The sequence below is a fragment of the Sedimentitalea arenosa genome (assembly GCF_016428585.1).
GTDB lineage: Bacteria > Pseudomonadota > Alphaproteobacteria > Rhodobacterales > Rhodobacteraceae > Sedimentitalea > Sedimentitalea arenosa.
The window spans coordinates 278,691-336,030 of record NZ_JAELVR010000003.1 but is presented as its reverse complement, the minus strand read 5'-3'; the positions used below and the strand labels follow the sequence as shown (position 1 = coordinate 336,030).

Here is a 57,340-nt window from a genome sequence, read left to right as displayed (position 1 = left end):
GGCGCATTCGGCCTCGGCCTCCTCGAAATGGCGCAGCAGCACGGCAGTGTCAGCGACGTCGAAATTCCAGCGTGCGTATTCCTCTTCGGTCTGCTTGAACACGTCGCCATAGGTCAGCGGGATCGGTGCGTCGGGGTCGTTGAACGGCATGTCCATCACATGCTCCACACCCAGCACATACATGGCCAGCCGTTCCAGCCCATAGGTCAGTTCGCCGGAGACCGGGTTGCAGTCATGCCCGCCGACCTGCTGGAAATAGGTGAATTGGCTGACTTCCATGCCGTCGCACCAGACTTCCCAGCCGAGCCCCCAGGCCCCCAGTGTCGGGCTTTCCCAGTCGTCTTCGACAAAACGGATGTCGTGCAGTTCCATGTCGATGCCGATGGCTTGCAGGGAGCCAAGATAAAGGTCCTGCAGGTCGGGTGGGCTGGGTTTGATCAGCACCTGGAACTGGTAGTAATGCTGCAACCGGTTCGGATTCTCGCCATAGCGCCCGTCGGTGGGGCGGCGACTGGGCTGAACGTAGGCGGCGGCCCAAGGCGTGCTGCCAAGACTGCGCAGGGTGGTTGCCGGGTGAAACGTGCCGGCGCCGACCTCCATGTCATAGGGTTGCAGAATGGCGCAGCCCTTGGCGGCCCAATAGGTCTGCAAGCGCAGGATGATCTCCTGGAAGGACCGGGGCGGTTGGGACAGGTCGATCATGCGGCGGCTCCTGCTGCGGATTCGTGGGCGGACGGTGATCCTCATCGCCCGGAAAGGTCATGCGAGTGCGGCCTTTACCTATGCCTGTGGCCTGACGGGGTCAACGGCGCAAACAACGCTGTGAGGCACCGCGAAAAGGCTTGGCCTCGGTCCTGCTTTACTGTTTACCTGCGGCGAATATTTGGCAGGCAGGACAAGGATTTCATGATCAGACGGCTGTTGGTTGCATTGGTTCTGGTGGTTTTCGCGGGCGGCGCACCGCTGGGCGCGCAAAGCGCGGATCCGGAGGTGGTCTGGGTGCAGATCGAAGCACATCCGGACCTGGCCACCGCGCGGCAGAGAGCCGAGGTGTTCAACGCCCGGCTCGCGGATGTCAACGGCTTCTCGCTGGGAGGGTCTTGGTATGGCATCCTGCTGGGCCCTTACCTGCGCGAGGATGCCGAGAGAGTGCTACGCTCCTACCGCGCCGACCGACTGATCCCACGAGATTCCTTCATTGCCTATTCCCGAAACCTCGGGGCGCAATTCTGGCCCGAGGGCGCGAACCTGCTGAACCGAGGCGCGATCTTGGCGCCACCGGTCGAACCTGACAGTGCCGGAAGCCCGACGCAGCCCCTCGTGGCGGCAGACGAAACACCGGCCGAGGCGCGTCGTGGCGAGCGACTGCTGACGGCAGAGGAACGGCGTGAATTGCAGGTCGCGCTGCGCGCCGCCGGCTTCTACAACGCCGCGATCGACGGAGCCTTCGGGGCTGGCACGCGGCGGTCGATGGCGGATTGGCAGCTGAACAACGGGTTCGAGCCGACGGGCGTTCTGACCACGGCGCAGCGCGCAATGTTGATGGAGCAATACAACGCGCCCCTGATCAGCGTGGGAATGCGCCGGGTGCGCGACGGCGAGGCCGGTATCGCCGTGGACATGCCGACGGACGCGGTCGCCTTCAGCCGGTATGAGCCGCCCTTCGCCCATTACGACGCAAGCGGCGATGAGCTTGCCGCGCGCGTACTGCTGATCAGCCAACCGGGCACGCGGACAACGCTGGCTGGGCTATACGATATCATGCAGACGCTCGAGATCGTGCCCCTGGACGGGCCGCGCGAGCTGTCGGGCGACGGTTTCGTGATCGAGGGGCGCGGCAAGGGCATCGTTTCGCACACCGAAGCGCGGCTGGAGAACGGCGAGATCAAGGGGTTCACTCTGATCTGGCCGATCGGTGACGAAGCACGCCGGGCGCGCGTCCTCGATGCGATGCAGGCCAGTTTCGAACGGCTTGACGGGGTGCTTGACCCGGCGACCGGAGAAGGTGCGCAGGCCGTCGATCTGGTGGCCGGGCTGGCCGTGCGCCAGCCGCGCCTGTCCCGCTCTGGCTTTTACATCGATGCTGGTGGTACGGTGGCCACGACCGCCGACGCGGTGCAAAATTGCACACGGATCACGCTGGGCGAGGACACCCGTACCGAAGTGCTGGCCCGGGATGCCGACCTGGGCGTTGCACTGCTGCGCCCGCAGGAGCGTCTGGCCCCAATGTCAGTGGCACGCCTGCGTCCCGCCAAGGGGCGTCTGCAATCGAACGTGGCTGTGTCCGGGTACAGCTATGCCGGCCTGCTGGGCGGTCCGACGCTGACCTTCGGCACGGTGGCCGACGTCAAGGGCCTCGCGGGCGAGCCCGACCTGACCCGGCTGGCGTTGAACGCGCTGCCCGGAGATGCCGGAGGTCCTGTTCTGGATGCGGGCGGCGGCGTTCTGGGCATGTTGCTGCCGATGGACGACGCCGATCGAAAGCTGCCCGAGGATGTCAGCCTGATCGCCGACGCCGAGGCGATCCGCGCTCTGCTGCAACAAGCCGGGATCAACGTCGAGGCCGTGGACGACTCCGCGCCCTTGACGCCCAACGCGATGACCCGGCTGGCAAGCGGTATGACCGTTCTGGTCAATTGTTGGGACTGAATAGCCAAACGAAAAAGGCCGCGACCGGGTGCGGTCGCGGCCTGTTCACGCGCTGACCCCGGCTACCGCGCGGGCCAGATCGTTTCCCAATCCTCGGCCATGTCCACGATCAGCCAACCGCGCTCGGGGCCTTCGTCGAGCCCCCGCACCAACTTGCCCACGGAACTGTCGCGGTCATAGGCGAATTCGCGTTCGCCATCGGTGTGGTGCACGATCAGGCCGAAACGCGGCCCTTCGCCCGCCGTGGCCCATTCCAACATCTCGAAATCACCGTCCGAGTTTCCGCCCACGAAGATCGGCCGCTTGCCAATCTTGTTGTCGATGCCCACGGGCTTGCCCGCCTTGTCGTCGATAAAGGCGATCTGCGGTTCCTTGAGGACCGTCGGCACACCATCGACCAGTTGATAGCTGGTCTTGCTCGCGCTGCCGATCACCTGCTGGGGCGGTATGTTGTAGGCTTCCTCGGCGAAGGCGCGGATGAAATGCACGCCGCCGCCCGAAACGATATAGGTCGCGAACTCCTCGTCGCGCAGGTAGCCCAGCAGCTCAAGCATCGGCTGGTAGATCATCGCATCATAAGCCATGCCGGTTTGCGGATGGGTCGCGCGATCCAACCAGTCGCGCACATCCGTGATGAAATCATCGACCGAGATGCCGGAATGCGACACGGTTATGACCTCGAGCAATCCCTTCTCCCCGCCCGCCATGACACCGGCGAGGTCACCCTTTGCCGCGGCTTTCAGCGGATCACTGGTCAGGATCGACGGGTCGGCTTCGGACAGCCGCGCGATGCGGTCCATCGCGTAGTAGATCTGGAAGTAAGCCGGTTGTTCGGCCCAGAGCGTGCCATCATTGTCAAACACCGCGATCCGGTCCGCCGGGGTAACATAGCTATCGCTGTCGGGATCAGTGACCGACGACACGAACTCGGTGATCCGGGTCTTGGCGTCGGTATCCGTCCACGATGGCAAGGGATCGGCCAAGGCGGTGGAGGCGACAAGCGCGGCCACCATGCCGAGTACCGGACCGAGAGGCGTTGATCGCATGGGGGATATCCTTTTCCTGACAGAGGGAGCTTGAAGGGAGGATGAGCCCACCGCCCACATTGTCAAGAGCAGGACACGCTCCCTTACCCAAGCAGGCCGGGCGTCACATGGATCAACGTCGGGCCGTCCGCCTCGAGGGCGTCCTTGACGGCCTGATGCATTTCGTCAAGCGAGCCAGGCGCGGCGGAGCGTGCACCGAAGGCTTCGGCCAGTTTGCAGAAATCCGGGTTCTTCGCGATCACCGCGTTGGGCGCGATCTGGGCACCTGTCATCGAGTCCTCGATCTCCTTGAGCTTGCCGTTGTCCCACAGGATGATCGGCAACGGCAGGCCAAGCTCCACCGCCACGCCCAGCTCGGCCATTGTATAGTGAAAGCCATAGTCGCCGATGATGACGATGGTCGGCAGCCCGGGTCGCCCGACCGCACCGCCGATGCCCGCCGGCAGCGCATAGCCCAGCGTGCCGAAACCATAGGGGTGATGCCAGTGGCCCGGGCGGTGCATCTCCCAGACTTCCTTTGCGACATAGGCGAATTGGGTCATGTCGGAGTAGATCATCGTTTCGGCCGGCAGGCAGTCGCGCAGGGCCTTGCAGACAGGAACGATACCCGGCCGCTCGGCATCGGTTTCCGCATGCCAGACCGCGCGGGTCTCGGCCACTTCGGATTCGGTCCAATCGGTGTTGGGGGTCATGTCTTCGGTCGCGAGCAGCAGTGCATCGGCCACGTCGCGCGCATCGGCCAGGATCTTGATCTCGGCGCGTTGATCGTCGGCCAGCACGGTCGGGTCGATATCGACCCGAACCATCGTGGACTGGTGGCCCAGATGCGTGCGCCAAAGGTCGACTTCGGCTAGTTCGGTGCCGATCGCCACGACAAGGTCGGCGCGTGCAATCACCTCCGCGCTGCCAGGCCGCGCGAGCGTCGAGCCGAAATCCAGCGGATAGCCCGCGCCCACTGTGCCACGCCCGGCATAGGTCTGGAAACAAGCGGCACCGGTGCGCGCCATGATCTGGCGCCAATAGGCGCCCGAGGCCCCGCCCCCCAGGATGAACAATGGACGACGCGCCAAGGGCAGCAGCGACAGGATCGGCGCGATCTCGGTCGCCGTCGCCTTGGTGCGCAGAGCGGGCATGTTCGGGGCCGGTGCCGGGTCAGCCTCGGCCTGCAATAGCGCGATCGGCACCTGAATGTGCTTGGAGCGGGGACGGCGGCTATCGAATTCCTCGAATGCGCGCTCGACCAGCGCAAAGGCGGCCTTGGCGCTTTCCGCCGTGGCGGACCAGTCGCAGACAGTGGCGGCCGCGATTTCCTGGTCGTTCATCTGATGCAACTGGCCCTTGCGCGCCGCAGCTTCATCAAGACACGAGGACAGAACGAGCAACGGTACGGAATCGGAATAGGCTTGCCCCATCGGGGTCATGATGTTGCAGACGCCCGGACCGGTGATGACATAGGCGACGCCGGGTTTGCCGGTCGCGCGCGCATAGCCGTCGGCCATGAAGCCCGCCCCCTGTTCGTGGCGCGCGAGGACATGGGTGATCCCAGCCTCCTCGATCCCACGGTACATTTCCTGATTGTGCACACCGGGGATACCGAAGATCACGTCGACCCCGCGATCTTTGAGCATGTGCGAGATTTGGGCTCCGAGCGGTCGTTTCATCAGGCTCTCCAGAATTGGACGGTGAGTATGGCATAGACGGCGAGCAGTTCGAGCCGTCCGATCAGCATGGCGATGGTCAGCATCCACTTGGCCGCATCGTTCAGCCCGCCGAAATTGCCCGACGGACCGATCTGATCGCCGAGGCCCGGGCCGATATTGGCGAGGGCCGCCGCAGCGCCCGAAATCGACGTGGTGAAGTCGAGCCCGGTCAAAGCCAGCCCCCAGCTGACGATGCCCAGCGTAACGACGAAGAAGACGAAGAAGGACATGACGGAGCTTAGCACGTCGTCATCCACCCGCCGCCCGCCATAGCGCGGCAGGAAGACGCCGTGCGGGCTGCGGATGCGCTGCAATTGCACCCGGATCGAGGCGAAAAGAAGCTGGTAACGGAAAATCTTGACCGAACAGGCGGTCGAACCCGCGCAGCCGCCGATCAGGCCGATGAAGAAGAACAGCGTGATCAGCAGCGGACCCCACTGCATGTAGTCGACGCTGGCATAGCCGGTGCCGCTGATGATCGACGTGATGTTGAACAGCGCCTCGCGCAGCGATTGCTCCCAGTGATGCGGAAAGATGCGTTGCAGTTCGACCCACATGAACAGCACGAGGACCCCAATCGTGGCGAGAAAGCCCCGGATCTGCGGATCGGTGAACAGCGAGTTGGTGTTGCCGTTCAGTAGCTGGACATATCGCACGAAGGGGAGTGCCGCGAGGATCATGAACACCGAGGCGACATATTCCAGCGGCCCCTGGAAGGTGCCGAAGGACGCGTCGTAGTTCGAGAACCCTCCGGTCGAGATCGTGGTAAGCGCGTGCACCAGCGCATCGAAGAATCCCATGCCCAACACGAGGTAGGAGAGGATGCAGAGCAGCGTCAGCCCGACGTAGATCACCGAGATGCGGCTAGCGATCTCGGTCGCGCGAGGCAGGATCTTTCCCATGGTTTCGAAAGCTTCGCTGCGAAAGATCTGCATCCCCCCGACCCGAAGCTCGGGCAGGAACACCATCGCCACGACGATGATGCCGATACCGCCCAGCCATTGCAGGATGCCGCGCCAGAGCAGGATACCCTGCGGCAGGCTGTCGAGCCCCGAAATCACCGTCGATCCTGTGGTGGTGAGCCCGGACATCGCCTCGAAGAAGGCATCGGTGAAGGTGAGGTTCGTCGCGCCCAGCATCAGGGGCAGCGCGCCGAAGAGAGGCAGTGCGACCCACACACCGGTGGTCAGCAGAAAGGTTTGCTGGATCGACAACCCCTCCTTGACGCCGTTGGAGCAGCTGAGCGCGATCGCGCCGCCGGTCAACATGGTGACGACGCCACTCTCGAAGAAGACGGTCCAATGCCCACCGCCCTCGATCAGGTCGGCGACCATCGGCAACACCATCGTGAGGCCCAGAATGGCCACCAGAAGGCCGATCACATATCCGACGGGACGCAGGTCAAACATGAGGCGCAGCGTTGGCGTGCGGCGTCTGTGCTGTCAAGCATCGCCCGCGTCATCTGGCGTGGGCACACCAAAGAGGTCAGCGAAGACAAGCGCCGGAATATCTGCTCTTTCAAGACCCAGACCGGAAAGCTCGACATCACTGAGCGCTTCCAGTGCCGCAACGTCATGCAGCCGGTCCCGGCCGATCATCCCGGCGTTGAACCCCTGCCCGCACGACGCAAGATACCAGTCGAGCCGGGCCCGCCAGCCTGGCGACAGTGCCGTGATGTGAATCTGGTCGTTTGGCATGGGAAACCTCGAGTCATGTTCTCCGGTTTCCTCCCTCGGGCAGTTCGGCCGTTTGGTGGACGTGTCACACGCGGCCTTGGCAGGGCGCACCCCGGCAGGGATGCGCCCAATCTTGTGGTCGGCTATCAGTCGGCCTTGGCCGGTTTCTCGTCGCCGTCCTTGGCGCTTTCCGACACGCCCGCAGGCATCGCGGGTGGAACAGACGGTTCGCGACGCGCCTTTTTGGTGGCGGAGGCCGTGTCGATCTTGGCCTGCGCAACTTCGGGCGCGGCAGTGGCGGCCTGATCAACCGGTGTTGCGGTCACTTCGGACGCCCTTGTTTCGAGCGGCTTGGCGACAGCGTCGGGCGCTTTGCTCTCAACCGGCGTTGCGACGGCGTCGGATGCCTTCGTCTCGACCGATTTCGCGACGGCCTCGGGTGCCTTGGTCTCGACCGGCTTTCCGACAACGTCGGTTTTTACGGGAGCCTCGGTTTCGACTTTCACCGTCGTCGAAGGCGCGGTCTTGGCCGTCGCTTTCGAAGTGGTCTTGGTTGCACCCTTGGCAGCCGGTTTTGGCGCGGCCTTGGTCTTGGGCGTTGCAGCCGCCTTCGCCGAAGGCCTGGTTGCCGCTTTGGTGGCCGGCTTCGGTGCAGATTTCGTCGCAGTTTTCGCAGCCGGCTTCGGTGCAGCCTTGGTCGCCGCTTTCGACGCGGCCTTTTCGGCCGGAGCGGCCTTGGCAGCGGGTTTGCGTGCGGTCTTGGCAGCCGGTTTCGGAGCGGCTTTCGCAGTCGGCTTCGGTTCAGCTGTCTCAGCCGGCGCCGCCTTGGAAGCGGGCTTCGCAGCCACCTTGGGCGCGCAGGGCATCTTGGCGCGAGCCACGATCGCCCGCATCGGCGCGTAAGGCAGTTCGATGGCGGTCTGCGCGACCATTTCCATGATCCGCATATTCGTTGTCAGCGCACGGCCGGCCGCGCGCATGTAGGCCGCATGGAGCTCCAACGGGTTGAGCAAGGGGGTCATTCGATGTCTCTCTTTCAGATTCAGTCTGTTTCGGGTCGGGGTTGGCCGAAGTACCGCGGTCCGTGGCCAGCAAGCCGGCTCCGGTTGGAACTGGCCTTTTCCGAGATCGGGGCGAGTATCGCCTGCATGACGCGGTCCGGGCCTCGCCCGGACAAAGCCGTCAGGGTTCCCGACACCATCGATTCGGTGAAGGCGGGCAGTTTTTCCTCGACCATCGCGGATTTCTCGCTGTCGGGCACATGCCAGACGCCCGTCAGCCCCATGAGGCGCATCGCCACGACGAACTGTGCATCAGTGGCCAGTTGAGCCAAGGACATCCAAGCCTTGACCATGTCGCTGGCGCGGTCGATGGTCTCGTGCATCACGTTCTCCGGCGGGGTGTCGCGCCGGGTTATCCGCGCCGTCACATCCCCACCATGCGCGCAGTGTAGCGCAATCGGAGAGCGGGCGCAGCACAAATTGCTGCGATGCGGCATTTCTGCCGCAAATACAGGCTAACCTCGTGGACCGTCTGAAAAATGTGTCGGCAAGGTTCAGCCTGCGTGCACCAGAGTCGAGAACAGTTTCGGGTCATAGCTCTGGGCAGCGAAGGTTTCGCCCTCCACGAGGATGCTCACAGCGTCGTGGCTGTGCAGGCTTTCCTGGTGGCTCGCGACGACGCGGAAGTCGCCAATCCGGTGATCCGCCAAAAGCTGTTCGCAGAACAACCGCGCCGCATCCTCGACGAAGATCGGGTTGGCGGCGTTGAGTTCGGCAAAGGCTTGCTCGTCCTCGCGCTTGACCATGACCTGCGTTTCGGTCGGCACCGCACGACGGCAAGCCTCGATCAGGTCTTCGAACCACAGGCATTGGGCGTCACTGTCCAGTTCGACAGAAATCCGCGCCACGGAGCGCTGCGAGTGCGGCGTCGCCAGTTGTCCGCGCGTCGCGCGGGCGTGCTCGGACAGTTCCAGAGAGCAGGGGCAGGTCGAAGAATAGACGTAGTCCAGATGCATGATCTTCTGGCGCACACCATCGGTTTCGACCAGTTCCAGCGCGATGTCGTAATACTGATAGCCCGACAAGCCCGAGCGCAGACTGTCCACGCGCATCGGGAAGGAGAACCGCATCTGGATACGGGCATCAAAGCTTTCCAGGTCGCTCTTGTAGTCGTCCAGAGCAGATTCCATCACCTCGAAGCTGAAGGTGCGATCGGCATGGCGGTAGAAGCTGCGCATGATGCGCGACATGTTGATGCCTTTCTTGTCCGCTTCGAGGCTGACCGTGCCCGTGACGGAGGTTTCCAGCGTCAGGTCGCCATTGTCGCGGGTATGGAAACGGATCGGCAGGCGAAAGTTCGAGATCCCAACATGCTGGATCTGTTGGCGCGCGCCACGGATCAGGCTGGATGGCCCGTTCTGCAGGTCGGGAAGGCTCGCCTTGTAGCTGTCGGAGACTTCGAAGGACTCGGGATAGCTGCGCGACAGGGTCGGATAATCGATCGTCTTTTCCGGCAGCAAGCGCGCGATCGACGGATCGAGCGCCAGAATCTCGGCCTCGCTCGCCCCACGCGCCCAGATGCGCAGCGTGTCGAGCGCAGCCTCGGCCTCGGATCGGTCCGGTGACTGGTTCAGGTCCGGAGTATGGATGTTCATGGCGCGCTCCCGTGCTTTCGGCGTGGCGGTTCCGAACCTTACTTAACGCTTCGGCAACCGCATTTCCACTTGTCTGCATTGATACGCTGCAGACAGGGCCGTGGATCAATCAAGACCACGACGCGCTTGTCCTGATCTGCGGCACCATGACGACGCGCGCCTCAGGGCGTCCCAGAGCCTGCGGCATCAAGCGCGCGCGAAACATCCGCGAGCAGATCTTCGGTAGCCTCGATGCCGACCGACAGGCGGACGAGACCCGGCGTGATACCCAGCATCGATTTCTGGTCGTCGGGCAGACGCTGGTGCGTGGTGGTCGCCGGGTGGGTCACGATCGACTTGGTGTCGCCCAAGTTGTTGGAAATCTTGACGATCTTCAGCGCATTCAGGAATCGGAAAGCCGCCTCCTGCCCGCCTTTCAGGTCGAGCGAGATCACCGTGCCGCCCTTGCCCATCTGCCGGGTGCAGAGCGCATGCTGGGCGTGGTCCGGCAGACCGGGATAATGCACCGTGTTCAAACCCGCATGCCCCTGCAACGCCTTGGCCAGCGTCAGCGCGGTGTCCGCCTGCGCATTGACGCGCAGCGCCATGGTTTCCAGCCCCTTGAGCATCACCCACGCGGTGAATGGACTCATCGAGCCGCCTGTGTGCTTCATATAGGGTTCGACGGTCTTGCGGATGAACTCGCGCGTGCCCAGGATGATGCCGCCCAAGGCGCGGCCCTGCCCGTCGATATGCTTGGTTGCAGAATAGATCACGACATCGGCGCCCTGGTGGATGGCGCGCGAGAAGACCGGGGTCGCGAAAACGTTGTCGACCAGCACCGTGGCCCCGACCGCATGGGCCAACTCGCTGACCGCGCGGATGTCGATCACCTCCAGAGTCGGGTTCGACACGGATTCGAAGAACACGGCCCTGGTATCCGGGCGCAACGCCGCGCGCCACTGATCGATATCCGTACCGTCAACGAAAGTGACCTCAACCCCGAAGCGCGTCAGGATTTCCTCGAGCACGTAGAGGCAGGAGCCGAACAACGCGCGCGAGGACACGACGTGATCGCCCGCTTTCAGCATCGAGGTCAGCGCACCCGAGACCGCAGCCATGCCCGAGGCGGTGGCAAAGCCGTCCTCGGCGCCTTCGAGCGCGGCGATGCGATCTTCGAACATGCGCACGGTCGGGTTTCCGTACCGGGCATAGATGAACTCGTCTTCGCCCGCCTGGATGAACCGCGCCTCGGCGGCCTCGGCGCTGTCATAGGCGAAGCCCTGGGTCAGGAAAATCGCCTCGCTCATTTCTCCGTATTGGCTGCGGCGGGTGCCACCATGCACCGCGGTGGTGCGCTTGTCCCAAGTGTCGGTCATCTCGTCCTCCGGCCCTGTGCTGGAAGGGCACATCAAAAAACCCCCGAACGCGGTCAAGCGAAAGGGGGCTTTCATCCTGACCTTTTAGCGGCGTGTTTAGCGTGGTCCGCAATCCGGTAACAAATCACCACGACGGTCAGCCGGAACCGGCTGAACGATGCTTTGCCTATAAGAGCGCAGCGGGCCCGCTGTCAACGCGGAAAAAGCAGCGCGCGGTCAGGTGAAAAGGTCGCCGAACCGGTCACGCAACAGGTTCTTCTGCACCTTGCCCATAGTGTTGCGCGGAAGATCGTCGACCACGATCAACTTGCGCGGATGCTTGAACCGGGCAAGGCTCTGTCCCGCCGCGGAGCCGATCGCATCGATATCGAGCGTCGCGCCGGGCTTTGCGACCAAGACGCCAACGACGGTCTCGCCGAAATCCGGGTGCGGCACGCCGATCACGGCGCTTTCCAGCACGCCCGGTTGTTCGTCGAGCAGCAGTTCGATCTCCTTGGGATAGATGTTGTAACCGCCCGAGATGATCAGATCCTTGTTGCGCCCGACGATGTGGACATAGCCGTCCGCGTCGACCCGGCCGAGGTCGCCGGTGATGAAGAAGCCGTCCTCACGCAGCTCTTCGCGGGTTTTTTCGGGCATCTGCCAATACCCCTTGAAAACGTTGGGCCCACGCACCTCGATCTGGCCGATCTCGCCCGTGGGCAGAGTGTCACCGCTGGCCGGATCGGTGATCTTCAGCTCGACCCCCGGCAGCGGAAACCCGACGGTCCCCGCGCGGCGGTCGCCGTCATAGGGGTTGGAGGTGTTCATGTTAGTTTCGGTCATGCCGTAGCGTTCGAGGATACGGTGACCCGTGCGCTGCTCGAACTGCACGTGGGTTTCCGCCAGAAGCGGCGCGCTGCCGGACACGAAGAGCCGCATATGCGCGACGAGATCACGGGTGAAACGGTCGTCGTTCAGAAGGCGCGTGTAGAAGGTCGGAACGCCCATCATCGTGGTGGCGCGAGGCAGTTCGGCGATGATCTGGTCCTGATCGAAGCGAGGCAGAAAGATCATCGCGCCGCCCGCGATCAGCGTGATGTTCGTCGCCACGAACAGGCCGTGGGTGTGAAAGATCGGCAATGCGTGCAGCAGCACGTCGGCGTCGGAGAACCGCCAGTAGTCGGCCAGAACCTCTGCATTCGACAGCAGGTTTTCCTGGGTCAGCATCGCGCCCTTGGACCGGCCCGTGGTGCCGGACGTATAGAGGAAGGCCGCGAGATCATCGGCACTGCGGTCCTCGGTTGCGAAAGTATCGGACTCCGCGTCGGCCAGCGCGCGCAGCGACCCGCTTCCGTCCGCATCGAGCGTTTCGAGCCGGGCGCCGGCCGCCTTTGCGACCGGAGCGAGCGCGTCGCGCTTGGCACCGTCGCAGACAAGGATCCGTGCGCCGCTGTTGTCGACGAAATAGGCGAGCTCGTCCGCCGTGTAGGCGGTGTTGAGCGGCAGAAAGACGATCCCGGCCTGCACACAGGCGGCATAGATCGCGAGGGCCTCAGGCGATTTCTCGATCTGGACCGCCACACGATCCCCGGGCCCTGCCCCAAGTCCACGCAGGGCATGGGCGAATTGCGCCGTCTGCGCCAGGAACGCCGCGTGGGTCACGGTCGATCCATCCGCGAGATGGAGGAAGGGCGTGCTCTTGCCCGCATGCTTTCCGAACAGGGTGTCGAACAGGGGATTGGCCATCTGGGTCTTCCTTACGCGGTCTCGGGCTGAACCGCCTGCGCCAGAGCGCGAACCTCGGGCGACGCAGCGACGTTCCAGTCCGCGGCATAGCGCTCATGGTTGCGTGAAATCAAGGACAGGTCATAGATATAATTGACCATTGTGCCGCCCGACTGCGCGATCCCGTTCTCGGAAACATCGGCATCCGCATGGACCGCATGAACTTGCGCTCCGTTGCCGAGATGAAAGCGTGCCACCGGATCGTAGGGCGCACCATCGGCGCGTTTGGCGTTCAGCAGGTAGTTCGCGGCAAACTGGCGCTGGCGTTCGGCCGTGCCGTCGGGCATCCGCGCGCCGGTTTCGCGAGCCCACGCGGTCAGGCCCGGGATCGGCGATAGCGTTACAAAACACTTGAGGTCAGGCAGTTCGCGCGACAGATCCGCGACCACCTGCTTGATCAGCGAGTTGCCGAAAGAGATACCGGCCAGCCCGTCCTGACAGTTGGAGATCGAGTAGAACACCGCCGTGTCGGCCTCCTGCGCCGGAACGACCGCGCGCTCGTCGGTCAGAAGGTTCTGCACGGATCCGGGAACACCTTGCGTCAGCGCCACCTCGACGAAGATCAACGGTTCATCCGGCATTGATGGATGGAAAAAGGCGAAGCAGCGTCGATCCTCGGGTTGCACGCGGTTGCGCAGATCATCCCAACTCTGGATTGCGTGCACCGCCTCGTAGGCGATGATTTTCTCGAGGATGCCTGCAGGGCTTTCCCAATTGATCGGCCGCAGCACCAGGAAACCGCGATTGAACCACGACGCGAAGAGATGCCGGAAATCCAGGTCGACCATCGAAAGGTCGGGCATGTCGCGGGTCATGCGGAGCAGGTCCTTGCGCATCTCGACCAACTGGCCGGTCGCGCCGGGCACCTGGTTCAACCGGCGGGCCAGCTCTTGCCGCCGGGCTTCGGACGCGGCCAAGAGCGCGCGATAGGTCGCCTTGCCGGGCGCGTCTTCATAAGCATCGGCGGCGTCGCGGATCGCCTGCGGATCGACACCGAGGTCACGCACGAGGAAGCTGAAGAAGGCGCGTTTCTCCTCCTCGCTCATCGCCGCATAGCGGTCGAGCACGTGCCGGGCCAGCACCATTCCGGATACCTCGCCGGAATTACCCAGCAGGTCGTGGCACAGATCCTCGATCGAGCGTCCACTCTGGTCCGGTTGAGCGTCGCCGCGATAACGCCGCTCGAGCACGGTGGAAAGCAGGTCGGCGAGAAAGCTCATACCGCGGTCCCCATGACGGCATCGGGCAACCAGGTGGCAAGTTCCGGGAACACACACAGCAGAATGATGGCGAGCACCATGCAGGCGACGAAGGGCAAGGACCCCATGAGGATGGTCTTCAGCGAAATGTCGGGCGCGATGCCGTTGATGACATAGAGGTTCAGACCGACAGGCGGACTGATCAGGCCGATCTCCATGTTGATCGTCAGCACAACCGCGAACCAGATCGGGTCGAACCCGGCGGTGGTGATGATCGGCAGCAGGATCGGCGCGGCCATGAGGATCACGGCCACCGGCGGCAGGAAGAACCCGGCGATCAGCAGGAAGACGTTGACCGCGGCCATCAGAACCCAGCGGTTGACGTCCAGTGTGCCGATCCATTCGGCGATGGACTGTGTGATGAAGAGACTCGACAGCATATAGGAGAACACGCCCGCAGCGGCGATGATGAACAGGATCATCACGCTTTCGCGGGTGCTGTCGCGCAGCACCGTCCACAGGTCACGCGGGTTCCAGAGCTTGTAAATCACGACCGCGATCAGCAGACACAGCAGCGCCCCGACGGCGGCGGTCTCGCTTGGCGTCGCGATACCGCCATACATGGCATAGAGCACGCCGAGGATGATGAAGAGGAAGGGCAGAACGCGGGGCAGGATCTCGATCCGCTCACGCCAACTGTAACTGCGCGAGGACAGAACCGCGGTGTTGCCCGACCGCCAGGTGGCATAGAGCGACCACGCCATGAACAGCGCCACCAGCAGCAGACCCGGGATCACGCCCGCAAGGAACAGCCGCCCGATCGAGGTTTCGGTGGCGATGCCATAGACGATCATGGTGACCGAGGGCGGGATCAGGATGCCCAGCGTGCCGCCTGCGGCGATGGAACCGGCGGCAATCCCGTCCGGGTAGCCCCGTTTGCGCATCTCCGGAATGCCCATTTTGCCGATGGCGGCACAGGTCGCGGGGCTGGACCCCGACATCGCAGAGAACAGCGCGCAGGCCCCGAGGTTTGAGATGACCAGCCCGCCGGGCACGCGCGTCAACCAGCGTTCCAGCGCCTCGTAAAGATCGGCGCCCGCCCGGGTCGAGGCGATCGAGGCCCCCATGATGATGAACATCGGGATCGACAGCAGCGCGAAATTGTCCAGCTTCCCGAACATGATCTCGGGCATCAGTTCGAGCGACCGCATCCCGTCAAAGAGGATCAGGAACCCGGCGGAGACGATCAGCAGACCGATCGCGACGGAAACGCCCGAAAACAGAACGAGAATGGTGGCGAGCGCGACCAGCCCGCCGAGGGTGAGCGGATCCATCAGTTGGCCTCCAATCCGAAAGGCTTGTCTATGCGCAGCACGAGGGCCACGAAATCGGCCACCAGTTGCAGCAGCAGAAGGCCCAGCCCCAGCGGCAGAGCGAGGTAGGGGATCCACAGCTTCGGCCCCCAGACGGTATCGGACCGCCAGCCGCGCTCCCATGCAAAGTGCCAGAACTCATAGCCATAGAACGTCATCACCGCCACGATGGCGATCGACAAGCCCAGCGTCAGCATCGCCATTGCACGGCGCATCGGCATCGGCAGCACGAGCGGGACGAGGTCCACGTTCACGTGACCGCGCAACCTCTGGACATAGGACAGACCGATCAGCGTCGCTGCGATCATCAGGTAGACGACCGCCTCGGTCTGCCACGTGGTGGATCCGTTCAGCACGAAGCGCACGAAGATCATCTGGCAGGTGATCGCCACCGCTGCGACGATCATCGCCGCCGAACACCAGCCCGCGAAGGTCGAGATGGCGGCAACGGTGCGCAGGAAAGGGTTTCGGCCGGTCTTTGCGACCGTGGCAGAGCTTTGGGTCGCCATGGCGCGCCCTCTTTCGTCTTGGTCAAAATCTCTAAGGCGCGGGAGACAGCCCCCCGCGCCCTTGTCGTCAACCGCGCATCACTCGACAGCGAGCGCCTGGTCAAGAAGCTCCTGACCGCCGGGAACTTCATCCACGAAGGCCTTGTAGGAGGTTTCCTGCGCCAGCGCGCGCCAGGCGTTGAACTCGTCCTCGGTCATGTCGCGGATTTCGACGCCCGCCTCCTCGAACACACGGCGCGATTCTGCATCTTCCTTCTTGGCTTCCTCCAGATAGAAGGCCTGCGCCTTCTCGGCCCCGGCCAGCAGCGCCGCCTGCTGATCTTCGCTCAGACCCTCGAAGGTCGACTTGTTCATGAGAAGGGGCTGGTACATGAACCAGAGCGCATAGTCTCCCGGCGGGGTGTAGCACGCCACCTGTTCGTAGATCCGGTAGGACACGAAGGACGAGGACGACGTGTTGGCGCCGTCCAGGACGCCGGTCTGCATCGCGTTGTAGATCTCAGAGCTGGCCATCGAGGCGATGGAGGCTCCGGCCCCAGCCAGCATCTGTTCGAACGCCTTGCCCGCCGCGCGCATCTGCGCGCCTTCCACGTCCTCGGGCGCGGTCATGCACTTTTCCTTGCCCGCGAACCCGCCGGCCAGATACCCGTGCACCAGCACCATCACGTCATCCTCGGCCAGCGTGGCCTCGATGCTTTCCATGAACGGGCTTTCGTTCAGGCGCGCCGCGTGGTCGTGGTTCTTCACGAGGCCGGGCATCAGCGTGAGATTGTAGGCGGGTCGCTGTCCGCCCGCATAGCTGAGCGGCAGAACCGTCATGTCGAGCTGTCCGCGCGACAACGGCGTGTATTGCTCGCGCGCCTTGAACAGCGACTGCGAGCCGAAGATGCGGATCTCAAGGTCCACATCGGCGGCGGCGACTTCGTCCGCGACGATCTGGGCGACCTGGTGGCGCACATCCTGGTTCGACCATTGATGCGACAGGCGCAGTTCGGCCGCGCCGGCGATACTTGCTGTGGTCATCAGGGCCGTCATCGCGGCCGCGGTCAGAAATCTGGTTTTCATCTTGTCCTCCCGTTTCGCCCGCCTCGACCGGCGGGTTGCTCCTGCGCGCAGTGTTTTCATTGGGGCATCCAGAGTCAACCATTTTGTATACAAGAAATGCCTTCTTGCGCACATGACGGCCTGCAGCTAAATTTCGAGCATGACCCGGCGCCGCGCGGACCAGATCGCAGACAGTATCGAGGAGATGATCTTTACCGGTCAGCTGTCCGATGGCGACCGACTCGACGAAATCCGGTTGGCGACGCGGTTCGACGTGTCGCGCACGCCAGTGCGCGAAGCCCTGCAGCGGCTGGTGGCCTCGGGCCTTGCGGTGCAGATGCCCCGTCGCGGCGTTTTCGTGCGCCAGCCGGGCCCGGTGGAACTGGTCGAGATGTTCGAGACCATGGCCGAGATCGAGGGCGTCTGCGCGCGCCTCGCCGCCACCCGGATCAGTGATGAGGCACTGGAGGAACTGCGACAAGCCAACCTGCGCTGTCACGATGCCATCGCCAGTGACGACAGCGACGGCTACTACCGGGAAAACGAGATATTTCACCAGATCATCTATCGCCAGGCCGGCAATGGGTTCCTCGAGCAGCAGGCGCTTGCGCTTCAGCACCGGCTGAAGCCCTATCGCCGCATTCAGCTGCGCCTGCGCGGGCGGATGTCTCAATCGATGGCCGAGCACGAAGCGATCGTCGCCGCACTGACCGACGGTGACGCCGACGGTGCCGCCGGCGCGATCCGCGACCACGTCGCGGTGCAGGGGGAAAAGTTCCGCCACCTGATGGCCCATCTGAAGACCCCGGCCCAGGCGCCGCGTCAGGCCGGCCCGGTCAGCGGTATCCGGTAGAGCTCGCGGAACCAGCCTTCCGGGTCCTCTCCGACCAGTGACAGGTGATTGATGGAGAAAGGCGCGCGCAGGTGATCAGCCAGACGCCCGGAGAGCACCGCCTCGATCGCGTCGATTCCAGTGCGGTCAAGCCGCCCCGTCAGAGTGAGATGAAAGCCGAAACTCTCCATCACGAACGGATAGCCCCAGGCAAGCAGGTTCCGCTCCTGATCGGCCGTCAAGTGTCGCGCGCGACGACGACCGAGCTCCTCCTCGGTCAGCGGGGCGCGAAACCCGTCCAGGTCTCGTACGACCTCAGCGGCAAGCGACGTCAGCCTCGGAACTGGTGCTGACGGAACCAGCGCGAGGAACCGACCCATCCGAGCGAGCTGCAAGCCCGGTAAAATGACCGGTGCTCGCTTCGCACAGAATGCGGCACACGCAGCCTGCAACTCCTGCGCCGTCCGATTCTCCGCCAGCCGAAACGGCGGCTTGATCGTCGCATGAAAACCATAGCGGCGTGGCTGCTCGGTCGCAGCGGCCATGTCGATCCCCGGCACGCCGGGTTGGGGGACCGCAGACCCGGTGGCGATATCCCAGCCCAGCCATTCGGCTCCGAACCGTCCCAGCGGCCCGTCCGGCACCGCGTAGATTGCATAACGATGAACCATCCCGGCCCCCTTTGCAGCCGGAATGCCACAGAGCCCACGGCAGGCCAATCCTTTCGCGCCGACAATAGCGGTTGCGCCCCCCCGCCCCGCGGTGCCACGCTGCGCCTGACGCAAGGAGGAGAGAACGGATGAGGGATCTGGAAGGACGCATCGCGCTGGTCACCGGGTCGGCCACCGGGTTGGGCCGGAGCATGGCGGTCAAGCTGGCCGAACGCGGTGCCGATGTCATCGTGAACTATGCCCGATCGGCGGCGGATGCAGAGGAAGCCGCTGATTTGTGCCGTGCCGCCGGAGCTCAGGTGCAGGTCGTTCAAGCCGACGTGGCCGATCCCGACGGCTGCCGGACTCTGGCCGAAGCCGCGGCGCAGCGTGGGCGGCTCGACATCCTGATCAACAATGCCGGCATCACCCGTCACGCGCGCGATCATTCCGATCTCAACGCCTTGTCCAAGGCCGATTTCATGGATATTTACGAGGTCAACGTGGTCGGCCCCTACCTGATGCTGCAGGCGACCAAACCACTGCTGGTGGCGGCACAGGTACAGACCGGGCGCGCCAGCGCGGTGCTCAACACCTCCTCGATCGCCGGGGTCATGGGGATCGGCTCCTCCGTGGCCTACGCCGCGTCAAAGGGCGCATTGAACACGATGACCCTGTCGCTGGCCCGAGCACTCGCACCGAAGATCCGCGTGAACGCGGTTTGCCCGGGTTTCATTGGCACGCGCTGGTTCAAGGACACGATGGACGAAGACGCGTTCGCCAAGACGCTGCAAGCGGTCGAGGCGAACACGCCGCTTGCAGCCGCATCGGGTCCGGATGATATCGCCGACGCGGCCTTGTTCTTCGTCTCCGACGCCGCACGCCACGTGACCGGAGAGCTGCTATTGGTGGATGCCGGACTGCATCTCGGCAAGGCGCGCGCCTAGCTGGCGTCGATCTCGTTGAACCCCCGGTAGAAGCGGTTCCAGGTGGGCGAGATGACGATTTCGTTCAGGCAGACATGTGGCGGCATTTCTGCGACGAAGCGTACGGTCTCGGCGAGGTCCTCGATCTGCAGCATCCGCGAGATGTCGGCCTGGGATGGCGGCTTCGGGCGCGATTTCAGGATGTCGGTCGCGACTTCTCCGGGCAGGATCGCGGTGGCGCGAATGCCGTTGCCGCCCTCCTCGAGATTGATCGTTTCGTTCAGCGCCAGCACAGCGCGCTTGGTCGCGTTATAGGCCGCGCCGGTCAGCGTTCCGACATAACGTCCTGCCCAGCTCGAGATCAGGATGATCAGCCCGCTTCCTGCGGCGCGCATACCCGGCAGAACCGCGTGGACCGGGTGGAACGTGCCGTTCAGGTTGACGTTGACCACCTTCTGCCATCCTTCGACCTGCAACACATCGAGCCCGCGATCCGGCACGTTCAGGCCCGCATTGGCCACCAGGATGTTCACTGTCCCGATACGTGCCGCCACTTCGGCCACGGCGGTGGCATCGGACACGTCGAGCGGTTCGGCACGCGCGACACCGCCCTCGGCCTCGATGCTCTCGACCATCTGCTGCAGCGCGTCGGTCCGACGGCCCGACAGGATGATTTCCGCACCGGACGCTGCCAGCGCGCGGGCGGCCCCTGCCCCGGTCCCCGTGCCGCCGCCGGTGATCCACGCGCGCTGTCCGTTCAATCTGCCCATGTCCGTGTCCTTCCTGTTCACAACGGGGTCGCCACAGTCGGCAAAACTCCGGCCCGTTCGATCGCCTCGCCCGCCGCCAGCAGCACATCTTCGCGATAGCGGCCGGCCACCAGCTGCACCCCGACAGGCGCCGTTCCGGACGCCCCCGTTGCCACCGATAGAGCCGGCAGCCCCAAGGCGGGCAGGCCGCGCTGGGTCAGTTGCGCTTCGTAAACCCGATCGAAATCAGCCTCGGAGCGGATATCGATCTGTTGCGCGAACGGCAGTTCTCCCGAGACCGGGCACAGAACCAGAGGTATATCCCGCAGGAACATTTCCCACTCGCGGATCAGTCCCGAACGCGCTTTGAGCGCCAGCATAACCCGGTCGAGATCGATTGCGCCCGCATGCCGCACCATCTGCGCGAAGACGAACTGCGATTCGGGCTCCGCCTCGCGATCGATCAGGTCACGCGCGGCGTAGCCGGTTTCCGCCATCCAGAGAACCGCGTTGATGTCGGCGGCGGCTCGCATCGGAGGGCAGGGTCGTTCGTCGACCTGCCAGCCTGCGTCGCGCAACCGCTCCGCCGCGTCGACGAGGGCCGCGGTCACTTCGGGCGCGACCGGCATGTCGTCCGGCGCAAGACACAGGGCCGCGCGGCGCGGCGCGCCGCCCTGATCCAGCGGTGCCGGCGTGTACCAGGGATCGCGCGCATCCGGCGCCATCATCGCGACCAGCGACAGGCGGATATCTTCGATCGTGCGGGCGATGGGGCCGGATACCGCCATGACCTGCGCACCGATGAAGCGGTCCCCGCCGGTGGCGTTGAAGGTCGGGACACGCCCCAAGCTGGGCCGCAACCCGTGCACGCCGCAGGCATAGGCCGGATAGCGTACGGACCCCGCGATATCCGTGCCCTGCCCCACGGCGCAGAGGCCGCTTGCCACCGCCGATGACGCCCCTCCTGATGAACCGCCAGGCGTGAGGCCGGAATCACGGGGGTTCAGCGTTTGTCCGTGCAGCGCGTTGTTGGTGAACCAGCGCAGCGAAAAGGCCGGTGTGTTTGTGCGCCCGACGATCACCGCCCCGGACCGCCTGAGATTGGCGACGACCGGGTTGTCCTCGTGCGCCACCAGGTCCCGCTGCAGACGGAGGCCGTTGGTCGTGGCGTGACCAGCCTGATCGACGTTCACCTTGGTGGTGACAGGAACGCCGCACAGCACGCCCGGATCCTTGCCAGAGGTGATCGCAGCATCGACCGCACGGGCCGCTGCAATCGCGGCGGCGGGGTCGTGCTGCACAATCGCGTTGACGGTCGGGTTCACCTGCGCCGCGCGGTCCAGATGCGCCTGCGTCACCTCGACTGCCGAAACCTCGCCCGACCGTACGGCTGCGGCGATCCGCGATGCGCTCCATTCCCAGATGTCAGCCATGTCTGTTTCCCCCTTTTTCACCGAGTGTGGGCGCATTGGTGCATCGGACGCAACGGCTTTTGCCGGCAAAACGGCATGGGTCAAAACACGTTTTGTGGTATCTCTCCCACAGCTTGCGCAATTCATTAATTTCTTCGGTGTATTCAGAGCGAAATACTGGCAAGGCTAGTCCAGTTTTGAAGTCATAGAACAAATCATGAACTAGTTTATGGTTCCGCATGCCTGAGCAGCACATCAGATCCCGTGGGATCGAACCTTTCGAAACCGAAGCAGGAGTTCCGTCCGTTGCCTTCGCTTTGACCGGGACAACCTCGACGCAGACGACCGCGTTCCGCGACCATCCGAACCAGGTGATCGAGAGCCAGATGGTGTTTCTCAACAGGGTCACGGTGACCGAAGGCGTGTGCCGAAATGCTGTCCTGACATCGGCGGATGATATGGTTCTCGGCGATGAATACCGCTTTCCGTTGGTCAGTCCAGGAACTGCCTGCGCGATCACGGTCGATGGGGTTGCGGCCACCATTCGCATGTTCGAACCCGTAGACGTCGGGCAGACGACCTTCGTTGCGCGGCGCACCCACGGGATGACGCTGGTCTCGGAGTTCGGCCACCTCCTGCAGGCGCAGCTCTTCGCCGAAGTCTCCGGCCGGACGTTTGTCGGATTGGACAACCGGATCGACACCCAACTCAGCTACACGCTGATCGATCTGTCACCCGTCGCCGAGGCTGGCTAGCTTCAACGCTTGTCCAGCACCTGCCGGCCCGGCAACGTCACCGATCCTTCAGGGCATGGAACGCGAGATAGCGCGCGTCCATCAGAATGCGGTGCAGTTCCGCAAGGTTCCGTTCCTCGGCATAGGCGGCCAAGTCCTGCAGCACATCCAGCACCCATTTGTGCGTGGCGAACGGCTCTTCGTGCGCCGCGTCAGGCGAGTCCAGCGAGCGCAGCAATTCGTCCATGCGCAGCTTTGCGACCCGCCTGCGTGAAAGCGTTCCGCGATCGTCAGCATGTGTCGGTCCCATCAGAATCTCCGCCAGCCGATAGAGTTCGTCTATCGCTTCAGGCCCGAGCGGGCTTGACCGTTCGGGCCCAGACCCGTTTTCATCCTTGTCAGACATTCATCTTTTCCCTCCGTTCCCGAAACGAAGGCGGCAAGTCGGGCTCGAAAACCAGCACGTGCACCGCATCGACAATTTCAACGACTTGAATTCAAAGAGAGATTTTCTCGTGACATCCGCAGCATGACCAAGCGTTCCACCTTCGCCGCCTCAGAACTCGCCGAATCCGATCTGGTCCGGATCAAGTCGACACTCAGGACAATCATCGCCTCGGGGCACTTGGGGCAGTCCGATCGCCGCGCGCGTCTTCTGGACTACCTGGTCGACCGGGAGTGTTCCGGAGAGGGCGGACGCATCAAGGCGTTCTCCATCGGCGTCGACGTGTTTGACAGGGATGCCTCGTTCGACCCGAATACCGACAGCATCGTGCGCACCGAAATGGCGCGGCTGCGCGACGGGTTGCGCCTGTTCTATGCCGAGAACGATTCTCCCGATCTCGTTCGAATCGAGATTCCCAAGGGCTCCTACCGGCCCCGGTTCCGATGCGCCCCGTCGCCGAGCGAGCGGGTACGGTCGCTTTGGCCGATTGCAGCCACCATTGCGGCGCTCGCGACGCTTGCGTTGCTGGGCTGGACAGTCCTGCGGCCCGCAACGGGGCCGTCGGCGGCAGCTCCGGTCGACGTCGTCCGGATATCGGTCCTCCCGTTCGCGGCCGAGGGCAACCACCCCGACCTCGACGAGATCGCTTTCGGGCTGTTCTCGGAGCTGACGATGGATCTGTCGGCCTATCCCTGGATCGCGGTGGTTTCCCCCATCCCCGAGGGCGTCGATGCCTCCGAAAGAGCCGATTTCGTGCTCGCAAACAGCCTCCTGTGGAAGGATGAGCGCCTGCTTACGAATTCACAGCTGCAATCGGCGGCGGACGGCCGGCTGATCTGGAGCAAGGCGCAGACGGTCGCCACCGACGTGGCCGCGATCGAGGACGTGCAGAACCAGATCACCAGCGGTATCGCCGCCAGCCTTGGGTCGGTTCAGGGGTTTTCCGAGGATCTCGTACGCTTGCGCAACGCCCGCAATTCCGAAGCTGATCTGGATGCGTTCCTGTGTTTCCTGGGCGTCTATCACTATGTCGCAGTGCCAACAGACGACGAACATCGCGCGTTGCGGACCTGTCTCGAACGCGTGACGCGTGATTTTCCCGACTATGGCGAGGCATGGGCGGCGCTGGGATTCATCTACATGGACGAAGGGCGGTTCGGACGCAATCCACGGCCGGGCGCCGACCCCTGGGCCGATGCGCGCGGTGCCGTCGAACGGGGTTTGGCGTTGGCCCCGCTGCGAGAGCCGACACTGCAGGCGGCGCTGATCCTCGCCATCGAAGCGCCCGAACGCGATCTCGAAGCCGCGCGGACGCACGCGCAGAAACTCTATGACCTGTTTCCTCGCCATCCTGCCACGCTGGTGCTGATCGGCTCGCGCCTGGCCACCTTCGCCGGCCGCTGGGAGGAGGGTCTGGCGCTTGTCCGGCAGGCACAGGCGTTGGAGCACGATCCGCCGAGCGTGTTCTTTCTGACCGAAGCTTACTTCGCCGCGATGGGCACAGACGACGCGAAGCTGGCCCGCGCGACGGAGCCACTGACAAGCCGGAATTCGGTGCCGGAACTTCTGTTGACCTACCTGTCCACCGCTGCAACAGGACGAGATGAGGACGCCGAAGCTCTTCGTCTTGCCCTCGGCAACGCAGGTTTTCAGAGCGACGACGATCTTGCCGGTTTCGTCCTGAACCGCCGATATGACCCAACGCTCGAAGCACGCCTGCTCGAACGGCTCGGCGCCGCGTCCACCACCTTCAGATGATCGCCGTTTCCGCGAAAGCGCGCCCCTGCTCGATCCGCTCGAACTGCAGCGGGGTCATGTCGAGGTTGCGATAGCCGCCATAGGTGAGCCATTCCGCCGTGGCCCGCCCCATCGCGGGCGACTGCTGCAGGCCGTGACCCGAGAAACCGTTCAGAAACAGAAAGTTGGAAACCCGCGTGTGCGGGCCGACGATGGCGTTGTGATCGAGCGTATTGTAGTCGTAGTGACCCGCCCACTCGGTGATCACGCGGATCGCCTCGAATTGGGGAATGCGCGTGGCGATGGTCGGCCAAATGTGATCCTGCCACAGCGCGTGATCCATCGCGAAATCCTCGGGGTCGACCGGTGGATCCAGATCGGCATGCCCTCCGGCCAGATAGGTCGTCGGACCGTCCTGACGCATGTGTACGCCGCTCGGATCAATGGTCAGGGGCAGGTCACGATCCAGAGGTGTCACTGCGGTGAAGATCCAAGTGAACCGTTTGCGGGGCTCGACGGGAATCTCGATTCCCGCCATCGCGGCCGTGCGCGCACCACGGGGACCGGACGCATTGACCACATTGCCACAGGCGATGGTTTCGCCGGATTTCAGGGTGACGGATTCGACCTTGGTGCCGGCCGCGTTCCTTGTCATCGCAACGACCTCGTTCGCGACATACTCGACGCCACGTTCCCGCGCCTGGCGTCGCCACCAATCGAACACCGTGCCGCCGTCCCAATAGCCCTCATCGACGGTATTGATGCTGCCCAGAACGATATCGTCGAGCGCATAGAAAGGATAAGCGGCGGCGATTTCGTCGGGCGTCAACAGGCGCGTTGCCGCCCCGGCCGCGCGCTGCACGGCCAGGTTGGCCCGCAGCACATCGGCAAAGCGCTCAGTGTCGGCGAGATACATGTAGCCATAGCTCTGGATCGACAAGTCCGGCACGCGCGGGTCACCGCCCAGCCTGTCGCGGAAGTTGTGGATGAAATCGGCGGCGAATTGCGAGATCCGGACATTCAGGGCGCTGCTGAACTGCTGCCTTATGCAGGAATTGGTGTGCGCCGTGGCCGATTGGGCATAGCTGGGGTCGCGTTCCACCACCAGGACCGAACCATCGAAATCCGGGTTGTCCGACAGGAACCACGCGGTGGACGACCCCAGCATGGCGCCGCCGACGATCACCACGTCATAAGTCGATCGCGCGGGCGTCGCGCTCCATCCGGCCGGCGCCATCAGAATTCCTCACCGAGCGCCGCGCGGCGTTGTATGTCCTGCACCTCGTCGGGCGCCAATCCATAGACCGTCTGCGCCGCCTCGGCCGAGATGTATCCGAGCGCGAGGTCGCGTGCGATCTGCGCATGGTCTCTGTCACCGGGCCCGCCGTATCCGGCACCGCCCGGAAAGGCCATCATCACCCGCCGCCCATGCGGCACGAACTGCTTGCCCTTGCCTCGCATCGCAGTGCCGTCATCCTGTGCGATGGTCGTCGCCCCTCCGGCCTGACCGCCACGCCGCCCCCGCGCCGGGTGATCGACCCTGTCGAACATGGCCTGGATATCGAACTCGTAGCCTTCGCGCGCGCCAACCTCCATGTATTGTCCAAGCCCCCCGCGATAGCGGCCCGCGCCACCACTGTCGGGCCTCAGTTCCTTGCGCCAAATGATGACCGGGCCAACCTGCTCGGTCGCCTCGACCGGCATGGTCATCACACCCGAGGGAAAGGCCGTGGCGTTCATCCCGTCCAGCGTCGGCCGGGCGCCCGACCCGCCGGAATTGAAGGTCAGCACCTCGGCGCGCCGCGCCTCGGGCGGGGCCGGAGCATCGCTGCGCGGTCTGAGCGAGACCTGAAAGTTGCACAGACACCCCGCGCCTTCGGCGGGAACCGTGTCGGGCAGCAGCTTGTCGAGCGCGTCATAGACCGTATCGGGGATCATGTGCCCGATCACGTGGCGCAGCGCGACCGGGGCCGGGTGCACCGCATTCACGATCGACCCTTCGGGTGCGACCACACGGAACGGTGCAAGCGAGCCCGCATTGTTCGGTATATCCGGCGCGATCGCGCATTTCAGCGCGTAGCACGCATAGGCCTTGGTATAGACCAGCGGCACGTTGATACCCTTGCGGTCCACGCCCGAGGTCCCGGCGAAGTCGCAGAGGATGTGATCGCCCGCAAGCGTCAGGTGCACTTTCAGATCGACCGGGTGGCTGTAGCCGTCGATCCGCATCTCGCCAGACGCCTCGGCGCGCGGCAGGTCGCCGATCCGCGCCAGCGTGGCCGCGCGCGAGTGCGACAGGATGAAGTCCGCGACCTCTTCGAGATCATCGAGGCCGAATTCCTGCATCATGTCGATCAAACGGCGGTGACCGATCTCGTTGCAGGTCGCCAGAGCGTAGATATCCCCGACCAGTTGGTCGGGTTCGCGCACGTTGCCGCGAATGATCCGCAGCAGGGTGTGGTCAACCTCTCTCCGGTCGGCGAACTTCATGATCGGGATGTAGAGACCTTCTTCGTAGACCGAGTTCGAATCCGCCCCGAAACCGCGCCCGCCGATATCGACGATATGCGCTGTACAGGCGAAGAATCCGACGAAGCGCCCGTCGCGGAACGAGGGCGTCACGACCGTGATGTCGTGCAGGTGCCCGGTGCCTTCCCACGGGTCGTTGGTGATGTAGACATCGCCCTCGTGAATATTGTCACGGCCGATGCGGCGGATGAAATGGGCGACCGCGTCAGCCATCGCGTTGACATGGCCCGGTGTTCCGGTGACGGCCTGGGCCAGCATCCGACCCCCCTGGTCATAGACCCCGGCTGACAGGTCGCCCGCCTCGCGCACGCTGGTCGAGAAAGCCGTGCGCACCAACGCCTGCGCCTGTTCCTCGACCACGGAAATCAGCCGGTTCCACATCACCTGAAAGGCGACCCGCGACAGTTCAGCCATCTCGGGCCTCCGTGGTGTGAACGTCGATGCATCCATCAGACAACGCCCGCGCATCCCGGTTCGATGGAACGACAATTGTGGTTTCCGCTTCCGTGATGACCGCAGGCCCAGCGACCGTTCGGCCAGTTGCGACCGACTCGCGCGGATGAACACCCGCATCGACCGCCCTACCCTGTGCCGGGTCGAACACCGAGCGCGTCTTCCCGGGGTCCAACGATCCGACATCGTCGGCCGCACCGACCGGCGTCACCTCCGGCAGGCGGGTGAATGCGTTGACCGACCAGACCGTGATCTCGGCTTCCATGCCCTCGACCGAGCGGCCAAACAGGCGAACATACTCATCTTGAAACAGGCCGAGGATTTCCGCCGCATCGGCGGACGCCGCCTGCGCCGGGGTCAACGGCACCGGGATCTCCCATCCCTGCCCGGCATAGCGCATGTAGAGCTTGTAGTCCGACAGGATCTCGGCGGCCTCGTCGCAGGAACGGACGAAAATACGCGCCTCGTTCTCAAGTTCCGCGAACAAAGCCCGCGCCGCGTCTGGATCGAAGCCGGACAGTGTCATGAACAGGCTGCGGTTGGCCTCGAAACTGAAGGGCGCACGCAGGAACCCGATGGCCGAGCCGACACCGGCACCCGGCGGGACGAGGCAACGATCGACTCCCAGCTTGTCGCAGAGCCGGGCGGCGTGCAGCGGCGCAGCGCCGCCGAAGGCGATCATCGTGTAGCTCGACAGATCCTCGCCGTTCTCCACAGCGTGGACCCGTGCGGCGTTGGCCATGTTCTCGTCGACCACCTCCGCCAGGCCCCAGGCGGCCTCGGTTGTTTCCATGCCGAGAGGTGTACCCAATTCGGCCTCGATCGCCGCGCGCGAAGCATCGGCATCCAGCCGGATCGAGCCGCCAGCAAAATTGTCGGGGTCGAGCTTGCCCAGAACGAGGTCGGCGTCGGTCACGGCCGGGCGGGCGCCGCCGCGCCCGTAGCAGGCGGGCCCCGGTTCGGACCCCGCGCTTTCCGGCCCAACCCGGATCTGGTTCATCGCGTCCACATGGGCCAGTGACCCGCCGCCCGCGCCGATCTCGACCATGTCGATCACAGGGATCGAGATCGGCATCCCCGACCCCTTCTTGAAGCGATAGGACCGGGCGACCTCGAACACGCGGCTGGTCTTGGGTGTGTGCCCCCGGATCAGGCAGATCTTGGCCGTCGTGCCGCCCATATCGAAAGACAGAACCTTGTCGAGCCCGTGCCGCGCCGCGATGTCAGCGGCGAAGACCGCGCCGCCCGCAGGGCCGGATTCGACCAGCCGCACGGGAAACTCGGCGGCGCTCTCAAGCGAGATGATGCCACCACCGGAATGCATCAGGAAGACCGGACAATCGACGCCCTCCTCCGAGAGACGCCCCTTCAGCCGGCCGAGGTAGCTCTTCATCAGCGGCTTGATATAGGCGTTGGCGATGGTCGTGTTGAAGCGTTCGTATTCCCGCATCTGGGGCGAGACCTCGCAGGAGAGCGAGACCATTACACCCGGCAGATGCTCGGCGAAGACGTCGCGCACCATCCGCTCGTGGGCGTCATTCACATAGGAGTGCAGAAGCCCCACCGCGACGCTTTCATAGCTGCCCGCGCGCAGGGTATCGGCCAGGGCGACCACCTCGTCCCGTTCCAGCGGAATCAGCACGTTGCCCTGCGCGCCCATGCGCTCTCGCAGCACATGACGGCGGTTCCGCGGCAGCAGCGGCTCGGGCAGCACGAGGTTGAGGTCGTATTGCTCGAACCGGGACTCGGTACGCATCTCGATCACGTCGCGGAAGCCCTCGGTCGTGACCAGCGCGGTACGCGCGCCGCGCCGTTCGATCAGCGCGTTGGTGGCGAGGGTGGTGCCGTGAATGATCTGGCCGATCGCCCCCGGTGCCACGCCAGCCTTGTCGCAGACTTGGTGCAGACCCTGAACGATCGCGTCCTCGGGCGCGCCGTAGGTGGTCAATACCTTGGTAGAAAAGAGCTCTCCCCCGACATCGAGCACCACGTCCGTGAAGGTGCCGCCGATATCCACACCGAGTCGGGTCGCCTGTTGGGTCATCTTGTCCTCTTCCGATCCGTCCGCATGCGGATCAACTGGCAGCCCGGTCGGCCAACCTGCCCTGTGCCAGCGCCCAATCCACGAGCGCCGCGACATCGTTGGGCAGATGCGTGGCGAACTCTCCCACGAATTCGAGAAACGCCGCCGTGTTGCCACGATTGACCGAGGTCAGGACCGGGATGCCCGCCATCATCGCCTCACCGATCAGGGGGCGAAATCCGCGCCCCTCGGCTTCGTGCTTGCCGAATTTGTTGACGATCAGCAGCTCGGGTTTCGCCTCGCCTTTCCCCGCGAGGCTCTCGGCGACCAGACCGACCGCCTGTTCCAGCGCCATCGGGTCGAGCCGGCAGCCGCGCGAGCCAGCGCCCAGCGACTGCGAGATCCGGATCAACGGGCCGTCGGGCAGCACCTGCACGTCCATGTCACACAACGCGCTGTCGCCGCATTGCGTGTTGGATTGCACAACCCCGGCCAGCCGCGCACCGCGCGCCGCCAGTTGCGTTGCGACCCGCGTCAGGATGCGGTCGGTTTCGCCGCGTTCCGGTGTGTCGATATATCCAAGCGTCATGCTCCGCGCGCCTCCCAATCCCGCGCCGGCATGGCCGGCAGCAGCAAGCGTTACGGCAGCATTGGTGGCGCATTCCGCGGACATGGGCAAGGGCAAGCGCACCGGCGCACCCTGTCAGCCCTTGCGGATCTTGCGGTCCATCGCAAACTGGAACAGCCGGGGCGACACACAGTTCAGCCACCAACCCATGCGCGCGATGCGGCCGACCGGAATCATCGGCACACCGCGCGAGACCCCGCGCAGGATCTCGGCGGCAGCGGCCTCGGGCGTCATCACGTCGATGCCGTCGGTGGCCGAACCGGGCCGCGAGATGCCGTCTTTCCGCGTCTCGGCACGGCCGGTATTGGTGGCCACGAAAGAGGGCGCTGCGATCTGGCAGCGCACTCCGTATGGCGCCTCTTCCGAGCGCAGCGACTTGAACAGCCCCTCAAGCGCATGCTTGGACGCGGCATAGGCGGTGCGGTGATATAACGGCGCAAACCCGGCGACCGAGGAGATCGCCAGATGCGTGCCGCGTGCCCGGCGCACCGGCTCCAGCATCGCCCGCGCCAGAGCGGCCGCCGAGAAATAGTTGATCTCGAACACCTTGCGGTGGGTCTGCTCGGTCAGTTCGTCGAACGGACCGATCTGGGTCACGCCAGCATTGTAGATGACGAGGTCGATCGCAGGATGCGCGTCCAGAATTTGCGCAACCGCCGCATCAAGCTGACCCGAATCGGTCAGATCGCAGGCGACGGGATGCTGCTTCGCGGTTGTCTCAACCCCCGTCACGTCGATGTCGAGCAGGATCGTGCACCATCCCTGCGCCTGCAACGAAGCGGCCAGCGCGCGGCCAAGCCCGCCCGCGCCCCCCGTGATGACCGCCGTCTTCACAGCCCCGCCGCCTTCGCCCAGAGCGCGAAGACCTCGGCGCTGGTCTTTTCCGGCACATAGCCGAAACGGCTCTTCAGCGCATCGTTCGCCAGCACCGGGCGGTACTGAAGAAACCTGACCTGTTCAGGGCCATAGCGGCTGATCCCAAGCGGTTTCGCCACCGCCAGCGCCGCCTTGAGCACTGCGGCAGGCAGGCGGAGCACCGGCTTGCCGAGCGCCGCGGCGAGATCGCTGACACCCATTGCGCCATCGCCCGCGACGTTGAAGATCCCGACCGGACCGTCAGTCGCGGCACGCAACAGGATCCGCGCCAGGTCTTCGGTCCAGATGAAGACGAAAGGGCTTTCGCTGCCCTGCACCGCCAGCAGACGCGGCTTGTGAAACAGCGCCGTGATCTGGTTCTCGGTGCCAGCACCCAACACGGTCCCGACACGCAGGACGACCTGCTCCAGCTGGGGAGCGTTCCGGCGCGCGTCGGCCAGCATCTCTTCGACCAGCCGCTTGTGGTGGGCATAGGGAAACGCCTCGTTTCCGCGCAGCGGATCGCTCTCTCGCAGCGGAACCGGGTTGTCCGGATGGTAGCCATAGGCCGCGCCGGACGACGAGACCACGATCCGCCGCACGCCGGTCGCGATGGCCGCATCCAGCACGTTTCGCGTGCCGGTCACGTCGACCGCATAGGCCGTTTCGCGGCTCATGCCCTTGGGCGGCGACACGATCGACGCGAGATGCACGATGACCTCCGGGGCGTGCTCGGCGATCACCCGCGCAGGGTCGCCGCCGGTCACATCCATGCGCGCGAAGCGCACTGACTCCGGCAGATCAGGCGGCGGTGCGAGATCGGTGGCAATCACCTCGTGACCCGTCAGGTGCTGCAGCAAGCGCCGACCGATCATGCCCGCCGCGCCGGTTACAAGAATACGTGTCATCGTGCGGCCTCTCTCCGGTTCATGATGGCGGCCAGTCCCAGCCCGGAAATCGCGTGCCAGATTCCCCAGAAGGCCGCGACGACCGCCATGCCGCCCAGCCCGTTGAAAAAGCCGAAGATCAGCACGAGACCCAGACCCGAATTCTGGATGCCGGTTTCGATGGTGATCGCGCGGCGGTCGAACTCGGACAGGCGCGCCAGGCTTGCGCAGCCGAAACCGCCCGCCAAGGCAAGTGTGTTGTGAAGGATCACCAGCAATGCGACGGCACCCGCGAATTGCAAGAAGAAGGCCCAGTTCGCCGCCAGCGCCAGCACGACAAAGGCGATGAAGATCCCGAACGATATCAACTGAAGCGGCTTGCGAATGCGGTCAGCCAGGTCAGGTCGGCGCGTGTTGAGCGTGATACCGACGATCAGCGGCAGGATCAGCATGAAACCGACGGTGATCGCGACCGAGACCGGATCGATGGCGGTCTGGCGCAGGATGTCGCGGCTCGGCCCGTAGAGACTGCCCCAGAACGCGATGTTGAGCGGCGTGATCAGGATCGCGCCGACCGTCGCGAAGGCCGTCATCGACACGGACAAGGCCGTATTGCCCCCGGCACGATGGGTGATGAAATTGGATATGTTGCCGCCGGGGCACGCCGCGACGAGGATCAGACCCAGCGCGATGGATGCGCGCGGCTCGGTCACCCAGACCAGTGCGAACGTGAGCGCCGGCAGCACAAGAAATTGCGAGATCAACCCCACGATCAGCGGTTTGGGCGCATGGATCAGCCGCTGGAAATCTCGCGGCGTCAGGTCGATGGCGACCGAGAACATGACGATCGCGAGGATCGCGTTCAGCAGCATCAACGACCCCGGAGTGAAATTCAGGATCGCCTCGTCGATCCCGGTCATGCGCTCTGTCCACCGAGCGCCCGAATCCACGCATTGACCGAACGACGATAGGTGGTCTTGTCGACGTAGTAGGCCATGCGGGCGAGCTTGAGATAGTTCATGCCACCGGTCGCCCGGTCATAGCCGTCGGCCTTTTCGGCCTGCAGAAGGCGCGCAGCATTGTCACCCAGCCGCAGCCGCGCGATGTAGCGGGCGACCATCTCGGCCTGTTCATGGCGGCCCTGCCAGCCAAGCCCTGTGGCCTCGACCATGCCCAGAACGAAAAGGTCGTCGCGCGCCGGATGCATGGCGTTGAGGAACAGGTGCGGCGCGTCGCCCTGCCAGTTCAGCAGATTGTCGTCGATGAACGGATAGTGCAGCTTGTAGCCCGTAGCCGCGAGGATCATATCATATTCACCCTGCGTGCCGTCGGTGAAGTGCACCGTGTTCCCGTCGAGCCGGTCGATATCCGCGCGCACCTTCAGGTCGCCATGTCCCGCGTGGTACAGGACCAGCGAGTTCACCACCGGGTGGCTTTCGTACATCGCGTAATCCGGCTTGGGAAACCCGTATTTCTGCGCGTTGCCGGTGAACCAGCCCAGAATCGTCTTGTCGATCCGCCGCTTCAACCACATCGGCAGCTTGATCGCGCCGCCGACCGTGTCCGCCGGCTTTCCGAAGACATATTTCGGCACGAAGTAATAGCCGCGCCGCATCGACAACTCGCAACTCTCGCCATGATGAATCGCATCGACCGCGATGTCGCAGCCGGAATTGCCAGCACCTACGATCAGCACCCGCTTGCCAGCAAACTGCTCGCCACGGCGATACTGCGAGGCGTGGATCAACTCGCCGGCAAAATCGCCTTCAAAGCGCGGCATGTTGGGCTCGGACAGGGTACCATTGGCGATCATCACCCCGGCGAAGTCCGCGCTATGCTCGCCGTCCAAATCGCGCCAGGTGACGCGCCAGCCGTCGCCGCTTTGCCCCAGCGGCTCGGTGCGCAGCACCTCGGCACCGAAGCGATAGTGCCGGCGCAGATCGAAATGATCGGCGAAATCGCGGAAGTACTGGCGCATCTCCCGGTGCGACGGGTATTCGGCGACCTCGTCCTTCATCGGGAAATCCGCGAATTCGGTCATTCGCTTGGACGAGATCAGGTGCGCACTCTCGTACATTGTCGACTTGGGTCCGTCGATGTCCCACAGGCCACCGACATCGGAATGAACTTCAAAGCCCTGGAACTCGACACCCTGCTCAAGAAGGGTCTTGGCCGCCGCAAGGCCCATCGGGCCAGCCCCGATCAGGGCAAACTGGTTACGTGTGTCTGGCATATCCGCCTCAAGATTGAATCTTCGCTAACTTGAACAAATGTTCAATTTAAGGCAAGCTGATTTTATGAGTGAAAGAGTAACCTTTGAAAAACAACGGCAAAGGGCGCCTTCCAAGCGATCTCTGCGGTCACGGTCGCGAATCCTTGACGCAGCGGAAAGGGTTTTCGCGGACCGGGGCTTCGACGGAGCCACGGTCCGGGATATCGCCGCAGCCGCGGATACGCAGGTCGGGCTGGTGCATCATCACGGCGGCGGCAAGGCCGAGCTTTTCGCGCAAACGGTTCAGCGACGGGCGGATGAATTGTCGGATCTCCGCCTGCGGGAACTGGCCGCGCGAAAGGCGGCCGGTCCACTGGACCTCGAGGCGTTGATCGAGTGCTTCTTCGGCCCCTATCTCGACAAGGCCGAGAACGGCGGCGACCAATGGCTGGCCTATGCGCGGCTCGTGGCGCATGTCTCGGCCGATACGCGCTGGCGCGAGTTGGCGGCCCAATGCTTCGATCCGACAGCCCAACGGTTCATTGACGAGATCGCGCGGCTTTATCCCCAGACGCCGCGGTCTGCCATCGCATCAGGCTTCGTCTATTCGGTGTCCGCCATGCTGGGGTTGCTGACATCTGCTTGGCGGATTCGGGCGCTGGGTGCCGAGGACAGCCTGTCTGGCAACCGCCAGAGTCTGATCGCTTTTTGCGTGGCGGGTCTGGACGCCTGTCTGTCAGGCCGGCTCGCGGCCAACGTGTCCGAAACCTCGACCGGACAACACGTCGAAACGTCATAGCCGCTCGAACAGGACCATTGCGGCATTCGCCATGGACGCGCTGCGAGACAGGTGACCACGCGCAGTCCCGTTCCTTTGCGCCGCGGATCTGCCACCGGGACGCGATGCGCTTAACGAGAGACGATCAGTGACCCTCAGCGGATCGCGGGTGCAGGGCCATCGGACGCCCGCGCCGCATGGATCGGGGTCGGCCCAGTCCTGGCGGGATTCGGACATCGACGACACTGCCGGCAGAATCGCCCCGTCTGGCCAGTGGTCAATCCGTGGCTTCGGGAAATCGGAAAGGCGGCAATTCGTTGAACGCGCTGCGCAGGGCGACGCCCCATCCGGTCGAGATCTGCTCGAAGTAGGGATCGTCCGCCTGCACCCGGTAGACGCGCCCGAGATCCAGCGAATCCTTCTCGTAGACATGCACATCCAGCGGCAGGCTGACCGAGAGGTTGGCCTTGATCGTCGAATCGAAGGACACAAGCAGCAGCTTGACCGCGTCCTCGAAGCTCATCTCGGGATCGTAGGCCCGAATCAGGATCGGGCGCCCATACTTGGTTTCGCCGATCTGGAAGAACGGCGTGTCGTAACTCGCCTCGATGAAATTGCCTTCGGGGTAGATCATGAAGAGCCGTTGTTCACCGGCACCGATCTGCCCGCCGAGAATGATCGTCGCGTTGAACGTGGAATCCGCCACCTGCCCTGTATCGGCGTTGGACGCGATCACCTTTTTCAGCAGCCCACCCACAAGGGTCGCGACCTGAAACATCGATTCGGCCTCGAGAATGCCGGGATTTCGATCGCCCGGCTCCTTGCTGCGTTCATCCAGCAGGCTGATCACCGCCTGGGTGGTCGCAAGGTTCCCGGCGGTCATCAGCGTGATGCAGCGGTCGCCCGTCACATGCCAGGTGAACATCTTGCGAAAGGTAGAAATATTGTCGACGCCGGAATTGGTTCGGGTGTCGGACATGAAGACCAGCCCCCGGTTCAGCATGAGACCCACGCAATATGTCATTCACGTCTTGCCTTGTTGTGTCCAGCGACTGTGAAGCACCCTATTGCTGAACTTGCAAGGTCACTTGCAAGGTCTCATCGCCCGACCCTTGCCGAATCCCCATAATCGGCGCCGCGTCACGGGCGTCACGCCCGGTGGCCACGCGCACGTACCGTGCATCCGGAGAGATGCCGTTGGACACGTCGAACCCGACCCAGCCCAGCGGCTCGGTCCAGACCTCGCACCAGGCGTGGGTGGCGTCCTGTTCGATGCGGTCGTCCATCATGAGATAGCCGCTGATATACCGCGCCGGATGACCCAGAAGGCGCGCCACGGCGATCATGATCTGCGCGTGGTCCTGGCAGACACCGTGGCCTGCCGCGAGTGCGGTTTCCGCGTCGGTGCTCATATCGGTTCGCCCGGTCTCGTAGCGGACGGCCTCGACGATGCGTGCGGACAGCGCATGCATCTGGGTCAAGGTGTCCTCGCCGCCCGCTTCCGCCTTGAAGCCACGCGCGAACTGGCGCAGCCCCGGGCCCGGTGCGGTCATCTCCGTCGGTCCCTCGAACAGCCAGAGCGGGGCATATCCCCTGTGCTGGCCAATCACACCCTGATGGTCGATCACGTCGACCAGACCCTGGCTGACGATTTCGATCTTCTGTGCGCCCTCGTCCACCTTGACCAGTTCGGTGTGGTTGACGAACTGGTCGTCAAAGCTGGCCTGCTTGGTGCCGCCGGTCACGGTCGATTCCCACTGCAGGACGGTCTGGCCATGGCCGCTGCGCGGCGTCAGACGCAGCTGCTGCAGCGCGTAATGGACCGGTTCGTCATAGGTGTAGGTCGTGACATGGCTGATCTTCAGTTGCATGGACTCACCTGTAGAACCTGTAATCGGTCTCGATCAGGCTCGCGATCTGCCCCATGTCGAGAATGCTGTCGGTCAGAAACTCGTGCAGTCCGGCCTCGAAAATCGACTGGATCGTGTTCTCGTTCATCCGGGCGCACATGCGATCGGCCAGATCGTGCGAGGGGTGACGCGTGCCGTATTCCTGCGCCAGCTGGCCGAGGTTCTCACCGATCTTCTGGCAGCAGAAAGCCAGTGACCGCGGCATCCGCCGGTCGAGGATCAGGAACTCGGCGATCCCCATGGGCGAGGTCTGCCCACCGTTCAGCCAGTGATAGGATTGCTCGGCCGAGACAGAGCGCAGGATATTCTCCCATTGCGCATTGTCGATGCGGGTTCCGACGAGCGCGGTCGCGGGCAGCAGGACGTAGTATTTCACGTCGAGGATCCGCGCGGTGTTGTCGCCGCGTTCGATGAAGGTGCCCAACCGCGCAAAGGAGAAGATGTCGTTGCGCAGCATCGTTCCGTGCAGCGCACCCCGCACCACCGCGCTGCGAAACTTGATCCGGGCCAGGGTGTCGTAGAGGGTGCGCTCGCTCACCGGGCGGGCCAGCAGCGCCTTGGCTTCCATCCAGCACTCGTTGGTCGCTTCCCAGACCTCGCTTGACAACGCGGTGCGCACCAGGCGCGCGTTGCTGCGTGCAGCGGCAAGAGAGGCCAGAACGCTCGTGGGATTGGTCTTGCCGCGCAGCAGGAAATCGATCACCTCCGGCGCGTCGTACTCGTCATGCGCGGCATTGAACTGCTGCGCGAGGCCGGCCGTCGTGATGACGCTCTGCCATTCGTTCTCCGCTTCGCCTGTGCGGGTCAGGGCGATGCGCCAACCCGCTTCCAGCAGGCGGGCGGTGTTTTCGGCGCGTTCGAGATAGCGGAACATCCAGAACAGGCCGCCGGCGGTCTTGCCCAGCATCATGGCCTAATCCCCCAATACCCAGGTGTCCTTGGTGCCGCCACCCTGCGAAGAGTTGACGACAAGCGACCCTTTCTTGAGTGCCACGCGGGTCAATCCGCCCGGCATCATGGTGATCCGCTCGGGAGAAACCAGAACGAAGGGACGCAGATCGACGTGGCGCGGCGCAAGGCCCGATTTCGCGAGGATCGGCACCGTGGACAATGCAAGCGTCGGCTGCGCGATGTAGTTCGCGGGACGGGCGCGCAGCTTGCTTTCAAACGCGGCGAGTTCCTTCCTGCTGGCGGCGGGACCCACCAGCATTCCGTAGCCGCCTGACCCGTGCACTTCCTTGACCACAAGTTCCTTCAGGTTTTCCAGAACATAGGCCAGCGCGTCCGGCTCGGAGCAGCGCCAGGTCGGCACGTTCTTCAGAAGCGCGGTCTCTCCGGTATAGAACTCGACGATGTCCGGCATGTAGGAATAAAGCGCCTTGTCGTCTGCGATACCTGTGCCGGGCGCGTTGGCGATGGTGATATTGCCCGCGCGATAGACATCCATGATCCCGGGCACGCCCAGCAGGCTGTCGGGGTTGAAGGTCAGCGGGTCGAGGAAGGCATCGTCCACCCGACGATAGAGCACATCGATTGGTTCGTATCCTTGCGTCGTGCGCATCGCCACGCGCCCGTTCTCGATCCGAAGGTCGCCGCTTTCGACGAGCTCCGCGCCCATCTGGTCGGCCAGGAAGGAGTGTTCGAAATAGGCCGAATTGTGAATGCCGGGTGTCAGAACGGCCACCACCGGATTGGCCGTCGCCACGCCGGGCGGCGCGCATTCCGCCAGCGACCGGCGCAGGCGCTGCGGATAGCGCGAAACCGGCCTGACCTTGAGCCGGCTGAACAGCTCCGGGAACATCTGCAGCATGGTCTCGCGGTTTTCGAGCATGTAGGACACGCCAGACGGCGTGCGGGCATTGTCCTCGAGCACGAAGAATTCGTCAGGCCCGGTGCGCACCAGATCGACGCCGACGATATGCGTGTACACGCCGCCCGGTGGATCGACACCGATCATCTCGGGCAGGAACGCTTCGTTGCCGGCGATGATCTCGCGCGGGACGCGCCCTGCGCGCAGAATCTCCTGGCGGTGATAGATATCGTGCAGGAACGCGTTGATCGCGCGAACCCGCTGTTCGATGCCACGCTCCAGTCGCGCCCACTCATCCGCTGCGATGATCCGCGGCACGATGTCGAACGGGATCAGCCGCTCGTCGGCCTCATCCTGACCATAGACATTGAACGTGATCCCGATGCGGCGAAAGAAAGCCTCGGCATCGGCGGACTTGCGCCGCAGATGTTTCAGGTTCTCGCCCTGAAACCACTCGTAATAGGCCTTGTAGGGGCCTCGGGGCGCGACGCCGCGCTCCAGCATTTCGTCAAAGGGTTTTTCTTCACTGCTCATGATCGAACTGTGTTCCAGAGCGGGGCAGCTGCCAATTCATCCCGTCGCGCGTCCGCATCCGTCGAGAGAATCCGGACGAAACCGCCCGTTTGCACGGCGTTTCGCCCGTTTGGTGAGCATATCATGTCTCGCATCCTGACAGGGTTGTGTGTTTGTGCGCGTTTGGCAAGCAATTTCAGGCCTCCTCCCTCAGCTCAGGTAGTTCAGACCCAGCCGCCCCCCGTCGACATAGAGCGTCTCGCCGGTGACATAGCTTGCCTTGTCACTGGCGAGGAAGGCGACCGCCTCGCCGATTTCTTCGGGTTTGCCCAGCCGGCGCAACGGCGTGCGCGACAGTGCCGTTTCGAGCGCCGAGGGGCTGGCGTTGACCCCCGCCATCATTTCGGTATCGATCGAGCCCGGCCCGACCGCGTTGACCCGAATGCCGTGCGGCGCGAGCGCGAGTGCTGCCGACTTGGTCAGTTGCATCACACCGCCCTTGGAAGCGCAGTAGGCGGGAATCGTCGGGATCGCGACCACGGCATTGATCGACGACATATTAACGATCGACCCGCGCAAACCCTGCGCCACCATGGTCTTGGCAGCGCGCTGCGTGGCCTGAAACACGGCAATCAGGTTCACGTCCAGAACCTTGCGGAAATCCTCGAGCGTGGTGTCCAAAAAGTCGTTCGGCAAGGCGATGCCCGCGTTGTTCACGAGGATCGACACCGGGCCGACCTCGGATTCGATCCGGTCAAACAGTGCGTCGACCTCGTCGGGAACGCCCATGTCCACGGCCATACCGACGCTGCCCTGGCCCAACTCGCGCGATGCCCGCTCTACCGCGTCGGCCTTGATATCGGCCAGAACCACTTGCGCCCCGTCTCGCGCCAGCGCAGCCCCACAGGCATAGCCTATGCCTTGCGCCCCACCCGTCACCAGAGCAATCGGTCGTGTCATGTCAGCCTCCCAGTCTTCGGGGTCCTGTTGCCCCATCTTCTCCCAGACTGGGTCGCATCGCGCGTCGCGTCAACGTGATGTTCCGTTTCCGCCTGAACTGGCAGCGGTAGCGCAAAACCATTGTCAGGAGAGACGGGCGTAGAGTAGGTTTGGTCTGTTCGGTAAAAAGTGAAGGCGATGATCAAACCCTTTCACACGGCCCTGTCCGACGCCATGGCGCGCACGGGCGATGACCTGAAAACGGTCGCCGCCGGATCGGGCGTCCCGGCAGACAGGCTCGAGAGCGCCTTGTCGGCGGCTAGAGACCCGCTGGATCTTTCCGATGCAAAGTCCGTGGCGCGGTATTTCGGTTCAAGCCTGGCCGGCTTTCTGGAGGCTCCGGAACTGACAGCCCAGCTTGAGATAGCAGATTTATACTCGCAGTTACCTGAGCCCCTAAAGCGCCGCTTCCAAGCTTCTCGACGAGCAGCCCCGCGATCTTCGGATCGCTCTGATCGCGGATCGCCCTGAGCAGCAGGATGGTCAGCTGACGCTCGATTGCCGAGCGATTCTGCCGAATTGTCTGAAACCTGTGGACCGTCACCTACTGACCTTCATTGCGACACCAGACGGTGCCGGCGATATTCAAAGCACCAACACGACAAAAATCAATGCAAAAGCCGCCCAAACCACCGCCTTCGGGGCGATAGCTGCGAGTTTGTACCCTGTCACCGGCACGAATGAGGACCCCAAACGTCGCAAGACCGCTCATTCTCCGGCTTCCGGCGCATAGATCGAAGGATCGATCTCGCCAGGCCGGTCCGGAAGATCGAGGCGGGTTTTCTGGGGCTCGGTGCGCGCGATGACATGCCCGCCGCGCACGACGAACAGGCGCGTCGCCCGCAGGCGGATCGCTTCAATCGGATCGCACGCCTGCAACACCACCATGTTCGCGGCGCATCCAACCTCCAACCCATACTCCTTCAGTCCCATGATCGCCGCCGAATTTGCCGTAACAGCGTCAAAACACCATTCCATTTCGGCACGGCTCGACATCTGACCCACATGTAGACCCATCGCGGCAACGTCCAGCATGTCGGCGCGACCCAGTGAATACCACGGGTCCATGACGCAGTCCGAACCGAAACCGACGGTGACGCCGGCGGCGCGCAACTCGGGGACGCGGGTCTGGCCGCGACGCTTGGGATAACCGTCATGCCGCCCCTGCAACATGATGTTGATGAGCGGATTCGGGATCGCATGCAGTCCGGCCTCGGCGATCAGCGGCAGCAGCTTGGAGACATAGTAGTTGTCCATCGAGTGCATCGAGGTCAGGTGCGACCCGGCAACCCGCCCCTGCAACCCGTAGCGCAGGGTTTCTGCGGCCAGTGTCTCGACGTGGCGGCTGAGGGGATCGTCGCTTTCGTCGCAATGCATGTCCACTGCAAGACCGCGATCGGCCGCGATCCGGCAGAGCTGACGGATGCTTTCGGCACCATCCTCCATGGTGCGCTCGAAATGGGGGATACCGCCCACGATCTCGACGCCCATGTCCAGCGCGCGTATCAGGTTGTTCATGGCGTTGGGACCGCGCAACACGCCGTCCTGCGGAAAAGCGACCAACTGCAGGTCGAGATATGGCGCCACCCGTCGGCGCACCTCCAGAAGGGCCTCGGCGCCTTTCAACTCATCGTCGCACACGTCCACATGGCTGCGGATCGCTCCGATTCCCATCGACACCGCGAGGTCACAATAGCGCAGGGCGCGCGCGATGATCTCGTCGACCGTCTGGATCGGTTTCAGCTCGCCCCAGAGCGCGATGCCTTCAAGCAAGGTGCCCGAGGAATTCATGCGCGGACGCCCCAGCGACAGCGTGGCGTCCATGTGGAAATGCGGATCGACGAAAGGTGGTGCGACGAGCCGTCCCGCAGCGTCGATCACCTCGCGCGCTTCCGCCGCGAGATCACGTTCGACAGCGACGATCCTGCCCTTGGAACAACCAATATCCATTCCTCTGCGCCCGTCCGGCAGCGTCGCGTTCTTGACGATCAGGTCGAACATCCCGGTCCTTTCATCTCTGGCCCTTGAACCACGGCGTCAGCAGCGCACGCGGATAGTCGGCCTTGCGAGCCGCGATCACCAGCGCGATGATCGACAGGATATAGGGGGCCATCAGGAACACCTGCCCCGGCACCAAGGCGCCGACCTCGGTCTGCAGCCGGACCTGCAAGGCATCGAAGGCACCGAACAGCAGCGCACCCAACAACGCCTTGCCGGGCCGCCAACTGGCAAAGATGACCAGCGCGATACAGATCCAGCCGCGCCCGTTCACCATGCCGAAAAAGAACGCGTCAAAGGCCGACATGGTCAGGAACGCGCCTCCGAGCGCCATCAGCGCCGACCCGGCCACCACCGCACCGATCCTGAGCCCGTACACCGACAGGCCCTGCGCATCGACGCTGTCCGGGTTGTCGCCCACCGCCCGGATCGCCACGCCGAGCGCGGTGCGGTTCAGCACATACCAGACAAGCCCCACCATCCCCAGCGCCAGCCAGGTCAGCGCGGTTTGCTGGAATAGCACCGGGCCGAGAAAGGGCAGATCCGAGAGGACGGGAATGTCCAACGCCCGGAACGGTTCGATCCGCGGCGGCGAGGACACGTTGGGTAGGGCCGTACGATAGACGAAATAGCTGACAGAGGTGGCGAACAACGTGACGCCGAGCCCCGAGACATGCTGCGACAGGCCCAGCGGCACCGTCAGGATCGCGTGGATCAAGCCAAAGAACGCCCCGGCCCCGGCGGCCACCAGCACCCCGCCCCACAGACCTGCGCCCAGCCAGACCGCCATCCAGCCCGACATCGCACCGGCAACGAAGATGCCCTCGATCCCGAGGTTCAGCACGCCTGATTTTTCGCACAGCAGCGCTCCGAGCACGCCGAAGATCAGCGGTGTGGCGATCCGCAGGGATGCTGCCCAGAACGACTCGCTCAACAGGATTTGCAGGATATCCATCATGCCTGCACCCTGACGCTGCGCACGATGCGATAGCGCGCGAAGAACCCACCGACCAGCACGCAGAGCAGCGACATCGACACCACCAGATCGGCCAGATACGACGACACGCCCATGGCCCGGCTCATGCTGTCCGCGCCCACGAAGACCGAGGCGATGAACAGGGCCGAGATCACGACACCCACCGGCGACAGCCCGGCCAGCATCGCAACAACGATCCCGGTATAGCCGAAGCCCGGCGACAGGTCGGCGGTCAGATAGCCCTTGAGGCCCGCGACTTCGCCTACACCCGCCAGACCGGCGAGGCCACCGGACACGATGGCGACGCTCAGAAGCGTCCGGTTCACACGGATTCCGGCGTGCCGCGCCGCAGCGGGATTTTCCCCCACCGCGCGCAGCCGAAAGCCCCAGACCGAACGCGCCAGCATGAACTGCGCCACCGCCGCGGCGACCAGCGCGATCACCAGGCCCGAGTGCACCCGCATCCGGTCGATCAGCGTCGGCAACATGCCCTGGTCGAGGATCGGCGCGGATTGCGGCCAACCCAGACCCATCGGATCTTTCAACGCGCCTTCCAGCATCATCTGCACGAAGATCAGGATGACGAAGTTCAGGAGCAGCGTCGTCACCACCTCGTCGGCCCCGAACCGGGTCTTCAGCACCGCCGGCACCACCATGCCCGCCGCCCCGGCCGCCGCTCCGAGAACCACGATCAGCGGCACCAGAACAATGCCGGGCGCATCGATGGCGCCAGCCCCGATGGCGACCGCCGCCATCGCGCCGAGGTAGAGCTGACCCTCGGCCCCGATGTTCCAGAGCTTGGCGCGAAAGGCCAGCGCGGCGGCGAGGCCGGTGAAGATCAGTGGCGTGGCCCGCGTCAGCATCTCGGAAAAGGCGAAGACCGAGCCGAACACGCCCCGGGCCATTTCACCATAGGCCGTCAGGATGTCTGCCCCGGCAAAACCCAACGGAATCGCCGCCAAAGCCAGCGCGATCACTGCGGACAGGACAGGAACGCCCAGGGTCAGGCGACGCGACGGCGCGGGGCGCGGTTCGATCCGGATCATGCGGCCTCTCCCGCCATCTGCAGGCCGATCGCTTCGCGGTCGCGGCTTGTCACCTCGACCAGCTCGCCATCATGGATGACCATGATCCGGTCCGCCAGGCCGAGGATCTCGTCCAGATCCTCGGATATCAGCAGGATGCCGCCCCCCCGCGCGCGCGCTTCCAGCAGGCGTCGCCCAACCTCCGCCGCGGCCCCCATGTCGAGGCCGCGCGTCGGTTGGTTGGCGAGGATCAGGCGCGGGCCGCGTTCGAACACCCGCGCAAGGATCAGTTTCTGGATGTTGCCGCCCGACAGCAGCCGCGCGGGCGCATCGATGCCCGGCCCGCGCACGTCGTAGGCGCGCGACAGCGCTTCGGCATTCCGCCGCATAGCGGCCCTGTCGAGCAGGCCGCCCTTTTGCACATCGGCTTCATCCAACCGTTCGATCACCATGTTCTCCGCCACCGACATCGCACCGACAATTCCATCGTGATGGCGATCCTCGGGAATGCGCCCGACGCCAGCGCGGATCATCGCCAGCGGATCGGGGCGCGAGATCGGCGTGCCATCGACGATGACATCGCCCCGGCTCGGCCGTCGCAGGCCCGATATCACGCCGGCAAGCGCCGCCTGTCCGTTGCCCGAGACACCGGCGATGCCCAGAACCTCGTGCGCGTGAACCGTCAGGGACACGCCCGACAGGCTGTCGCGCGCCGAGCTTCCGGCCACGCTGACATCCGCGAGCCTCAGTACCGGAGCGCCGGGTCGCATCGCGTCGCGAGGCGTGATCGGCGTATCGGCTCCAACCATCATCCGCGCAATGGTGCGCTCGTCTGCACTCGCGGTCTCCATCTCGCCCACCTTGACGCCGTGACGCAGCACGGCGATCCGATGGGAGAAGGCCAGCACCTCGCGCAGCTTGTGACTGATGAAGATCACCGCCAGTCCGTCACGGGTCATCGCACCGATATTTGCGAAGAGCGTATCGGCCTCCTGGGGGGTCAGCACCGCGGTCGGTTCGTCCAGAACCAGGATGCGCGCGTCGTGGTACAGCGCCTTCAGGATCTCGACCCGCTGGCGTTCGCCCACCGACAAGCGCCCGACCGGCACGTCCAGCGGCGCCGAAAGACCGCTGCGCGCCATGATGCCCTGAACCTTGGCGCGGACCGCGGCGCGGTTTCGCCGCAGCGCGAAGAGCGGTTCGGAGCCGAGAGAGATGTTGTCGAGCGCGGTCAGATTCTCGGCCAGTGCGAAATGCTGGTGTACCACGCCGATCCCTGCCGCCAACGCCGCCTGCGGATGGCCCAGCGTCAGAGGGTGCGCCCTGCCCGTCTCGTCGAACACGTCGACCGAGCCGCTGTCGGGCATGTAGTGGCCGAACAGCATGTTCATCAGCGTCGTCTTGCCAGCGCCGTTCTCGCCAAGGAGCGCCAGCACCTCGCCCCGATGCAGGTCAAGGCTGACCGCATCGTTGGCGAGCACGCTGCCGAACCGCTTGGACAGCGCGTTCAGCGAAAGGATCCTGGAGGACACCATGCGTTCAGACGGGCCGGCACCGGGCCGGCCCCGCTCTGGTCACTTGTCGGACACGGGCGGCGCGTCATTCACGTTGACGCGGAACATGCCGTTCAGGATCTCGTTCTCGGTTTCCTTCACCTTCGAGATGACCTCCGCCGGCACGAGGGTCTCGTCCACGGCCAGAGAGCCGCCGCCATAGGCCATGAAGCTGTATTGCCCGTAGTCGGCCGCCTCGAACGTGCCGCCGGCGACCTCGGCGATGGCCCGGTCGATGGTCGGCTCCATGTGCCAGAGCGCGGAACTGAGGATCGTGTCGGGGTAGTCGTCCGAGGTGTCGATCACATTTCCGATGGCCTTCACGCCGCGTTCCACGGCGGCATCCGCCACCCCGAAGCGTTCGGCATACATGATGTCGGCGCCCGCATCCATCATGGCAAATGCGCTCTCCTTGGCCTTGGGCGGGTCATACCAGCTGTCGATGAAATTCACGAGGAAGCGCACATCCGGGTTCACCGCCCGAGCACCGTCCATGAAGGCGTTCATCAGCCGGTTCACTTCGGGGATCGCGTAGCCGCCGACCATGCCGATCACGTTCGTTTCGGTCGCCTCACCGGCGATCATGCCTGTCAGGTAGCTGGGTTCGTGAATCCAGTTGTCGAACACCGCGAAATTCGGCGCGACGGGCCCGAAGGACGAGCCCATCAGGAAGGCCGTTTCGGGATAGTCGGCAGCCACCTTGCGCGCCGCGCGTTCCAGCCCGAACACCTCGCCGACGATCAGGCTGACGCCCTGTTCCGCGTATTCTCGCATCACGCGTTCATAGTCCGTATTGGCGACGTTTTCAGAGAAAACATACTCGATGTCACCACGCTCCTGCGCGGTGTTCAGCGCCTTGTGGATGCGGCTGATCCACTGTTGTTCGACCGGCAGCGTGTAGATCGCGGCGACCTTGATCGTTTCCGCGAAGGCAGCGCCTGCCGACAGCACGAGACCGGCCGAAACCGCTCCTGCCAGAACCAGCCTGCGCGACAGGCTTCCCTTGATTTTCATTGCAATGTCCCCCGTTGGCATTTGGCGGTCAGTCAGACATTTTTTTATCAGACGGTCAATAAATTCATGCCGCTGGCAGGTGCCACGCAAGTCCGATGCCGAAAAAGGGATCACTTGGGCGGTGCATCCTTCGATTTCGCCCTGAGCGACGCGGCGGACTGGTTGAACAGGACAGCGTTGTTGTCCGCGCGGTGCTGTCCGCGGTTCTGGTCGCCTTTGAAAAGATCGATCGCGCGCTGCACCGCGGGGCGCGACTTGATCCGGGCACGCCAGTCGGCAACGCGCGGAAAGGCATCGAGCGACGCACCGAGTGGCTTGGCGATGAAGGCCCATGGAAAGATCAGCATGTCGGCGATGGAATAGGACTCGCCCAGAACCCAGTCGCGGTTTTCCAGACGGTTCTCGAGCACCCCGAGGTTGCGGTCGTATTCGCCGAGATAGCGCTTGAAGCCGTAGTCGCGCTGATCGGACGGCGCATAGTTCCTGAAATGGCTGAGTTGTCCGCCCATCGGCCCCTGGTTACCGACCTGCCAGAACAGCCACTCGATCATCTCCTTGCGAGCGCGATGATCTTTGGTGTCAGGCGCGAAACGGCCGGTCTTGTCGGCGAGATAGAGAAGGATCGCGCCGGATTCGAACACCGACACCGGATCGGCACCCCATGCGGCGGGCGGATCGTGATCGACGATCGCCGGGATCCTGGCGTTCGGACTGATCGCGAGAAACGCATCCTCGAATTGATCGCCTTCGGACAGGCGCACCAGGTGCGGGGTGTAGTCCAACCCGCATTCCTCGAGCATGATCGAGACTTTCCAGCCATTTGGCGTCGGGGCAAAATAGAGGTCGATCATTCGCTTGGGCCCTGCGGTCCGGTGGCGATTCCCTGCGAGATCATTTCGGCGATGTCCTCCGCACTATAGCCGGCCTCCTGCAAGACCTGCTCGGTGTCCTCACCGAGTCGCCGCGCGACGGCGGGAGGCTCGGTCGGTGTGGCCGAAAAGCGCGCCGGAGTCCTGGCCTGGCGCAATCGCCCAGCCTGTGGATGGTCGACCTCGACCACCGCCCCATTGGCAACGACCTGCGGATGCTCGTACATCTCGCGCCGGGTCAGGACCGGAGCGCAGGGAACGTCATGCGCCGTCAGCCGCTGCATCCAGTTCGCCGTGGTGTCGGTCAGCAGCGCCTCCTGCGTCAGTTCCAGCCGCGCGGGCTTGTTGATTTCGCGCAGGGCGACGCTGGAAAAGCGTGGATCAGTCAGCCAATCGGGCCGTCCCACGGCCGCTGCGAGACCGGACCAGGTCGAATCCGTGTGCGCCGACACAGCCATCCAGCCATCGGCTGTCTGGTAGATCAACTCGATGAAGCTTTGGCCCTCGGACGGCGCCTGCGGCGGGATCTCGTCGCCCACGAAGGTGAAGCCCGCCATGTCCGAGCTCCAGAGGAAATGCACCACCGTGTCGAGCATCGAAAGGTGCAGATGGGTGCCCTGCCCGCTACGTTCGCGTGCAAAAAGCGCGGCGGTGATCGCCTGGCTGGCCTGGATCGCGGTCACCTTGTCAGGCAGGATCGTGCGCACGAGGTGCGGCCGCGCCTGATCCGCGCCGCCCTGGACGCTGGCCAGCCCGGAAAGTGCCTGGATCAGCGGATCATAGACCGGGCGTTTCGCCCAGTCGCCCTCAAACCCGAAACCCGCGATCGACGCATAGACGATATCGGGCCGCACGGCGCGCACCGCGTCCTCGCCAAGGCCGATCCGCTCGGCGACCCCGGGGCGGAAATTCTGTACGAAAACATCGGCCCCCGCACAGAGCTTCAGCGCCGCAGTCAGGCCGCGCGGATGCTTCAGGTCGAGCGTCACCGAACGTTTGCCCCGGTTGTTGTTCAGGAAAGAGGCACTGAATCCGCCGCGCCGCCCCGCGACCTGGCGGCTGTGATCACCGCCCCTGGGGTGCTCGATCTTGATCACCTCGGCGCCCTGATCGGCTAGGATCATAGTAGCCAGCGGCCCCGAGATCATGGTCGTAGCGTCGAGGATGCGTATTCCGTGCAGCGGTCCCGGCATACAGACTGGCCCTTTCAGCGCGCTATCCGGTTCCGGCCAGAATGGACTCGACCAGCACCTGCACGCGCAGCGCTTCCGGCAAGGTCGCGAGCCGGTTCGGTTCGCCCTTCACCAGCAGATCGAGATCATCGAGTTGCGCCTTCATGCTCGCCGCGCGGGGATCGTCCGGCTCGGAGCCTGTGGGTTCGAACGCACCGCCCTGCGAGGCCGCATCGCGGTAGAATTCGCTGATCCGCCTACTCATGCGGCTGCCCTTGACGGTCAGTTCCTGCCGGTCGGGCTGTGCGCCACCGACGCTGCCCATGATCGTGACCACGCGACCCTCGGCGCTTTCGAGCCGGGCGGCGACATGGGTTTCGCAGAGCTTCGGATCCGAGGGGTAATCGGCCCGCGCCCAAACCAGGTGAAGCGGCCCGAGAATACGTTCGGAGAAGAACAGGAAATGCGAGATCACCTCGCGCGTCATGCCGCCCTCGGCTCTAAAGCGCAACCAGTCGGCCGCCTGCTGCCACGCGCGCGGCCAATTGGCGTAAGTGACGACGATATCGACGCCGAGAAGCTCGCCGAGCTCGCCCGCCTCGGCCGCGGCCGACACGTCCGTCAGCGCCGCGCCCGCGGCCTGGGTGAAGTTCACCGCCGCCGGCACCCCGGCGGCTTCGATCCGCGCCACAAGATCGGCGCTGGCCTGCACATCGATGCCAAGCGGTTTTTCGAGAAACAGCGCCTTGCCCGCGGCGGCGGCGGCCAGCGCATAGTCCCGGCGCGGCACCGGCGGGCAGGCCAGGTAGACCAGGTCGACCGCGGCGATCGCGGCCTCCGCACTTTCGGCGATCTGTGCATCGGGCGCCATGGCGCGCGCCTGCGCGCAGGCTTCAGGGTCCGGATCCCAGAGGATGTCCGGGGCAAACCCGTCATGCAGCAGCATATGCTCCAACATGCGCCGGCCCATGATCCCGAGGCCGATGATCGCTGTTCGGATGGCCATCCTAGAGCGCTCCGCTCACGAGAGCACTTCGGCGGCGACTTCATCCAGCGTGCGGCGCAGCGTCGACACCATGCCGTCGATATCGGACCGGGTCACGATCATCGGCGGGCAGAAGGCCAACGCGTCGAGCATGGCGCGCGAGATCACGCCGTTTTCCAACAACCGTGCGGCAGTCTTCGCGCCCAGTTGACCGGGTTTCTCGAACGCAGTCTTGCTTTCCTTGTCGAGCACCAGTTCGACCGCCGCGATCAGACCGATGCCGCGCACCTCGCCGACCAGTGGGTGGTCGGACAACGTGCGCAACTGCTCCTGCATGTAGGCCCCGACCTCGGCGGCATTGGCCACAAGGCCACGCTCCTCGATGATCTTGATGTTCTCCAGCGCGATGGCCGCGCCGACCGGGTGCGCCGCGCCGGTGACACCATGGCCGAGAACCCCGATCTTGTTGCTTTCATCGGCGATCGGTTCGAACACGCGCTCGTTCATCATCAGGGCCGACAAGGGGAAGTAGGTCGAGGTCAGCTGCTTGGACATGACCATGATGTCGGGCTTCATGGCGAAGGTCATCGAGCCGAACAGCTTGCCGGTGCGGCCGAACCCGCAGATCACCTCGTCGGCAACCAGCAGGATGTCGTATTTCTTCAGAACCGCCTGCACCTTGTCCCAATAGGTCGCGGGCGGCACGACCACGCCACCGGCGCCCATCACAGGCTCGCCGATCATCGCCATGATGGTGTCCGGACCCTCGGCGAGGATCATTTCCTCCAGTTCCGCCGCCAGGCGCGTTGCGAAATCTTCCTCGCTCTCGCCCTCATGCGCGTCGCGGTAGTGGTGAGGACACGTCGTATGCAGCACGTTCGCGATCGGCAGGTCGAACGAGCGGTGGTTGTTTGGCAGGCCGGTCATGCTGGCCGAGGCGATGGTGACACCGTGGTAGCCACGCAGGCGGCTGATAATTTTCTTGCGCTGCGGCTGCCCCATGGCGTTGGACCGATACCATAGCAGCTTGAGCACGGTGTCGTTGGCCTCCGACCCGGAGTTGGTGAAGAACACCTTGCTCATCGGCACCGGCGCGAGCTGGATCAGCTTTTCCGCCAGATCGACGGCGGGACCGTGTGATCGGCTGGCGAAGTTGTGGTAATAGGGCAGCTTCTGCATTTGTGCCGTGGCCGCGTCGACTAGCCGCTGCTCGCTGAAACCGACCGCCGTGCTCCAGAGGCCGGCCATCGCTTCGAGATATTTCTTGCCGGTGTTGTCGAAGACATAGGCGCCCTCGCCCCGGTCGATCACCAGCGGCCCGGTTTCCTGATGCGCGCGCGCGTTGGTGTAGCTGTGCATGTGATAGGCCACGTCGCGGGCCTCTATGGAATTCGGGTGCAAGGTCATGATCTGCCCTCCGTCTGGAATTGAAACGCGTGTCGCAGCGCACCATGCACGGGACCGCCGGTCGTTACCAGCACCTCGGACGAAGTTTCTGTAAGGCCAGATGCGGGACCCTTACTGACCGTAGATGTAGTTGGGCAGCCAGAGCGCGATCTGAGGGAAATTGAAGATAAGAACGAGGCCCAACAACTGGATCAGCATGAACTGCATCATGCCGAAATAGATGTCCTTCAGATCCCATTCCGGCACGACGCCCTTCAGGAAATAGGCCGACAGCGCCACCGGCGGACTGAGCCAGGCGGTTTGCAGGTTGACCGCGACAAGGATCGCGAACCAGGTCAGGTTGACCTCCAGGGCTTCGAGCGTCGGCACCAGGATCGGCACGATGATCAGAACGATCGGCACCCATTCCAATGGCCAGCCCAACAGGAACACGAGCGCCATGATGATGACCAGCACCGCCGTGGCGGACAGGTCCCAGGCCAGCAGCAGTTCGGTCAGCATGGTCGGCGTGCCGAGACGGCTGAACACCGCGCCAAAGAAATTCGACGCCGCGACCAGGAACATGATCAGAACGGTGATCTCCAGCGTCTTGATCATCGCATCGTAGAAACTAGGCAGGGTCAGCTTGCGATAGGCAAGCGATAGGAAGATCGCCCCGAATGCACCGCAGGCGGCAGCCTCGGCCGGGGTCGCCCAACCGGCGAGGATCGAGCCGAGCGCGAAGGCGATCAGCGTCGTCGGCGGCACCAGCCCCATGAAGAACTCGTACCAGAGGTCGGAATAAAAAAAGCCCCCGGGCCGGACCGCCCGCGTCCAGGCATAGACGGCATACATCACCCCGATCCACGCCAGCGGAATCACCGGTCCGGCGAAAGGAAAGAGACCCGCGAAATCGCCTCGAAGCGCCAGTGTAACCAGCGTGACCAGGATGATCAGCGCGGTGAAGACCGACACGAACTCGACCGCATAGTAGGGTGAGGTCTCGGGTTGCTCCTCCTTGGGCAGGATCGGCCCGAGGCTCGGGTTGATCCAGCAACGCACCAGCGCATAGAGCATGTAGAGGAACGCAAGCATGATGCCCGGGATGATTGCCGCCTGAAACAGCTCGGTCACCGGCACTTCCAGAACGGGTCCCATCACCACCAGCATGATCGAGGGCGGGATCAGGATGCCGAGCGTGCCACCCGCCGTGATGGTTCCGGCGGCCAGGCGCACGTCGTATCCCGACCGGTTCATCGTGCGCGCTGCCATGATGCCGAGGATCGTGACCGACGCGCCAACGATGCCGGTCGCGGCGGCAAAGATCATCGACACGAAGAGAACGGCGACGAACAGCGCCCCGCGTGTGCGGCTGAACATCAACTGGATCGAGGTGAAAAGCCGCTCCATCAGCCCGGCTTTCTCCATCAGGATCCCCATGAAGACGAAAAGCGGCACTGCCACAAGCTGCTCATCCAGCATTGTGGCGTTGAATTGCAATGTCTGCAGGTAGAATGTCATCTTCGAGGAGAAGCCCCAGGACCCGAAGACGAAGCCGAGGAAGATCAGCGTGAAGCTGATCGGGAAGCCGACGAAGATCGCGAACAACATGACGCCGATCATGATGATCCCGATCGCCTCGTTGGGAATATTCCCCGCACCGGTGGCGCCGATCAGGCCGCTCCACCACTCTCCCAGCGGCAGCACGTCGGGATAGACGATGCCGAGGAAGACGAGACCGAGGCCGACGACATAGAAAGGCAGGAACGTGACGAACTTCTGGCGCCGCTCGGCGGGCATGTCGTAGAGCGTGCGCAGGAATTCGGCGATGCCCTGCAGCAGCAGCAGGAAGGCCGCGATGGGCATGGCCGTCCGCGCCGGCGCAAGCGGCGCCATCATCGCGGTGTCCATCGAACGCTCCCAAGTGGCCCAGGCCTTGATCGTGTACTCGGCCGAGATCCACAGGAAAAACAGCATGGCCGGGAAGTAGAAGGCCAGATAGAGCGCTGCATCGACTGTCGCCTGCCGCTTGCGCGACCAGTTGCGATAGATGAAATCCGCACGGATGTGCACCCCGCGCATCAATGCATAACCCGCGCCCAGCATGAACATGGCACCGGCCAGCATCCGGCTGTATTCAAAGGAGAAATCGGTGGGAGCGAGGAACAGCTTGCGGCTGACTACTTCCCAGACCATCACCGCGATGATCGGCAGCACCAGAAGGCAGGTCAGGCGACCGACCCAGAGGTTCAGCAACTCGATCCACCGGACCACCGGACGCATCCACGGTACCATGTCCGAAGGCGTTTGGCCCGGCTCCCCGGCGCGCCGCTCGGCGATCAGTTCGTCCGTGATGTCCAGCGCCTCGGACTTGATCTCGTCAGCCATATGTCGTGTCCCTCCGGGGATCTTGCGTCCCTTTGTGCGGCAAGGTCCGCTCGTGCGGGCCCTGGCGGGCTAAGGCACCACGGCGCTGCAACAGCGCCGTGGCCCGAAAGGTCAGTTCTTGAGCGTGTCCGCGAAAGCCCGTCCGAGATTCGCGTTGGAGGTCTGAGCCCCGGCCCAGAACGGCACGGCGATCTCGGCGAAATCCTTCTGGCTTTGCCAGACCTTGGCGAAGAACTCGTTTTCTTCGGCGTTCTTCTCAAGCGACGCCTTGGCTGCCGCCATGTATTCCGAGAAGTAATCCGCCGGGGTGTCATGCAGGATGACGCCGTGGTTTTCGACCAGGTCCTTGAGCGCCTTGCCGTTCTCGTAGATGCGATAGGACATCGACTTGGACAGCGACGCGTTGGCGGCCACCTCCATGGCCTTCTGCTGCATTGGCGTCAGCGAGTCATAGACATCACCGTTAATGTAGAGATCGGCGTTCACCACGACCTGGTGCAGCCCCTGAAGGTAATAGTGCTTCAGAACCTTTTGGAAGCCGAACACGCTGTCGGGCTTGGGGCAGCACCACTCGGCTGCGTCGATCGTGCCCTTCTCCAGCGCGGGCAGAATGTCTCCTCCGCCCATGGCGACCGAGGCGACGCCGATGTCCTTGTAGGTCTGGCCCGGAATGCCCGGAGGCGTCCGGAAGCGGTATTTGCGGAAATCTTCCATGCTGGCGATGGGCTCCTTGAACCAGCCAAGCGCCTCGGGGCCGACGGGTTGCAGCATGAAGCCCTTCACATTGACGCCCATCTCCTCCCAGAGCTGGTCGTAAAGTTCCTTGCCGCCGCCGTACTGGAACCAGCTGACAAAGGCGATGTTGTCGATGCCGACCCCTGCGCCCGCGACCGGGCTGCCGAACAGCATCGCCGCCGGGTGCTTGCCGGACCAATAATGCGTCCAGGCGAACCCGCCCTCGATCAATCCGCTGTCGACCGCGTCGAGCGTTTCGCGCACGCCGACCACCGCCCCGGCGGGCAGCACCTCGATGATGACTTCGCCATTGGTCAGCGCCTTCACGTCAGCAGCGAAATCCTCGAGCATGAAGACCTCGTCGGCCTTGGCCGGGATGACCGATTGCACGCGAATGGTCACTTCGGCGGCGGCCGTACTGGCGAAGGCCGTGGCCCCCAGCGCCACCGCGGCGGCGTATTTGGTCAGTGATCTGAATTCAAACATGTTTTCCTCCCTTTCGGATGTCCGCCTTCATTCCTTTCGTTGTGATCGGCCCGCGCCCAAAGGCGACTGCGGGGGCCGGCTTGCGTCATGGCCGCGCGTCCTCCAATACCATGTCCGATGCTTTCTCCCCGATCATGATCGCCGGGGCGTTGGTGTTGCCCGAGGTGATCCGGGGCATGATCGAGGCATCCGCCACCCGCAGCCCCCGGATGCCATGCACCCGAAGACGATGGTCGACCACCGCCATCGGGTCGGCCCCCATCTTGCACGTGCCCGTGGGGTGATAGATCGTCGTGGCCGTGTCCCGCGCCCAGTCCAGCGTCGCCGCCTCGTCGTCGAGCGCGACCTCCGCGCCCGGCGCGTGTTCCTCGGTCACGTGCGACTTCAGCGGTTCGAGCCGGGCGATCCGGCGCGCGATCTGGATACCCTTCACGATCGTGCGGCAATCGGTGTCGGTCGCCAGGTAGTTCGGATCGATCAGGGGATGGTCGCGCATGTCCGCGGATTTCAGCCGTAGCCGGCCCGTGCTTTCCGGGCGCAGCTGCAGGACCGAGGCAGTGAAGGCCGAGAACCGATGCGGTCCCTCGGCCGGGCTGTCGGCGCTGAAGGGTTGGATGTGGAACTGGATATCGGGCGTGTCCAGATGCGATTCCGTCTTGAGAAACCCGGTCCCAAGACTGGCGGCCATCGTCATCGGCCCGGTCTGCCTGACAGCGTATTGCAGCGCGATGCCCACCTGTTTCAGCAGGTTGCTGGTCTCGATATTGATGGTCGACAGATCCGTCTTGAACACAGGTCGCGCTTGCAAATGGTCCTGCAGGTTGCGCCCCACACCTTTGAGATCGGTCTGAACTGCAATGCCATGATCAGCCAGTTCGTCCGCGTCACCGATGCCCGAGAGCATCAGGATCTGCGGTGAGCCGATCGCACCGGCAGAGAGGATGACCTCGCAATTCGCAGCGATCTCGACCGATTTGCCTGCGATCACGGCGCGCACGCCGGCAGCGCGCCCGTCGCGCAGGATCAACCGCTCGGCCTGTGCATCGGTCAGGATGGTCAGATTGTCTCGCCCGCGCGCCGGTTTCAGGTAAGCCACGGCGGAGCTGCAGCGCCGCCCCTTGTCTAGCGTCAGCTGGAAATATCCGACGCCTTCCTGATCCTCGGAATTGTAGTCCTGTGTCTGGCGATAGCCGGCAGCCTTGGCGGCTTCGATCCACTTGTCCACGATGTCGCGTTTCAGCCGCGTCGGCGAAACCGACAGCGGACCATCCCTGCCCCGCAAGTCACCGGCGGGCGTGCCTTTCCAGGTCTCGGACCGCTTGAAATAGGGCAACACCTCCTCCCAGGACCATCCCGGATTGCCCATCTGCGCCCATCCGTCGAAATCCTGCGGCTGGCCGCGCACGTAGAGCAGCCCGTTGATCGAGCTGGACCCGCCCAAAACCCGACCGCGTGGCCAGGGGATCGACCGCCCGTTCAGCCCCGGATCGGACTGCGTGCGATAGCGCCAATCGGTCCCGGGATGGCCCATCGTCTTGAAATACCCGACCGGGATATGAATCCACGGGTTCGTGTCACGGGGTCCGGCTTCAAGCAGCGCGACGCGGTATCGTCCGTTCGCCGACAAGCGGTTTGCCAGAACGCATCCCGCAGAGCCGGCACCCACGATGACGAAGTCGAACTCCAACCGCATCCCCCCGTATATCAAAAAATGAGACTTATTATCCTGTTTTTTGTGATAGCTTTACGCTAATGCCAAATCGGACAAACTCAATGATTCTGTTCCCCCACGGTCCCGGCGCGCGCCGATGAGCGCGGGCGGTCGCATTCCGACCAACCTGCGCACGCTGTTGCTGCTCGAAGTTCTGGGACAGGCCGACGAGCCGCTGACCGCGACAGAGATCAACGCGCGGCTGGACCTGCCCAAGCAGACCGTGCACAGGCTCTGCGCAACGCTCGAGGCCGAAGGGTTCCTGACCCGGCCCGGCAACGGCAAGCGGTTCAGCCCCAGCCGCCGTGCGCGCGAACTGGGCACGGGCCTGCTCTTTGCGTCACGCTTGCATATCGCGCGCCACCAGATCCTGATGGACGTCGCACGACAGGTCCGCGAGACGGTCAATTTCGTGGTTCCGGAAGACACCGGAATGAGCTATCTCGACCGGGTTGAGACAGACTGGCCCTTCCGGGTCCAACTGCCGGTTGGCTCAAACGTGCCGTTTCATTGCACCGCCAGTGGCAAGACCTTCATGGCCAGCCTGCCCGCTCCGGCGCGCAAGGCTTTCGTGTCGGCCCTGACACTGGCCCCCCTGACCCCAAGGACCCATACCGATCCGGCCAGCCTTCTGCAGGATCTCGCCGAGATCGCGGAAAGGGGCTATGCGCTCGATCAGGAGGAATTCGTGGAAGGCATGGTCGCGATCGCAGTTCCGATCCGCGACACGCAGGGCCGGTTTGTCGCCGCGCTGGCGTTCCACGGGCCGGCCCAGCGGGTCAGCCTGACCGAGGCCGTGGCCAATCGCGCCATTCTGCTCGACGGCGCCCGTCGCCTGACGGCGGCCCTGTTCAGCTGAGAAACAGACGGCTTGCGGCGATCCCTGCGGTGCCACCGACACTACATTGCCAGGACGCCATACCTAGCTCCGTTCATCCGCCCCCATCCGCCGCTCCAGCCAGCGCACCCCGGCGCTGATGACG

The 57,340-nt window shown here is 64.1% G+C and carries 51 protein-coding genes and 1 riboswitch (2 of these 52 only partly in view); of the genes, 7 read left to right on the top strand and 44 right to left on the bottom strand.

The genetic code is table 11. From position 1 onward, the window contains the following. A protein-coding gene (locus JF290_RS06270; RefSeq protein ID WP_199023913.1) for a glycine--tRNA ligase subunit alpha crosses the window boundary here: on the bottom strand, nt 1-702 show its 5' portion. Its footprint begins 228 nt before the window's first position; only the first 702 of its 930 coding nucleotides appear in the window; it begins with the start codon at nt 700-702; its stop codon lies beyond the left edge, outside the window. Nucleotides 703-906: 204 nt separating this feature from the next. On the opposite strand from JF290_RS06270, the gene JF290_RS06265 reads away from it, so the two are divergent. Continuing rightward, entirely contained in the window at nt 907-2,649 is a 1,743-nt protein-coding gene (locus JF290_RS06265; protein ID WP_199023911.1) for a serine protease, read from the top strand. A gap of 62 nt (nt 2,650-2,711) precedes the next feature. Here JF290_RS06265 and JF290_RS06260 read toward each other — a convergent pair whose 3' ends face one another. The 13 genes from JF290_RS06260 to dctP form a co-directional block, all read right to left on the bottom strand. Further along, nucleotides 2,712-3,695: an HAD family hydrolase gene (locus JF290_RS06260; protein WP_233155166.1), complete on the bottom strand. Its 984-nt coding sequence runs from the start codon at nt 3,693-3,695 to the stop codon at nt 2,712-2,714. A gap of 83 nt (nt 3,696-3,778) precedes the next feature. Further along, nucleotides 3,779-5,356 (bottom strand): 5-guanidino-2-oxopentanoate decarboxylase, encoded by a 1,578-nt coding sequence (locus tag JF290_RS06255; RefSeq protein WP_199023910.1) that lies wholly within the window; start codon nt 5,354-5,356, stop codon nt 3,779-3,781. Then, entirely contained in the window at nt 5,356-6,804 is a 1,449-nt protein-coding gene (locus tag JF290_RS06250; RefSeq protein ID WP_199023909.1) for a TrkH family potassium uptake protein, read from the bottom strand. Before JF290_RS06250 ends, JF290_RS06255 begins: the two co-directional genes overlap by 1 nt. 33 nt (nt 6,805-6,837) lie before the next feature. Then, on the bottom strand, nt 6,838-7,092 hold the full coding sequence (locus tag JF290_RS06245; protein WP_199023907.1) for a DUF1127 domain-containing protein: 255 nt from the start codon (nt 7,090-7,092) through the stop codon (nt 6,838-6,840). A 125-nt stretch (nt 7,093-7,217) separates the two neighbouring features. Then, nucleotides 7,218-8,093 (bottom strand): hypothetical protein, encoded by an 876-nt coding sequence (locus JF290_RS06240; RefSeq protein WP_199023906.1) that lies wholly within the window; start codon nt 8,091-8,093, stop codon nt 7,218-7,220. A gap of 20 nt (nt 8,094-8,113) precedes the next feature. Further along, a complete protein-coding gene (locus JF290_RS06235) occupies nt 8,114-8,455 on the bottom strand; it encodes an antifreeze protein (RefSeq protein WP_199023904.1) in 342 nt (113 codons plus the stop codon). Nucleotides 8,456-8,626: 171 nt separating this feature from the next. After that, nucleotides 8,627-9,727 (bottom strand): GTP cyclohydrolase FolE2, encoded by a 1,101-nt coding sequence (folE2, locus tag JF290_RS06230; protein WP_199023903.1) that lies wholly within the window; start codon nt 9,725-9,727, stop codon nt 8,627-8,629. 161 nt (nt 9,728-9,888) lie between these two features. After that, nucleotides 9,889-11,085: an O-succinylhomoserine sulfhydrylase gene (gene metZ, locus JF290_RS06225; RefSeq protein ID WP_199023902.1), complete on the bottom strand. Its 1,197-nt coding sequence runs from the start codon at nt 11,083-11,085 to the stop codon at nt 9,889-9,891. Nucleotides 11,086-11,149: 64 nt separating this feature from the next. Further along, nucleotides 11,150-11,226: riboswitch (SAM riboswitch) on the bottom strand. A 75-nt stretch (nt 11,227-11,301) separates the two neighbouring features. Beyond that, on the bottom strand, nt 11,302-12,813 hold the full coding sequence (locus JF290_RS06220; protein ID WP_199023900.1) for a malonate--CoA ligase: 1,512 nt from the start codon (nt 12,811-12,813) through the stop codon (nt 11,302-11,304). 11 nt (nt 12,814-12,824) lie between these two features. Then, nucleotides 12,825-14,072 (bottom strand): malonyl-CoA decarboxylase, encoded by a 1,248-nt coding sequence (locus JF290_RS06215; protein ID WP_199023898.1) that lies wholly within the window; start codon nt 14,070-14,072, stop codon nt 12,825-12,827. After that, nucleotides 14,069-15,385 carry a TRAP transporter large permease gene (locus JF290_RS06210; RefSeq protein WP_199023896.1) on the bottom strand — a complete coding sequence of 439 codons (1,317 nt, stop codon included), beginning with the start codon at nt 15,383-15,385 and terminating at the stop codon, nt 14,069-14,071. The genes JF290_RS06215 and JF290_RS06210 overlap by 4 nt, the downstream gene beginning before the upstream one ends. Beyond that, nucleotides 15,385-15,933 carry a TRAP transporter small permease gene (locus JF290_RS06205; protein WP_199023895.1) on the bottom strand — a complete coding sequence of 183 codons (549 nt, stop codon included), beginning with the start codon at nt 15,931-15,933 and terminating at the stop codon, nt 15,385-15,387. The genes JF290_RS06210 and JF290_RS06205 overlap by 1 nt, the downstream gene beginning before the upstream one ends. A gap of 78 nt (nt 15,934-16,011) precedes the next feature. Then, a complete protein-coding gene (gene dctP, locus JF290_RS06200) occupies nt 16,012-16,998 on the bottom strand; it encodes a TRAP transporter substrate-binding protein DctP (RefSeq protein ID WP_199023893.1) in 987 nt (328 codons plus the stop codon). Nucleotides 16,999-17,137: 139 nt separating this feature from the next. Here dctP and JF290_RS06195 point away from each other — a divergent pair, with 139 nt between their 5' ends. Further along, nucleotides 17,138-17,830, top strand: a complete 693-nt coding sequence (locus JF290_RS06195) for a GntR family transcriptional regulator (protein ID WP_199023892.1) — start codon at nt 17,138-17,140, stop codon at nt 17,828-17,830. On the opposite strand, the gene JF290_RS06190 is transcribed toward JF290_RS06195, so the two are convergent. Further along, nucleotides 17,800-18,480: a DUF1045 domain-containing protein gene (locus tag JF290_RS06190; RefSeq protein WP_199023890.1), complete on the bottom strand. Its 681-nt coding sequence runs from the start codon at nt 18,478-18,480 to the stop codon at nt 17,800-17,802. The genes JF290_RS06195 and JF290_RS06190 overlap by 31 nt on opposite strands. A 128-nt stretch (nt 18,481-18,608) precedes the next feature. On the opposite strand from JF290_RS06190, the gene JF290_RS06185 reads away from it, so the two are divergent. Continuing rightward, the gene (locus JF290_RS06185; protein WP_199023889.1) at nt 18,609-19,406 is read left to right on the top strand and encodes an SDR family NAD(P)-dependent oxidoreductase; all 798 of its coding nucleotides are present in this window, start codon (nt 18,609-18,611) and stop codon (nt 19,404-19,406) included. On the opposite strand, the gene JF290_RS06180 is transcribed toward JF290_RS06185, so the two are convergent. Then, entirely contained in the window at nt 19,403-20,155 is a 753-nt protein-coding gene (locus tag JF290_RS06180; RefSeq protein WP_199023887.1) for an SDR family oxidoreductase, read from the bottom strand. The genes JF290_RS06185 and JF290_RS06180 overlap by 4 nt on opposite strands. 17 nt (nt 20,156-20,172) lie before the next feature. After that, nucleotides 20,173-21,567 (bottom strand): amidase family protein, encoded by a 1,395-nt coding sequence (locus JF290_RS06175; RefSeq protein ID WP_199023886.1) that lies wholly within the window; start codon nt 21,565-21,567, stop codon nt 20,173-20,175. A 218-nt stretch (nt 21,568-21,785) separates the two neighbouring features. On the opposite strand from JF290_RS06175, the gene JF290_RS06170 reads away from it, so the two are divergent. Further along, entirely contained in the window at nt 21,786-22,301 is a 516-nt protein-coding gene (locus JF290_RS06170) for a hypothetical protein (RefSeq protein ID WP_199023885.1), read from the top strand. A gap of 37 nt (nt 22,302-22,338) precedes the next feature. On the opposite strand, the gene JF290_RS06165 is transcribed toward JF290_RS06170, so the two are convergent. Next, nucleotides 22,339-22,686, bottom strand: coding sequence for a hypothetical protein (locus tag JF290_RS06165; RefSeq protein ID WP_199023884.1), 348 nt, complete (start codon nt 22,684-22,686; stop codon nt 22,339-22,341). Nucleotides 22,687-22,809: 123 nt separating this feature from the next. Between JF290_RS06165 and JF290_RS06160 the strand changes: the two genes are divergently transcribed. Then, on the top strand, nt 22,810-24,483 hold the full coding sequence (locus JF290_RS06160) for a hypothetical protein (RefSeq protein WP_199023883.1): 1,674 nt from the start codon (nt 22,810-22,812) through the stop codon (nt 24,481-24,483). Here the strand turns inward: JF290_RS06160 and JF290_RS06155 are convergent. From JF290_RS06155 to JF290_RS06120, 8 genes are all read right to left on the bottom strand, one after another. Next, a complete protein-coding gene (locus JF290_RS06155) occupies nt 24,476-25,699 on the bottom strand; it encodes an NAD(P)/FAD-dependent oxidoreductase (protein WP_199023882.1) in 1,224 nt (407 codons plus the stop codon). The genes JF290_RS06160 and JF290_RS06155 overlap by 8 nt on opposite strands. Next, complete coding sequence (locus tag JF290_RS06150) at nt 25,699-27,405, bottom strand: hydantoinase B/oxoprolinase family protein (RefSeq protein WP_199023881.1); 1,707 nt, start codon at nt 27,403-27,405, stop codon at nt 25,699-25,701. Before JF290_RS06150 ends, JF290_RS06155 begins: the two co-directional genes overlap by 1 nt. Then, entirely contained in the window at nt 27,398-29,488 is a 2,091-nt protein-coding gene (locus JF290_RS06145; protein WP_199023880.1) for a hydantoinase/oxoprolinase family protein, read from the bottom strand. Before JF290_RS06145 ends, JF290_RS06150 begins: the two co-directional genes overlap by 8 nt. Nucleotides 29,489-29,519: 31 nt before the next feature. Then, nucleotides 29,520-30,056, bottom strand: a complete 537-nt coding sequence (locus tag JF290_RS06140) for a DUF2478 domain-containing protein (protein ID WP_199024021.1) — start codon at nt 30,054-30,056, stop codon at nt 29,520-29,522. Between the two features lie 114 nt (nt 30,057-30,170). Further along, a complete protein-coding gene (locus JF290_RS06135; RefSeq protein WP_199023879.1) occupies nt 30,171-30,929 on the bottom strand; it encodes an SDR family NAD(P)-dependent oxidoreductase in 759 nt (252 codons plus the stop codon). Next, nucleotides 30,926-31,858 (bottom strand): SDR family oxidoreductase, encoded by a 933-nt coding sequence (locus JF290_RS06130; protein WP_199023878.1) that lies wholly within the window; start codon nt 31,856-31,858, stop codon nt 30,926-30,928. Before JF290_RS06130 ends, JF290_RS06135 begins: the two co-directional genes overlap by 4 nt. Further along, nucleotides 31,855-32,757: a bile acid:sodium symporter family protein gene (locus tag JF290_RS06125; protein ID WP_199023877.1), complete on the bottom strand. Its 903-nt coding sequence runs from the start codon at nt 32,755-32,757 to the stop codon at nt 31,855-31,857. The genes JF290_RS06130 and JF290_RS06125 overlap by 4 nt, the downstream gene beginning before the upstream one ends. Next, complete coding sequence (locus JF290_RS06120) at nt 32,754-34,070, bottom strand: flavin-containing monooxygenase (protein WP_199023876.1); 1,317 nt, start codon at nt 34,068-34,070, stop codon at nt 32,754-32,756. The genes JF290_RS06125 and JF290_RS06120 overlap by 4 nt, the downstream gene beginning before the upstream one ends. A gap of 64 nt (nt 34,071-34,134) precedes the next feature. Between JF290_RS06120 and JF290_RS06115 the strand changes: the two genes are divergently transcribed. Continuing rightward, on the top strand, nt 34,135-34,848 hold the full coding sequence (locus JF290_RS06115; RefSeq protein WP_199023875.1) for a TetR/AcrR family transcriptional regulator: 714 nt from the start codon (nt 34,135-34,137) through the stop codon (nt 34,846-34,848). 256 nt (nt 34,849-35,104) lie between these two features. On the opposite strand, the gene JF290_RS06110 is transcribed toward JF290_RS06115, so the two are convergent. From JF290_RS06110 to JF290_RS06030, 17 genes are all read right to left on the bottom strand, one after another. Then, complete coding sequence (locus tag JF290_RS06110; RefSeq protein ID WP_199023874.1) at nt 35,105-35,851, bottom strand: proteasome-type protease; 747 nt, start codon at nt 35,849-35,851, stop codon at nt 35,105-35,107. Between the two features lie 40 nt (nt 35,852-35,891). Further along, nucleotides 35,892-36,698 (bottom strand): transglutaminase family protein, encoded by an 807-nt coding sequence (locus JF290_RS06105; protein WP_199023873.1) that lies wholly within the window; start codon nt 36,696-36,698, stop codon nt 35,892-35,894. 4 nt (nt 36,699-36,702) lie between these two features. Further along, nucleotides 36,703-37,644 (bottom strand): alpha-E domain-containing protein, encoded by a 942-nt coding sequence (locus tag JF290_RS06100; protein WP_199024020.1) that lies wholly within the window; start codon nt 37,642-37,644, stop codon nt 36,703-36,705. Nucleotides 37,645-37,650: 6 nt separating this feature from the next. After that, nucleotides 37,651-39,081, bottom strand: a complete 1,431-nt coding sequence (locus tag JF290_RS06095; RefSeq protein ID WP_199023872.1) for a circularly permuted type 2 ATP-grasp protein — start codon at nt 39,079-39,081, stop codon at nt 37,651-37,653. A 189-nt stretch (nt 39,082-39,270) separates the two neighbouring features. After that, a complete protein-coding gene (locus JF290_RS06090; RefSeq protein ID WP_199023871.1) occupies nt 39,271-40,020 on the bottom strand; it encodes an SDR family NAD(P)-dependent oxidoreductase in 750 nt (249 codons plus the stop codon). Between the two features lie 747 nt (nt 40,021-40,767). Further along, on the bottom strand, nt 40,768-42,060 hold the full coding sequence (locus JF290_RS06085; protein ID WP_199023870.1) for an amidohydrolase family protein: 1,293 nt from the start codon (nt 42,058-42,060) through the stop codon (nt 40,768-40,770). 10 nt (nt 42,061-42,070) lie between these two features. Continuing rightward, on the bottom strand, nt 42,071-43,012 hold the full coding sequence (locus tag JF290_RS06080; protein ID WP_199023869.1) for an ABC transporter permease subunit: 942 nt from the start codon (nt 43,010-43,012) through the stop codon (nt 42,071-42,073). After that, entirely contained in the window at nt 43,012-44,076 is a 1,065-nt protein-coding gene (locus JF290_RS06075) for an ABC transporter permease (protein WP_425503923.1), read from the bottom strand. The genes JF290_RS06080 and JF290_RS06075 overlap by 1 nt, the downstream gene beginning before the upstream one ends. Further along, nucleotides 44,076-45,593: an ABC transporter ATP-binding protein gene (locus JF290_RS06070; protein WP_199023867.1), complete on the bottom strand. Its 1,518-nt coding sequence runs from the start codon at nt 45,591-45,593 to the stop codon at nt 44,076-44,078. Before JF290_RS06070 ends, JF290_RS06075 begins: the two co-directional genes overlap by 1 nt. Before the next feature lie 39 nt (nt 45,594-45,632). Further along, nucleotides 45,633-46,625, bottom strand: a complete 993-nt coding sequence (locus JF290_RS06065) for a BMP family protein (protein ID WP_199023866.1) — start codon at nt 46,623-46,625, stop codon at nt 45,633-45,635. A gap of 110 nt (nt 46,626-46,735) precedes the next feature. Next, on the bottom strand, nt 46,736-47,476 hold the full coding sequence (locus JF290_RS06060) for a glutathione binding-like protein (RefSeq protein WP_199023865.1): 741 nt from the start codon (nt 47,474-47,476) through the stop codon (nt 46,736-46,738). Then, nucleotides 47,473-48,687 carry a CaiB/BaiF CoA transferase family protein gene (locus tag JF290_RS06055; RefSeq protein WP_199023864.1) on the bottom strand — a complete coding sequence of 405 codons (1,215 nt, stop codon included), beginning with the start codon at nt 48,685-48,687 and terminating at the stop codon, nt 47,473-47,475. The genes JF290_RS06060 and JF290_RS06055 overlap by 4 nt, the downstream gene beginning before the upstream one ends. A gap of 22 nt (nt 48,688-48,709) precedes the next feature. Next, the gene (locus JF290_RS06050; protein ID WP_199023863.1) at nt 48,710-49,672 is read right to left on the bottom strand and encodes a Gfo/Idh/MocA family oxidoreductase; all 963 of its coding nucleotides are present in this window, start codon (nt 49,670-49,672) and stop codon (nt 48,710-48,712) included. A gap of 15 nt (nt 49,673-49,687) precedes the next feature. Then, nucleotides 49,688-51,058 carry an aspartate aminotransferase family protein gene (locus JF290_RS06045; protein ID WP_199023862.1) on the bottom strand — a complete coding sequence of 457 codons (1,371 nt, stop codon included), beginning with the start codon at nt 51,056-51,058 and terminating at the stop codon, nt 49,688-49,690. Nucleotides 51,059-51,169: 111 nt separating this feature from the next. Beyond that, nucleotides 51,170-53,425 carry a TRAP transporter large permease subunit gene (locus tag JF290_RS06040; RefSeq protein WP_199023861.1) on the bottom strand — a complete coding sequence of 752 codons (2,256 nt, stop codon included), beginning with the start codon at nt 53,423-53,425 and terminating at the stop codon, nt 51,170-51,172. Nucleotides 53,426-53,536: 111 nt separating this feature from the next. Continuing rightward, nucleotides 53,537-54,646 (bottom strand): TRAP transporter substrate-binding protein, encoded by a 1,110-nt coding sequence (locus JF290_RS06035; protein ID WP_199023860.1) that lies wholly within the window; start codon nt 54,644-54,646, stop codon nt 53,537-53,539. Between the two features lie 85 nt (nt 54,647-54,731). Continuing rightward, entirely contained in the window at nt 54,732-56,339 is a 1,608-nt protein-coding gene (locus JF290_RS06030; protein WP_233155164.1) for a GMC family oxidoreductase, read from the bottom strand. A gap of 115 nt (nt 56,340-56,454) precedes the next feature. Here JF290_RS06030 and JF290_RS06025 point away from each other — a divergent pair, with 115 nt between their 5' ends. Then, a complete protein-coding gene (locus JF290_RS06025) occupies nt 56,455-57,216 on the top strand; it encodes an IclR family transcriptional regulator (protein WP_199023859.1) in 762 nt (253 codons plus the stop codon). A gap of 63 nt (nt 57,217-57,279) precedes the next feature. Here JF290_RS06025 and JF290_RS06020 read toward each other — a convergent pair whose 3' ends face one another. Next, nucleotides 57,280-57,340: the final stretch of an amino acid ABC transporter permease gene (locus JF290_RS06020; RefSeq protein WP_199023858.1), read on the bottom strand. The gene runs 611 nt beyond the window's last position; 61 of the gene's 672 nt are visible here — the last part of the coding sequence; its start codon lies off the right edge, out of view — the gene reads right to left on this strand; the stop codon is at nt 57,280-57,282.

Coding starts and splice junctions, on each gene's coding strand:
- JF290_RS06265 (WP_199023911.1), top strand. CDS start 907: ATGATCAGACGGCTGTTGGTTGCATTGGTTCTGGTGGTTTTCGCGGGC.
- JF290_RS06260 (WP_233155166.1), bottom strand. CDS start 3,695: ATGCGATCAACGCCTCTCGGTCCGGTACTCGGCATGGTGGCCGCGCTT.
- JF290_RS06255 (WP_199023910.1), bottom strand. CDS start 5,356: ATGAAACGACCGCTCGGAGCCCAAATCTCGCACATGCTCAAAGATCGC.
- JF290_RS06250 (WP_199023909.1), bottom strand. CDS start 6,804: ATGTTTGACCTGCGTCCCGTCGGATATGTGATCGGCCTTCTGGTGGCC.
- JF290_RS06245 (WP_199023907.1), bottom strand. CDS start 7,092: ATGCCAAACGACCAGATTCACATCACGGCACTGTCGCCAGGCTGGCGG.
- JF290_RS06240 (WP_199023906.1), bottom strand. CDS start 8,093: ATGACCCCCTTGCTCAACCCGTTGGAGCTCCATGCGGCCTACATGCGC.
- JF290_RS06235 (WP_199023904.1), bottom strand. CDS start 8,455: ATGCACGAGACCATCGACCGCGCCAGCGACATGGTCAAGGCTTGGATG.
- folE2 (WP_199023903.1), bottom strand. CDS start 9,727: ATGAACATCCATACTCCGGACCTGAACCAGTCACCGGACCGATCCGAG.
- metZ (WP_199023902.1), bottom strand. CDS start 11,085: ATGACCGACACTTGGGACAAGCGCACCACCGCGGTGCATGGTGGCACC.
- JF290_RS06220 (WP_199023900.1), bottom strand. CDS start 12,813: ATGGCCAATCCCCTGTTCGACACCCTGTTCGGAAAGCATGCGGGCAAG.
- JF290_RS06215 (WP_199023898.1), bottom strand. CDS start 14,072: ATGAGCTTTCTCGCCGACCTGCTTTCCACCGTGCTCGAGCGGCGTTAT.
- JF290_RS06210 (WP_199023896.1), bottom strand. CDS start 15,385: ATGGATCCGCTCACCCTCGGCGGGCTGGTCGCGCTCGCCACCATTCTC.
- JF290_RS06205 (WP_199023895.1), bottom strand. CDS start 15,933: ATGGCGACCCAAAGCTCTGCCACGGTCGCAAAGACCGGCCGAAACCCT.
- dctP (WP_199023893.1), bottom strand. CDS start 16,998: ATGAAAACCAGATTTCTGACCGCGGCCGCGATGACGGCCCTGATGACC.
- JF290_RS06195 (WP_199023892.1), top strand. CDS start 17,138: ATGACCCGGCGCCGCGCGGACCAGATCGCAGACAGTATCGAGGAGATG.
- JF290_RS06190 (WP_199023890.1), bottom strand. CDS start 18,480: ATGGTTCATCGTTATGCAATCTACGCGGTGCCGGACGGGCCGCTGGGA.
- JF290_RS06185 (WP_199023889.1), top strand. CDS start 18,609: ATGAGGGATCTGGAAGGACGCATCGCGCTGGTCACCGGGTCGGCCACC.
- JF290_RS06180 (WP_199023887.1), bottom strand. CDS start 20,155: ATGGGCAGATTGAACGGACAGCGCGCGTGGATCACCGGCGGCGGCACG.
- JF290_RS06175 (WP_199023886.1), bottom strand. CDS start 21,567: ATGGCTGACATCTGGGAATGGAGCGCATCGCGGATCGCCGCAGCCGTA.
- JF290_RS06170 (WP_199023885.1), top strand. CDS start 21,786: ATGCCTGAGCAGCACATCAGATCCCGTGGGATCGAACCTTTCGAAACC.
- JF290_RS06165 (WP_199023884.1), bottom strand. CDS start 22,686: ATGTCTGACAAGGATGAAAACGGGTCTGGGCCCGAACGGTCAAGCCCG.
- JF290_RS06160 (WP_199023883.1), top strand. CDS start 22,810: ATGACCAAGCGTTCCACCTTCGCCGCCTCAGAACTCGCCGAATCCGAT.
- JF290_RS06155 (WP_199023882.1), bottom strand. CDS start 25,699: ATGGCGCCGGCCGGATGGAGCGCGACGCCCGCGCGATCGACTTATGAC.
- JF290_RS06150 (WP_199023881.1), bottom strand. CDS start 27,405: ATGGCTGAACTGTCGCGGGTCGCCTTTCAGGTGATGTGGAACCGGCTG.
- JF290_RS06145 (WP_199023880.1), bottom strand. CDS start 29,488: ATGACCCAACAGGCGACCCGACTCGGTGTGGATATCGGCGGCACCTTC.
- JF290_RS06140 (WP_199024021.1), bottom strand. CDS start 30,056: ATGACGCTTGGATATATCGACACACCGGAACGCGGCGAAACCGACCGC.
- JF290_RS06130 (WP_199023878.1), bottom strand. CDS start 31,858: ATGACACGTATTCTTGTAACCGGCGCGGCGGGCATGATCGGTCGGCGC.
- JF290_RS06125 (WP_199023877.1), bottom strand. CDS start 32,757: ATGACCGGGATCGACGAGGCGATCCTGAATTTCACTCCGGGGTCGTTG.
- JF290_RS06120 (WP_199023876.1), bottom strand. CDS start 34,070: ATGCCAGACACACGTAACCAGTTTGCCCTGATCGGGGCTGGCCCGATG.
- JF290_RS06115 (WP_199023875.1), top strand. CDS start 34,135: ATGAGTGAAAGAGTAACCTTTGAAAAACAACGGCAAAGGGCGCCTTCC.
- JF290_RS06110 (WP_199023874.1), bottom strand. CDS start 35,851: ATGACATATTGCGTGGGTCTCATGCTGAACCGGGGGCTGGTCTTCATG.
- JF290_RS06105 (WP_199023873.1), bottom strand. CDS start 36,698: ATGCAACTGAAGATCAGCCATGTCACGACCTACACCTATGACGAACCG.
- JF290_RS06100 (WP_199024020.1), bottom strand. CDS start 37,644: ATGCTGGGCAAGACCGCCGGCGGCCTGTTCTGGATGTTCCGCTATCTC.
- JF290_RS06095 (WP_199023872.1), bottom strand. CDS start 39,081: ATGAGCAGTGAAGAAAAACCCTTTGACGAAATGCTGGAGCGCGGCGTC.
- JF290_RS06090 (WP_199023871.1), bottom strand. CDS start 40,020: ATGACACGACCGATTGCTCTGGTGACGGGTGGGGCGCAAGGCATAGGC.
- JF290_RS06085 (WP_199023870.1), bottom strand. CDS start 42,060: ATGTTCGACCTGATCGTCAAGAACGCGACGCTGCCGGACGGGCGCAGA.
- JF290_RS06080 (WP_199023869.1), bottom strand. CDS start 43,012: ATGGATATCCTGCAAATCCTGTTGAGCGAGTCGTTCTGGGCAGCATCC.
- JF290_RS06070 (WP_199023867.1), bottom strand. CDS start 45,593: ATGGTGTCCTCCAGGATCCTTTCGCTGAACGCGCTGTCCAAGCGGTTC.
- JF290_RS06065 (WP_199023866.1), bottom strand. CDS start 46,625: ATGAAAATCAAGGGAAGCCTGTCGCGCAGGCTGGTTCTGGCAGGAGCG.
- JF290_RS06060 (WP_199023865.1), bottom strand. CDS start 47,476: ATGATCGACCTCTATTTTGCCCCGACGCCAAATGGCTGGAAAGTCTCG.
- JF290_RS06055 (WP_199023864.1), bottom strand. CDS start 48,687: ATGCCGGGACCGCTGCACGGAATACGCATCCTCGACGCTACGACCATG.
- JF290_RS06050 (WP_199023863.1), bottom strand. CDS start 49,672: ATGGCCATCCGAACAGCGATCATCGGCCTCGGGATCATGGGCCGGCGC.
- JF290_RS06045 (WP_199023862.1), bottom strand. CDS start 51,058: ATGACCTTGCACCCGAATTCCATAGAGGCCCGCGACGTGGCCTATCAC.
- JF290_RS06040 (WP_199023861.1), bottom strand. CDS start 53,425: ATGGCTGACGAGATCAAGTCCGAGGCGCTGGACATCACGGACGAACTG.
- JF290_RS06035 (WP_199023860.1), bottom strand. CDS start 54,646: ATGTTTGAATTCAGATCACTGACCAAATACGCCGCCGCGGTGGCGCTG.
- JF290_RS06030 (WP_233155164.1), bottom strand. CDS start 56,339: ATGCGGTTGGAGTTCGACTTCGTCATCGTGGGTGCCGGCTCTGCGGGA.
- JF290_RS06025 (WP_199023859.1), top strand. CDS start 56,455: ATGAGCGCGGGCGGTCGCATTCCGACCAACCTGCGCACGCTGTTGCTG.